Source organism: Aequorivita capsosiphonis DSM 23843 (assembly GCF_000429125.1).
In the GTDB taxonomy this organism is placed as follows: domain Bacteria; phylum Bacteroidota; class Bacteroidia; order Flavobacteriales; family Flavobacteriaceae; genus Aequorivita; species Aequorivita capsosiphonis.
In genome coordinates this window covers 57,672-115,342 of record NZ_AUBG01000013.1, presented here as the reverse complement: position 1 = coordinate 115,342, position 57,671 = coordinate 57,672, and the positions used below count along the sequence as shown (strand labels likewise).

At 36.2% G+C, this 57,671-nt stretch carries 46 protein-coding genes, 1 tRNA gene and 2 pseudogenes (1 of these 49 only partly in view); 19 read left to right on the top strand and 30 right to left on the bottom strand.

Annotated features, from left to right (window positions below; genetic code table 11):
• Window positions 1–69 precede the first annotated feature (69 nt).
• A complete protein-coding gene (locus G440_RS0111910; RefSeq protein ID WP_157417965.1) occupies window positions 70–1,290 on the bottom strand; it encodes an autotransporter outer membrane beta-barrel domain-containing protein in 1,221 nt (406 codons plus the stop codon).
• 449 nt (window positions 1,291–1,739) lie between these two features.
• Here G440_RS0111910 and nhaC point away from each other — a divergent pair, with 449 nt between their 5' ends.
• From nhaC to G440_RS0111845, 11 genes are all read left to right on the top strand, one after another.
• Window positions 1,740–3,233 (top strand): Na+/H+ antiporter NhaC, encoded by a 1,494-nt coding sequence (nhaC, locus tag G440_RS0111905; protein ID WP_026451514.1) that lies wholly within the window; start codon window positions 1,740–1,742, stop codon window positions 3,231–3,233.
• A 317-nt stretch (window positions 3,234–3,550) separates the two neighbouring features.
• Window positions 3,551–4,186 (top strand): peroxiredoxin, encoded by a 636-nt coding sequence (locus G440_RS0111900; protein ID WP_026451513.1) that lies wholly within the window; start codon window positions 3,551–3,553, stop codon window positions 4,184–4,186.
• 4 nt (window positions 4,187–4,190) lie between these two features.
• Entirely contained in the window at window positions 4,191–4,505 is a 315-nt protein-coding gene (locus G440_RS0111895) for a thioredoxin family protein (protein ID WP_026451512.1), read from the top strand.
• Window positions 4,486–4,734: a DUF6952 family protein gene (locus tag G440_RS0111890; protein WP_026451511.1), complete on the top strand. Its 249-nt coding sequence runs from the start codon at window positions 4,486–4,488 to the stop codon at window positions 4,732–4,734. Before G440_RS0111895 ends, G440_RS0111890 begins: the two co-directional genes overlap by 20 nt.
• A gap of 146 nt (window positions 4,735–4,880) precedes the next feature.
• Complete coding sequence (tpx, locus tag G440_RS0111885; protein ID WP_026451510.1) at window positions 4,881–5,381, top strand: thiol peroxidase; 501 nt, start codon at window positions 4,881–4,883, stop codon at window positions 5,379–5,381.
• Window position 5,382: 1 nt separating this feature from the next.
• On the top strand, window positions 5,383–5,742 hold the full coding sequence (locus tag G440_RS0111880) for a diacylglycerol kinase (RefSeq protein WP_026451509.1): 360 nt from the start codon (window positions 5,383–5,385) through the stop codon (window positions 5,740–5,742).
• A gap of 220 nt (window positions 5,743–5,962) precedes the next feature.
• Window positions 5,963–8,335, top strand: coding sequence for an FtsK/SpoIIIE family DNA translocase (locus G440_RS0111870; protein ID WP_026451508.1), 2,373 nt, complete (start codon window positions 5,963–5,965; stop codon window positions 8,333–8,335).
• A gap of 79 nt (window positions 8,336–8,414) precedes the next feature.
• The gene (lolA1, locus tag G440_RS0111865) at window positions 8,415–9,053 is read left to right on the top strand and encodes an outer membrane lipoprotein periplasmic chaperone LolA1 (RefSeq protein WP_026451507.1); all 639 of its coding nucleotides are present in this window, start codon (window positions 8,415–8,417) and stop codon (window positions 9,051–9,053) included.
• Between the two features lie 10 nt (window positions 9,054–9,063).
• A complete protein-coding gene (locus G440_RS0111860) occupies window positions 9,064–11,070 on the top strand; it encodes an LptF/LptG family permease (protein ID WP_342663966.1) in 2,007 nt (668 codons plus the stop codon).
• 186 nt (window positions 11,071–11,256) lie between these two features.
• Window positions 11,257–12,405, top strand: a complete 1,149-nt coding sequence (gene ribB / locus G440_RS0111855) for a 3,4-dihydroxy-2-butanone-4-phosphate synthase (RefSeq protein WP_026451505.1) — start codon at window positions 11,257–11,259, stop codon at window positions 12,403–12,405.
• Window positions 12,406–12,877: 472 nt separating this feature from the next.
• Window positions 12,878–15,214, top strand: coding sequence for a hypothetical protein (locus tag G440_RS0111845; protein WP_169718960.1), 2,337 nt, complete (start codon window positions 12,878–12,880; stop codon window positions 15,212–15,214).
• Between the two features lie 139 nt (window positions 15,215–15,353).
• Here G440_RS0111845 and G440_RS0111840 read toward each other — a convergent pair whose 3' ends face one another.
• The 4 genes from G440_RS0111840 to G440_RS0111820 form a co-directional block, all read right to left on the bottom strand.
• Window positions 15,354–16,559 carry a DegT/DnrJ/EryC1/StrS family aminotransferase gene (locus tag G440_RS0111840; protein ID WP_026451503.1) on the bottom strand — a complete coding sequence of 402 codons (1,206 nt, stop codon included), beginning with the start codon at window positions 16,557–16,559 and terminating at the stop codon, window positions 15,354–15,356.
• Between the two features lie 258 nt (window positions 16,560–16,817).
• Window positions 16,818–17,312 (bottom strand): hypothetical protein, encoded by a 495-nt coding sequence (locus G440_RS0111830; protein ID WP_026451501.1) that lies wholly within the window; start codon window positions 17,310–17,312, stop codon window positions 16,818–16,820.
• Between the two features lie 221 nt (window positions 17,313–17,533).
• Window positions 17,534–18,172, bottom strand: coding sequence for an NAD(P)H-dependent oxidoreductase (locus G440_RS0111825; RefSeq protein ID WP_026451500.1), 639 nt, complete (start codon window positions 18,170–18,172; stop codon window positions 17,534–17,536).
• Window positions 18,173–18,272: 100 nt separating this feature from the next.
• Window positions 18,273–18,677, bottom strand: coding sequence for a hypothetical protein (locus G440_RS0111820; RefSeq protein WP_026451499.1), 405 nt, complete (start codon window positions 18,675–18,677; stop codon window positions 18,273–18,275).
• 620 nt (window positions 18,678–19,297) lie between these two features.
• Between G440_RS0111820 and G440_RS0111815 the strand changes: the two genes are divergently transcribed.
• Window positions 19,298–19,382 (top strand) — tRNA-Ser (locus G440_RS0111815).
• 250 nt (window positions 19,383–19,632) lie between these two features.
• Window positions 19,633–20,856 (top strand): site-specific integrase, encoded by a 1,224-nt coding sequence (locus G440_RS0111810; protein ID WP_026451498.1) that lies wholly within the window; start codon window positions 19,633–19,635, stop codon window positions 20,854–20,856.
• 291 nt (window positions 20,857–21,147) lie between these two features.
• On the opposite strand, the gene G440_RS0111805 is transcribed toward G440_RS0111810, so the two are convergent.
• The 13 genes and pseudogenes from G440_RS0111805 to G440_RS0111740 form a co-directional block, all read right to left on the bottom strand.
• The gene (locus tag G440_RS0111805) at window positions 21,148–22,155 is read right to left on the bottom strand and encodes a type II toxin-antitoxin system HipA family toxin (protein ID WP_026451497.1); all 1,008 of its coding nucleotides are present in this window, start codon (window positions 22,153–22,155) and stop codon (window positions 21,148–21,150) included.
• Window positions 22,152–22,481: a HipA N-terminal domain-containing protein gene (locus G440_RS0111800; RefSeq protein WP_026451496.1), complete on the bottom strand. Its 330-nt coding sequence runs from the start codon at window positions 22,479–22,481 to the stop codon at window positions 22,152–22,154. The genes G440_RS0111805 and G440_RS0111800 overlap by 4 nt, the downstream gene beginning before the upstream one ends.
• Entirely contained in the window at window positions 22,478–22,696 is a 219-nt protein-coding gene (locus G440_RS0111795) for a helix-turn-helix domain-containing protein (RefSeq protein ID WP_026451495.1), read from the bottom strand. Before G440_RS0111795 ends, G440_RS0111800 begins: the two co-directional genes overlap by 4 nt.
• A 279-nt stretch (window positions 22,697–22,975) precedes the next feature.
• On the bottom strand, window positions 22,976–23,221 hold the full coding sequence (locus tag G440_RS0111790) for a helix-turn-helix domain-containing protein (protein WP_026451494.1): 246 nt from the start codon (window positions 23,219–23,221) through the stop codon (window positions 22,976–22,978).
• A gap of 696 nt (window positions 23,222–23,917) precedes the next feature.
• Window positions 23,918–24,115 (bottom strand): exodeoxyribonuclease VII small subunit, encoded by a 198-nt coding sequence (xseB, locus tag G440_RS0111780; RefSeq protein WP_026451492.1) that lies wholly within the window; start codon window positions 24,113–24,115, stop codon window positions 23,918–23,920.
• The gene (locus G440_RS21615) at window positions 24,108–24,605 is read right to left on the bottom strand and encodes an exodeoxyribonuclease VII large subunit (protein ID WP_084426734.1); all 498 of its coding nucleotides are present in this window, start codon (window positions 24,603–24,605) and stop codon (window positions 24,108–24,110) included. Before G440_RS21615 ends, xseB begins: the two co-directional genes overlap by 8 nt.
• Window positions 24,538–25,008: pseudogene (locus G440_RS21610) on the bottom strand (exodeoxyribonuclease VII large subunit); the annotation flags it as partial. The gene G440_RS21615 and the pseudogene G440_RS21610, both read right to left, overlap by 68 nt.
• Before the next feature lie 18 nt (window positions 25,009–25,026).
• On the bottom strand, window positions 25,027–25,512 hold the full coding sequence (locus G440_RS20740; RefSeq protein WP_051285331.1) for an exodeoxyribonuclease VII large subunit: 486 nt from the start codon (window positions 25,510–25,512) through the stop codon (window positions 25,027–25,029).
• A gap of 369 nt (window positions 25,513–25,881) precedes the next feature.
• Window positions 25,882–27,103, bottom strand: a pseudogene (locus G440_RS21700) (IS256 family transposase).
• A 1,809-nt stretch (window positions 27,104–28,912) separates the two neighbouring features.
• Window positions 28,913–31,237, bottom strand: a complete 2,325-nt coding sequence (locus G440_RS20725) for a S8 family serine peptidase (RefSeq protein WP_051285325.1) — start codon at window positions 31,235–31,237, stop codon at window positions 28,913–28,915.
• Between the two features lie 1,785 nt (window positions 31,238–33,022).
• Window positions 33,023–33,586 carry a hypothetical protein gene (locus G440_RS0111750; protein WP_026451490.1) on the bottom strand — a complete coding sequence of 188 codons (564 nt, stop codon included), beginning with the start codon at window positions 33,584–33,586 and terminating at the stop codon, window positions 33,023–33,025.
• Window positions 33,579–34,061 carry an RNA polymerase sigma factor gene (locus tag G440_RS0111745; RefSeq protein ID WP_026451489.1) on the bottom strand — a complete coding sequence of 161 codons (483 nt, stop codon included), beginning with the start codon at window positions 34,059–34,061 and terminating at the stop codon, window positions 33,579–33,581. Before G440_RS0111745 ends, G440_RS0111750 begins: the two co-directional genes overlap by 8 nt.
• Window positions 34,058–34,897 (bottom strand): alpha/beta fold hydrolase, encoded by an 840-nt coding sequence (locus tag G440_RS0111740; protein ID WP_026451488.1) that lies wholly within the window; start codon window positions 34,895–34,897, stop codon window positions 34,058–34,060. Before G440_RS0111740 ends, G440_RS0111745 begins: the two co-directional genes overlap by 4 nt.
• 36 nt (window positions 34,898–34,933) lie before the next feature.
• On the opposite strand from G440_RS0111740, the gene G440_RS0111735 reads away from it, so the two are divergent.
• Window positions 34,934–35,182 (top strand): hypothetical protein, encoded by a 249-nt coding sequence (locus tag G440_RS0111735; protein ID WP_026451487.1) that lies wholly within the window; start codon window positions 34,934–34,936, stop codon window positions 35,180–35,182.
• 72 nt (window positions 35,183–35,254) lie between these two features.
• Here G440_RS0111735 and G440_RS0111730 read toward each other — a convergent pair whose 3' ends face one another.
• The 7 genes from G440_RS0111730 to G440_RS0111700 all read right to left on the bottom strand — a co-directional run bounded on the left by G440_RS0111730 (window position 35,255) and on the right by G440_RS0111700 (window position 50,649).
• On the bottom strand, window positions 35,255–39,466 hold the full coding sequence (locus tag G440_RS0111730) for an NACHT domain-containing protein (RefSeq protein ID WP_026451486.1): 4,212 nt from the start codon (window positions 39,464–39,466) through the stop codon (window positions 35,255–35,257).
• A gap of 133 nt (window positions 39,467–39,599) precedes the next feature.
• Window positions 39,600–40,256 carry a DUF4391 domain-containing protein gene (locus G440_RS0111725; protein ID WP_026451485.1) on the bottom strand — a complete coding sequence of 219 codons (657 nt, stop codon included), beginning with the start codon at window positions 40,254–40,256 and terminating at the stop codon, window positions 39,600–39,602.
• Window positions 40,257–43,484: a helicase-related protein gene (locus G440_RS0111720; RefSeq protein WP_026451484.1), complete on the bottom strand. Its 3,228-nt coding sequence runs from the start codon at window positions 43,482–43,484 to the stop codon at window positions 40,257–40,259. It abuts the gene before it with no gap.
• A 3-nt stretch (window positions 43,485–43,487) separates the two neighbouring features.
• Window positions 43,488–46,613 (bottom strand): type III restriction-modification system endonuclease, encoded by a 3,126-nt coding sequence (locus G440_RS0111715; protein ID WP_026451483.1) that lies wholly within the window; start codon window positions 46,611–46,613, stop codon window positions 43,488–43,490.
• Window positions 46,613–48,253: an RNA-binding domain-containing protein gene (locus G440_RS0111710; RefSeq protein ID WP_026451482.1), complete on the bottom strand. Its 1,641-nt coding sequence runs from the start codon at window positions 48,251–48,253 to the stop codon at window positions 46,613–46,615. The genes G440_RS0111715 and G440_RS0111710 overlap by 1 nt, the downstream gene beginning before the upstream one ends.
• A gap of 130 nt (window positions 48,254–48,383) precedes the next feature.
• On the bottom strand, window positions 48,384–50,342 hold the full coding sequence (locus G440_RS0111705) for a site-specific DNA-methyltransferase (RefSeq protein ID WP_026451481.1): 1,959 nt from the start codon (window positions 50,340–50,342) through the stop codon (window positions 48,384–48,386).
• A gap of 13 nt (window positions 50,343–50,355) precedes the next feature.
• Entirely contained in the window at window positions 50,356–50,649 is a 294-nt protein-coding gene (locus G440_RS0111700) for a helix-turn-helix domain-containing protein (protein WP_245574856.1), read from the bottom strand.
• 548 nt (window positions 50,650–51,197) lie between these two features.
• Between G440_RS0111700 and G440_RS0111695 the strand changes: the two genes are divergently transcribed.
• Together G440_RS0111695 and G440_RS0111690 are read left to right on the top strand one after the other, a co-directional pair.
• On the top strand, window positions 51,198–51,437 hold the full coding sequence (locus tag G440_RS0111695; RefSeq protein WP_026451479.1) for a hypothetical protein: 240 nt from the start codon (window positions 51,198–51,200) through the stop codon (window positions 51,435–51,437).
• 109 nt (window positions 51,438–51,546) lie between these two features.
• Entirely contained in the window at window positions 51,547–51,804 is a 258-nt protein-coding gene (locus G440_RS0111690; protein ID WP_026451478.1) for a hypothetical protein, read from the top strand.
• 14 nt (window positions 51,805–51,818) lie between these two features.
• Here the strand turns inward: G440_RS0111690 and G440_RS0111685 are convergent, their stop codons facing one another.
• Complete coding sequence (locus G440_RS0111685) at window positions 51,819–52,247, bottom strand: type II toxin-antitoxin system death-on-curing family toxin (protein WP_026451477.1); 429 nt, start codon at window positions 52,245–52,247, stop codon at window positions 51,819–51,821.
• Between the two features lie 2 nt (window positions 52,248–52,249).
• Window positions 52,250–53,314 carry a hypothetical protein gene (locus tag G440_RS0111680; protein ID WP_026451476.1) on the bottom strand — a complete coding sequence of 355 codons (1,065 nt, stop codon included), beginning with the start codon at window positions 53,312–53,314 and terminating at the stop codon, window positions 52,250–52,252.
• 393 nt (window positions 53,315–53,707) lie between these two features.
• Between G440_RS0111680 and G440_RS0111675 the strand changes: the two genes are divergently transcribed.
• Complete coding sequence (locus tag G440_RS0111675; RefSeq protein WP_157417961.1) at window positions 53,708–53,983, top strand: hypothetical protein; 276 nt, start codon at window positions 53,708–53,710, stop codon at window positions 53,981–53,983.
• 56 nt (window positions 53,984–54,039) lie between these two features.
• Here G440_RS0111675 and G440_RS0111670 read toward each other — a convergent pair whose 3' ends face one another.
• Together G440_RS0111670 and G440_RS21235 are read right to left on the bottom strand one after the other, a co-directional pair.
• Window positions 54,040–54,702, bottom strand: coding sequence for a DUF6904 family protein (locus G440_RS0111670; protein WP_026451474.1), 663 nt, complete (start codon window positions 54,700–54,702; stop codon window positions 54,040–54,042).
• 189 nt (window positions 54,703–54,891) lie between these two features.
• On the bottom strand, window positions 54,892–55,050 hold the full coding sequence (locus tag G440_RS21235) for a hypothetical protein (RefSeq protein ID WP_157417959.1): 159 nt from the start codon (window positions 55,048–55,050) through the stop codon (window positions 54,892–54,894).
• 293 nt (window positions 55,051–55,343) lie between these two features.
• Between G440_RS21235 and G440_RS0111660 the strand changes: the two genes are divergently transcribed.
• Both G440_RS0111660 and G440_RS0111655 read left to right on the top strand, forming a co-directional pair.
• The gene (locus G440_RS0111660; protein WP_026451473.1) at window positions 55,344–56,051 is read left to right on the top strand and encodes a hypothetical protein; all 708 of its coding nucleotides are present in this window, start codon (window positions 55,344–55,346) and stop codon (window positions 56,049–56,051) included.
• Between the two features lie 1,135 nt (window positions 56,052–57,186).
• Entirely contained in the window at window positions 57,187–57,402 is a 216-nt protein-coding gene (locus G440_RS0111655) for a hypothetical protein (RefSeq protein WP_157417958.1), read from the top strand.
• Between the two features lie 216 nt (window positions 57,403–57,618).
• Here the strand turns inward: G440_RS0111655 and G440_RS0111650 are convergent, their stop codons facing one another.
• A protein-coding gene (locus G440_RS0111650; RefSeq protein ID WP_026451471.1) for an AbiTii domain-containing protein crosses the window boundary here: on the bottom strand, window positions 57,619–57,671 show its 3' end. The gene runs 868 nt beyond the window's last position; only the last 53 of its 921 coding nucleotides appear in the window; its start codon lies beyond the right edge, outside the window; it ends in the stop codon at window positions 57,619–57,621.

The following is a 57,671-nucleotide window of genomic DNA, read 5'->3' as shown; positions in this document are numbered from 1 at the left end:
TAATTCTACTAACTAAAAAGACTCCTAAATATATTTTTAGGAGTCTTTTTAGTTATAAAGTATTTCTTTTTAATTTCTCTCTGAAGATAAAACTTGTTGCAACATATCCTTTAGTTCATTAATTTCTCTTTGCTGCTCTGTTATTAATGCACGCAGACTTTCAATATCTTCAAGAGTTGCACTGTTTTCAGGACGGGGACTTGCAACTAGATCTGGCTGCCAGCTTACAATTCCTAGACCATTAATTTTTAAAACTTGCCCATTGTTACCTCTTGTGTTTGGAAGAATATATGGATTGGCACCTCCTACAACTAAATTTCCAAATGCTCTAACTTGGGTAACAGCTGAGTTCCCCAGTACGATTTGATTACTGGCAGTAACAATGGCTCCATTACCTATTGCTGATGAATTACTTATACTATATTGTGCAGTTGATCCAGCTTGATATCCCAAAAATGTATTGTTGCTTCCGGCTAATATTTTTCCAGCCTCAAAACCTAACAGAACATTATTAGATCCACCTTGATCTGCAATCAAAGTATTTTCGCCAATAATTATGTTTTTAGAACCGGAATTCATTTCCCCCGCTTTTTTTCCAATGACGATATTTGAACTTGCGCCTCGATCTCCTCTAAGAGCTAATTCTCCCAAAACGATATTATTTGTGCCAGAATTCTGTTTTGCGGCTTCTCTCCCAATTACTATATTCGAGCTTGAACCACGATTTTCACTTAGCGCTAATTCCCCTAAAATAATATTATTTGAACCTGAATTCTGTTGTCCCGCTTGTTTTCCAATCGCAATATTTGAACTGGCATTTTGATTTGAACTCAAAGCTAACTCACCAAAAGCGATATTGTTGGACCCTCCATTCATTTTTAAGGCATTTTTGCCTATTCCAATATTAGAAGTTGCTCCGCGATCCTCACTTAAACCTAATTCACCTATTATTATATTATTGCTTCCTCTATTATTCTTTCCGGATTGATATCCTATAAAAATATTGGTGCGATTATTCAAATCATCATTAAGTCCATTTTCTTGCCCCAAGAAAATTGAGTTACCAGTATTCAAAACCTCAATTTGACCTTTCGTAGTAATTCTTGTTCGATTTATATTATGAGTCTTTATAACTAATGGTTTGTCATTTGTAGTTCCCAAAAAATCATTATTTCCGACACTATTACCTTCTAGGTTCCAACCTTCAGAACCACCCCCACCTTCAGCAGGAGTTAGTGTTTTCCATTCAGATCCAGTCCAATAATAAAATCCTTTTTTTACATCACCCACGTTATTGGTGTTGTAAACCAATATACTTTCAACAGCATTCGAAACCGGGTTTTTAGTTGTAGTGTTTGTAAGTTGAACTCGCGGGATTAGCAATCCTTTATTTGTTGAGGAAATATCCAGAATACTGGAGGGGTCTGGATTGGTCGTTCCTATTCCAACTTGAGCAGCAATGGATAAAGAAAATAAAAATGTAAAAAGAAGAAAAATATCTCTCATTCAAATATTATTAAAATTGTAAAATTCAAGTGCAAATGAATAGCAAATATTTAATATTAAGCAATAATGATCCATATTCTCGTTAATATTCACTTTTCACAGGTTAAAGTGCATATAATTAAGATTATGAATCATTATAATTTTTATATCAGGCTATCGGAGCTATAATTGCCATGTTAGTTGCACAATTTTCCATAAAATCGTAACATTACAATCCATTATAAAAACTCCCTATGCAAAGTCAAGATATTAAGCCTACAGATCCCAAAGATGACGAAGTTGTAGAAAATGTTGAATTGAATATCTGGGAAGCGCTAATTCCTGTCGTTGCACTTATAATAATGTTGTTCTACAATGTGTTTTTTGCCTATGGTGATGATGCTTTGAGCGGAAGTAACCAATTTATTCTCTTAATGGGTGGTGCCGTTGCCGCAATCGTGGGGTTCTTCAACAAAGTGAAGTTTGACCAAATGATAGAGGAAGTTGCCGTAAACGTAAAATCTACAGCGGGTGCAATTTTAATATTATTAATGGTTGGAGCCTTGGCGGGAACTTGGCTTATAAGCGGAATCATACCCACCATGATTTATTATGGCCTACAAATCTTAAATCCAACAATATTCTTAGCTTCCTGTGTAATTATTTGTGCAATCATTTCAATAGCAACCGGAAGTAGCTGGACAACTTCAGCAACCGTAGGGATTGCCTTAGTTGGAATAGCAGATGCCATGAACATTCCTTTGGGAATGACAGCTGGAGCTATTCTTTCAGGAGCTTATTTTGGCGATAAAATCTCTCCTTTAAGTGACACTACAAACTTGGCACCGGCTATGGCAGGTACAGATTTGTTCACTCACATAAAGTATATGCTTTACACCACCATCCCTACGTTAGTTGTTACTTTAATAGTGTTTATAATTATTGGCTTGAACATAGATCCTTCAGGAACGGCAGACACACATTTAATTTTGGCCGCAGTAAAAGAGTCTATCAATGTAAGTCCGTGGTTGTTTCTTGTGCCGCTCGCAGTTATTGTGATGATCATAAAAAAAACACCACCACTTATCGCTTTATTAATTGGCTCCTTGCTTGGAGGGGTAGCCGCGCTAATTTTTCAACCAGAGATTGTGGCCGCCATTGGCGGTGGCACTTCTTTAACTTTCGAAAGTGGTTATAAGGGTATCATGAATGCAATTACGGTGGACAGCGCCATCCCAACGGAAAACGAAGCCTTAAAAGATCTATTTTCCTCTGGAGGAATGTCCGGAATGTTGAACACTGTTTGGCTAATCCTTTGTGCGATGGTATTTGGCGGAATCATGGATGCTATTGGCGCCTTAGCAGCGATCAGCAGCGCTTTACTAAAATTATTTCATACCACTTTCGGACTTTTTGCAAGTACAGTTGTAAGCTGTTTAGCGTTAAATGTTACTGCCAGCGATCAGTATTTGGCAATTGTGATTCCCGGAAAAATGTATGCACAAGCTTTTAAGGATAAAGGATTGGCACCCGAAAACCTTTCGCGAACGCTTGAGGACAGTGGAACGGTCACTTCAGTATTAGTTCCTTGGAATACCTGTGGCGCATACCATAGCGGCGTCTTGGGTGTTGATACGCTTCATTATGCCGGTTATGCCGTATTTAATTGGTTGAGTCCGTTTATGACTTTACTGTTTGCTGCTTTCCGAATAAAAATTAGAGAATTAGCTTCTCCCAAGAGTGCATGATTTCTGCGATCCAAGGTTCCACAAACCTTTAATTAGATGAAATCTTAAGTATCTAAAGTTTATTGCTTCACTAAAACTATCAGAATAAGAAGCATAATGATCTTTTGGACAAGATTCATTTTTAACCTGAATTAATGTTGTCAAACTCTGATGTACGTAAATAACTTCAGTCATAGTTTTTATTTATTGTTAAAAATTTAACCTATTGTTAAAACCTATCGACTCATAAATTAATCCATTCAAGAATCCTACTATATTTTAAGCTTGTTTCTATCTTTGCAGTAGAAAATTATTAATCAAAATAAAATATAAAAACTATGTCATTAGTAGGAAAAAAATTCCCAAACATTTCAGTAGATGCAATGAATGAAATGGGAGACACTTTTAAAGTAAACGTTTTAGAAGAAGCTAAAAAAAACAATAAAAAAGTATTGCTTTTCTGGTATCCAAAAGATTTTACCTTCGTTTGCCCAACTGAAATTCATTCTTTTCAAGAGGCTCTTTCAAAATTTGAAGATAGAAATACAATAGTTATTGGAGCGTCTTGTGATACCCCAGAAGTTCACTTTGCGTGGTTAAGCACTGCAAAAGACAACGGTGGTATTGAAGGGGTAACTTACCCATTATTGGCTGACACAAACAGAAATCTTTCTAACGCACTTGGAATTCTTGATATTGCCAATGAAAAATACGACGAAGAAACTGGATTATACACTGTAGAAGGAGACAATGTTACTTACCGTGCAACGTACCTTATTGATGAAGAAGGAAAAATCTTCCACGAAAGTGTAAACGATATGCCATTGGGAAGAAATGTAAACGAATACCTTAGACTAGTTGATGCTTACACGCACGTTCAGGAAAAAGGTGAAGTTTGTCCAGCAAACTGGGAAGAAGGAAAAGAAGCTATGTTCGCAACTCGTGAAGGTGTAGCAACTTACTTAAGAAACTAAAATAATGTTTTTGGAACTAAAAGACGATAGCTTACAACAGCTTATCGAGGAAGAAAAAAACGTGATCGTACAGTTTTCTGCCGGATGGTGCGGCAACTGTAGAGTGATGAAACCAAAGTTCAAAAAATTGGCTACGGAAACTGAAGGCTATAAATTTGTTATAGTTGATGCAGAAAAATTTCCAGAAAGCAGAAAAATGGCCAGTGTTGATAACCTACCCACTTTTGCTACATTTAAAGATGGAAAATTGGTAAATCAAGTACAGACCAACAAATTTGAACTCTTAAAAGGACTTGTAGATGAAGTTGCCAGTAATTAGACACTTTCAACGGAACAATTCCACAGCTCAGATTGAAAACTGTATTGAGGTTTTGGAATCGTACACGGAATACAATAGAATCACAGATGAAGAACTCGATATCATTGGCGAACTAATCACCAACCTTTGCGGTGCCGTGGAAGTTCACCAAATGATTGAAGACGGAATGCCAGAACGAGATGCAGCGAATGCGTTTGCACAAAAAGTTTTGGGATCCATAGATAGATAAATTTATAATTCCCCAATTGAGAAATCCCTTTACAAATTTTGTAGAGGGATTTTTTTAATTTTGCTAGAAGCTTTCTTTAAGAAGTTATTGACACATTAACATAGAACGAATACTTATCTTTAGGCTTCATTTAAAAAAAACAAAACATGGGACATATAAAATTAGGTGGAATCGATATAGAAACAATTGGCACACTTCCAAAGGTGGGCGACACCGCCCCCGACTTCAATTTAACCTCAGAAGATTTATCTTCAAAAAAACTATCAGACTATAAAGGCTCGCGCGTAGTAATGAATATCTTTCCGAGTATAGACACCAATATCTGCGCTACTTCAGTACGGAAATTCAACGAAAAAGCAACCGGATTGAAAAACACAAAAGTGCTTTGTATTTCGAGAGACCTTCCTTTTGCGCAAAAACGTTTCGTTAGTGATGAAGAAATTGACAACGTCACAAATCTTTCTGACTTCCGTGATGGTAGTTTTGGAAAAAACTACGGCGTAGAAATGACCACTGGTGATTTAAAAGGGCTTCATTCAAGAGCGGTTGTGGTGTTGGATGAAAACGCAAAAGTAATTTATAGTCAACAAGTGCCGGAAATTGGTGAAGAGCCGGATTATCTTTCAGCATTAAAACCACTTCTCTAAAATGATGAATACTTTTTTAGGAAAGCGCCTTAAGGGCACTGTTTACGCCTTTAAAGGTGCTTTACTATTATTGCGGCATGAAGCTAGTATCCAAGTTCAGGCCGTTATTTCCATTATTATGATTTTTGCTGGCTTTTATTTTGAAATCTCTACAACCGAATGGATGTTTCAAATTTTTGCTATCGGCCTAGTGTTAAGTATTGAAGGGATGAACACAGTTGCTGAGGAAATTGCAGATTTCGTTCACCCTGACTTTCACAATAAAATAGGTTTTATTAAAGACGTAGCAGCTGGAGCCGTTTTCTTTGCAGCAATCACGGCTATAGTTATTGGATGCATTATCTATATTCCGAAGTTTTAATTTTGTAATATTCTATTTTAAAGATTAGACTCCATTCTTTGTAATAAAGTAGCTTAATGATAAGTAACGGACTAAAAGTCTGTTATATTCGTGAAATATATTGCATTAAAGTACGTAGCTGCAACCGCTATACTATTAATTAAAATTTGTTTTTTGTAATTTGAAATTTTACGCATTGATATTTGTATTTTTGCCGTAAAGACAATTGTTCCCATAATTAATGGCTAAGAAAAAGAAAACAACCTCAAAAACTCCGCGTAAAAAAATTAGTTTTTCGTTGTCCAAACAACAGAAGATACTTTTGGGTAGCTTTTTGTTTTTGATGGGTCTTGCATTGGTTTTTTCCTTTGTGTCATACTTCTTTACATGGCAAAGCGACCAAAGTCAATTAGGGAATTTTACAGAGCGGAAATTACAAACCGAAAACTGGCTCAATAAATTTGGAGCCAATGTTGGCCATTTTTTTATCTATAACGGCTTCGGGGTCTCTGCTTTTATTTTTGGGTTTTTAGTGATCATGTCTGGCATTTACTATTTCTTCGATTATACAAAAAAGCAGTTGACAAAATATTGGTTTTGGGGATTGTTATTGATGCTTTGGATCTCAGTATTTTTTGGTTTCTTCGGAGAAAAGTTCACCATTTTCAGCGGTATTATTGGTTTTGAGTCCAACGATTTTATGCAGGATTACATAGGATTAGTTGGAACTATACTGGTGATGACTTTTGTTTTAATCTTTTACTTAGTGGTTCGTTTAAAGCTTACGCCCGAAATGGCGATTAATGCAGTTAAAAAATCGAAGAAACAAATTGCCGCCGAATTCGATTCAAGAAAGCAAGATGAAGCCGAAACCAACAAAAAGCCCATAACTGAAACAAATTTTGATAGCAATCAAGAAATAAAGGAAGAGAGACCAAAGGCTAAAGTAGAAGAGAAAAAAAGCACTCCCCCACCTTCTGTTGAAAAAATAATTCTTAAATCGGATGTGGAAGGAGATGTTGCTATGGAAGTAGAGCAAACTGCCGATGAGGAAGAGGTAGAGAATTTAAGTGACAAACTGGTAAAGGATTATGGAGAATTCGATCCTAGATTAGAGCTGAGCAAATATAAATTCCCAAGTATAGAGTTATTGCGCGATCATACCATTGGCGCGGGAATCACCATTGATCAAGAAGAGCTAGAGGAAAATAAAAATCGTATTGTTGAAACACTTAACAATTATAAAATTGGTATTGCAAACATTAAAGCTACTGTTGGGCCAACCGTGACACTTTATGAAATTGTACCTGATGCCGGAGTTCGGATTTCAAAAATCAAAAACTTAGAAGACGATATTGCACTTTCACTTTCTGCTTTGGGTATTCGTATCATTGCCCCAATTCCCGGGCGCGGTACGATCGGTATAGAAGTTCCCAACAAAAACCCAAAAATTGTTTCCATGCGATCGGTGATTGGTTCGGCAAAATTTCAAAATGCAGAAATGGAACTACCCATAGCATTCGGGAAAACCATCAGCAACGAGACTTTTGTAGTAGATCTGGCTAAAATGCCGCATATGCTTATGGCTGGAGCTACGGGACAAGGGAAATCCGTTGGTTTAAACGCTGTCCTAACTTCGCTTTTATACAAAAAGCATCCCGCGGAAGTAAAATTTGTTTTGGTAGATCCAAAAAAGGTGGAATTGACACTTTTCAACAAAATTGAACGTCATTATTTGGCTAAACTTCCGGATTCAGAAGAAGCCATCATTACTGATACCAATAAGGTTATCAATACATTAAATTCACTTTGTATTGAAATGGATGCGCGTTACGACTTGCTGAAAGACGCCATGGTCCGTAACATAAAAGAATACAATACGAAGTTCAAAAATAGAAAGCTAAACCCTGAGGAAGGACACCGATTTTTACCTTATATTATTTTAGTGATAGATGAATTTGCCGATTTAATTATGACTGCCGGCAAGGAGGTTGAAACCCCTATCGCCCGTTTGGCACAACTGGCTCGTGCCATCGGAATCCACTTAATAGTTGCTACCCAGCGTCCATCGGTAAACGTAATTACAGGGATCATAAAGGCTAACTTCCCCGCGCGTATAGCATTTAGGGTAACCAGTAAAATTGACTCACGCACTATTCTGGACAATTCGGGTGCAGATCAACTTATTGGTCGAGGGGATATGCTTTATACCCAAGGAAATGAATTGACTCGACTTCAATGTGCTTTTGTTGATACGCCAGAAGTTGCAGATATAACCGATTTTATTGGCTCACAAAAAGCTTTCCCAGATGCGTATTTACTTCCAGAATATACTGGTGAGGAAGGTGGCACAACTCTTGATAATGACATAGCGGAACGTGATAAACTGTTCCGTGACGCCGCAGAAGTATTGGTCATTGCGCAGCAAGGTTCCGCTTCATTGTTACAACGAAAACTGAAGCTTGGGTATAATCGAGCCGGAAGAATCATTGATCAAATGGAAGCGGCAGGCATTGTTGGGCCTTTTGAGGGCAGCAAAGCACGGCAGGTTTTAGTTCCTACAATTGATGCATTAAACCAACTTTTAGAAAACGAAATGCCAACAAATAATTAGCACACTAACTGAAGACGCTTGGCATTCTATTTTCCTATTTATCAAATATTAAAAACGGATAAAACAAACAAAAATTAAGATGAAAAACATCAGTATAATTTTAATCGCTCTTTTTATTTCCACTTTCACACAGGCTCAAGACGCAAAATCTTTGCTGAACGAAGTTTCTAATAAAGTAAAAAGCTACGATAATATTACAATCGACTTTAAATATAACCTAAACAATTCCAAAGAAAACGTAAACCAAGAAACTCGTGGCGATGTCACCCTTCAAGGTGATAAATACGTGTTGAATATGTTAGGAACCACACGGATTTTTGATGGCAAAAACATTTATACAATTGTCCCAGAAGACGAAGAGGTGACCATTTCAGCATATAATCCCAAGGATGATAAAGATATCACTCCCTCAAAAATGCTCACTTTTTACGAAAAAGGCTATACTTATAAAATGGATATCGAGCAAAATGTAAAGGGGAGAAAAATCCAGTTTATAAAACTGATCCCGATTGATTCCAAAGCCGAAATAAAAGACATTCTCTTAGGGGTTGATGTACAGACCAAACATATTTACAAGTTGATCCAGACGGATTCAAAAGGCACAAAATATACGCTTACCGTGAATTCGTTCAAAACAAATCAACCCGTGTCAAAAACCTTGTTTACTTTTGACGAGGCCAAGTATAAAAAAGATGGTTATTACTTAAACAGGCTGTAAGCACAGGCAATTGAAAATACTGGATAGGTACATATTGGTCACTTATTTGAAGACGTTTTTAAGCGTCTTCATTATTTTAATGTTCATATTTGTCCTGCAGACTATCTGGCTCTACATTTCAGAACTTGCAGGAAAGGATTTGGACGTTTGGATCATTCTTAAATTTCTTTGGTACGTCTCCCCCCGTCTAATCCCACTGGTTTTACCACTTACAATTCTGGTTACCTCCTTGATGGTTTTCGGAAGTTTTGCTGAAAAGTATGAGTTTGCCGCAATGAAATCCACCGGTATTTCGCTACAAAGAGCCATGGGAAGTGTAATGATCTTTATCGTTTTACTTTCCATTACCGCTTTCTTTTTCGCAAATAACGTAATCCCCTATTCCGAATATAAATGGCAAAATTTACGTAGGAATATTTCACAATTTCAGCCCGCAATGTTTATTGCCGAGGGACAGTTTAGCCAAATTGACGACGGCTTCAATATTAAAGTCGAAAAAAAGACCGGCGATCGTGGCCAATTTTTAGAAGATGTGGTGATTCATAAGAAAAACGAATCCAAACCCAATGGAAACTATACCGTTATCATTGCGGATAATGGTGAAATTGCCAGTGAAAAAGGCAGTAATACCCTTTCATTAATTTTGAAACAAGGGAATTATTACGAAGATATCCAAACTAAAAATCCGGCAAAACAAAAAAACGAACCCTTCGCGAAGAGTTATTTTGATGAATATTCTATCAATATCGATCTTACTGAACTCAACAATAAGGATGTTGATAAAGACAACAATCTGGACAACCAGAATATGTATAATATCAGTGAGTTGCGCGTTGAAATAGATTCGCTTTCCAAAAGTTTTTCCAATGATATTGCTTCCTATACCAAAAACATGTATTACCGAAGTGGCGTGGAGAAGTTTAATGAAAACAAAATTAGTGATACGGCAAGGCCAACAGCTATAAAAACTATTTTGGATATTTACAATCCTACCCACAAAATCCAAATTGTAAAGCTTGCCCTCAATAACGCCAAGGGCACAATCCAAACTATCGACGCTAAAAAGGTTGAGTTTAAAGGAAAAACCAAACGGCTTAACAAGACGGAAATAGCGCTTCATGAAAAATACGCGCTTGGAGTTGCCTGCATTATTCTCTTTTTTGTAGGGGCACCTTTGGGCGCCATAATTAGGAAAGGAGGAATGGGCTTACCTATGGTTGTAGCTATTTTACTGTTTTTAACCTATCACTTTATCGGAATTTTTGCGAAAAACAGTGCTGAAGATGGTACTTTGCATCCGTTTATTGCAACTTGGCTCAGCACCGGAATTATGCTTCCGTTAAGTATATGGCTCACTTACAGGGCAACAACTGATCAAGGAATTATTGATTTTGACTCTTTTATGCAGCGAATTGGAAGGTTATTTGGAAAAAAAACCGCCGAAGAGGTGATTTTAGATGAGGAAAAAGCTATTTTACTTACACAGCAAGAAAAAGCATTAATCTTATCTAGAACAGATACGCAACTTAAAGACATTGTTAAAAATTATCGGCAATACGGTTACTCAGAAGAAGTAAGAAAAGCGGCCTTACAACAATTAAAGTTGAAAGGATACTCTGAATTAGAGCTCAAAATGAGTGATAATTTTGAAAATAAAAAGTATACGGCAGCCTTACAAAGTTTTAAAGAAGCATCAAGTTTTTCTAAAAAAGGATTAGTGGCATATTTTATTTCTATTAGTTGCCTAATAGGAATGATCCTTTTTAATAATATTGATATAACATTCTCCGAAAAACTTAAACTCATATTTCAAATAGCTCAGATCATTTCTTTAATTGTATTCTATATCTTAGTTTTTAAGTCACTTTTAAGTAGTTCAAAATTTTATAAAATTCTAGGAAAAGAACAGGAAACTGGATCTTGGATAGTTTTTATGTTGCTTGGTCCCATAATCTATGTCTTCCTCTACTTAAACCACATAAAAAAAATGAAGGAAGAATTGAAATTGATATATTAAATTTTTTCTCCACTCTATTGATACAACCAAGAAAAGTAATTTGATTTAGGTATTTATAAAATAAAAAAACTATAAAAATTTAAATATTCTAAGTTCCTTCTACCAATTAGCACAGCAACAATCCAAACCTTCTTTTAACCAATTACAGTTCTACATTTTATATCTTTGCACCACATTAAAAAAGTTATGATTTCTACACCGAAAGAAAATTCCGTTCACTTGAACACTATAGAAGAAGCCATTGAAGACATCCGCAATGGAAAGATGATTATTGTAGTTGATGACGAAAATCGTGAAAACGAAGGCGATTTTATTGCCGCTGCCGAGATGGTCACTCCTGAAATGATAAATTTTATGGCTACTCACGGGAGAGGTTTAATCTGTGCCCCTTTAACAGAAGATCGTTGCAACGCATTAGATTTAAACATGATGGTGGAAAACAACACCGTATTACACCACACCCAATTTACGGTTTCGGTAGATTTGATAGGCCACGGTTGTACCACGGGAATTTCTGTACACGATCGCTCTAAAACCATTAAGGCTCTTGTTAACGAAGAAACCAAAGCTTCAGATTTGGGAAGACCAGGACATATTTTTCCTTTACGCGCCAAAGAAGGCGGGGTTTTAAGGAGAACTGGCCATACTGAAGCTGCAATAGACCTAGCTCGTCTCGCTGGATTAAAACCAGCCGGGATTCTTGTTGAAATTCTAAACGAAGATGGAACTATGGCACGGCTTCCGCAATTGATGGCAGTTGCAAAGAAATTCGATTTAAAGCTGATTTCCATTGAAGATTTAGTGAAATATAGAATGGAGCACGATTCTTTGATTGAAAAGAAAGAAGACTTCAAAATTAATACTAAATTCGGAGACTTTAGACTCCGAGCCTACAAGCAAACTACCAACGACCAAATTCATATAGCACTTACCAAAGGCACTTGGAAGGAAAACGAGCCAGTTTTGGTTCGCGTAAATGCTACCTTGGTCAATGGGGATATTCTTGGAACCCTTACCAATAACGCGGAACAAAAGTTGGATGATATGTTCAATGTAATTAATAGCGACGGGAAAGGGGCGCTTGTCTTTGTAAACCAACAAAGCCAATCCTTAAACCTATTGAGCCGTTTAAAAGAATTAAAGGAAAATCAAACCCCGAATGAAATCGCCAAGGCTCCTCGTATAGACATGGATGCCAAGGATTTTGGAATTGGCGCTCAAATTCTACACGATGTAGGAATTCATAAAATACGTCTTATTTCCAATAGTGAACAAACCAAACGCGTTGGCATGATTGGTTATGGTTTGGAGATTATGGAATACGTCAGTTATTGAATTGAGGATAACATTTAGAAGAATTATGCTTCTTTAACATAATATTAACTTATCGTCAATTAACCGTTCATCTTGTAGTTGAACGGTTTTTTTATGCTTAAAAGTCTTCTGAAAAAAAGCATTAACAGGTGTTTTCTTACATATATCACAAAGCTGATCTCCAAAAATTGTGCCTTCAAAACCTGACACCATCATCTATCGTAAATATATCAGTGGAATCAAAATTCCAACCTCCATGGAAGATTTCCTCTAATAAAAACGCTCGCCTTTTTACAGGTAAGAATTAGGTGCCTTGTGGCATCCATTTTTACCAAATTTCTATTCATCGATAACATCTAAACTTTTTAGGGTGAAATTCAATGGTTTCACTTTAGATATGTTTAGAAATCTTGGTTGTGAAATTTTGGCATTCACAGCTATTGCATGTTAAGAAATGCCAAGAAAGAATTATTTAATAACTAAATTTTATTCTATGAAAAAAGTGATTTTGAGTGCCGCGGCACTTATGTGTGGAGCAATGATGTTCGCACAACAGAACAACAGCGACGTTAACCAACAGGGAAACGACTTAAAAGCAACAGTTAACCAAACTGGTTTAGAGAACCAGAGCGACGTAGATCAGACCGACAGCGATATGGTTGGACAGGATCTGACTACCAAGGTTACTCAAACAGGTACACGCAACGACTCTAAGGTTTTGCAGAACGACAAACAGCACGATGCTTTTATTACCCAAAACGGTACAGAAAATAAAAGCGATGTGGAACAGAACAGATTCCGTGGCTTTGTAAAAGTGAACCAAGATGGGGTGCGCAATGATTCAGAGATAGACCAGTTGGGTCGTGACAATGATACACGTATAGAACAGAATGGGGCGGACAATAAATCAAAAATAGATCAAGGCTTTTCGGTAAATGATAGTGACAACATTGCAAAAGTGGACCAAGACGGAACCTTCAATAATGTTGCCGTGAGACAGGAAGGTGATGATAACAATAGCAACGTAAAACAAGATGGCAACAGCAATCAGGCAGATACAGATCAATTAGGTGCTGCAAATGCATCAACCATCCGCCAATTCGACGGAAGAGTCGGAGAAAATGCCAATAATGAAGCGACAGTTGTACAGAATGGTACCATGAACGATTCTTATATTACCCAACGCGGTGACGACAACATTTCGATGGTCGACCAATTAGGTGATATGAACAACTCTGGAATAACTCAAGATGGTTCGTCTAACCTATCGGATGTTGCACAGAACGGCAACGGAAACGGATCGGTAATTTCACAAAGCGGAAGCGCTGGCAATATAGAGCCTAACAACTCAGCAGCTATTAGCCAAAAAGGAGATGGAAATAATTCCGATGTATCGCATAGCGGTGAAACAAACCTTGCCACTGTTAACCAAGGAGTAATGGGTTTTTCCCAACCAGATTCCGATAACAACAGTGCAACTGTCTCACAAGCGGGCGTAAGCAACCAAGCAACAGTAAATACCATTGGAGATGACAACAGTGTAACTCAAACCCAAAATGGGAACGAAAATACTGCCAACGCCAAGCAGGGAAGTTTTAGAGATTTCGGTTTCTTTACTCAAACCACAAAAAGCGTAGATAACACCATAGATCAAAACCAATCTGGTAACAATAACATGGCTATTGGAACACAAGGTGGTGGTAGCTTTTTTAGTACAGGAAGCGGTAACCTAATTGATCAAGACCAATCTGGAAATGACAATGTGGCCAATGCGAATCAAAATACCGGTGCTGCTAGAAATATTATTATCCAAAACCAAACTGGGAACGAAAATAACGCCAATGCGATTCAGGGTTCTGGCGGTGGAATATCAACATTTGATAATGAGATTACGCAAACTCAAAATGGTAATAACAATAGCGCACAGGCTCAGCAGTTTATTCAAACAACAAATTCAACTGCCACTCAAGATCAGTCTGGTAATGACAACGTAGCCAATGCAGACCAACAAGGCGATAACAATTCACTTTCACAGATACAAAGCGGAAATGAAAATATGGCCAATGCCACGCAGCATACCAGTTTTGCAAACGCCAATTTTGACAATACTGCATCACAAACACAAACAGGTGATTTGAACAATGCAAATATTGATCAGGATGATGAACTTAGCAGTTCTACCGCAACACAGGTACAGAACGGAAACGAAAATATGGCGATGGCAAGACAAAGAGGTGCTAGCCAGATTTCTTCACAAACACAATCTGGTAATGAAAATTTAGCTGATGTAATACAAGGAGCTGATTTTGATGGTGGAAGTGGAAATCAAGCCACACAAACCCAAAGCGGTAACCTGAACAAAGCCTATGTTGTACAGACATCACAATTTGGAAATGGGACCAACAACTCTTTGGTGTCACAGAATCAAATTGGCAGCAACAATTTTGTAAGAACAGAGCAACAAGGAAATAACCACGTTTCTTCCACCTCACAAAATGGTAATGACAACGAAGCCCGCGACCTTCAAAAAGGAGCTGGAGAAACCTCTTCGGTCAATCAAAGTGGTAATGGTAATATTAGCGATGTGGAGCAAAACGGGTTTGGTCATAATTCCACTGTAATGCAAAGCGGCGTTGCCAATGAAAGTGATGTCTTCCAAACAGGAGGTCAAAACACCTCTATGGTGAATCAAGATGGACAAATGAACATGAGCAACGTGATGCAAAATGGTAATGAAAACATGAATACAGTAAACCAAAATGGAATGCAAAACATGAGTAACGTGGCTCAAATGGGCAATAACAATGCCTCAACGGTTAACCAAAATTAATATTTCAGAAAGTACAGTTTTGGAAAAAAAGGTTACCCCCAATTAATAAATGCAGTCATTTTTATAAACGGCTGCATTTTTTTAATGTATTCTAAGCGATCACAGATTATGCGTTCGTAAAAAGATCATTTAATTAGTTTTATTTTTTGAATTTAAGTACAGAAACAATGGCTTTTTTCATTGCCTCCGCCCTATCTTTCACTTGCTTTTCAGTCCAACCAATTTTAATTAGTGATGAAAGCGTTCTTCCCATAACGGCATCACTTTTTGAAAAATCGGTATTGTTTAAATCCTGCATTTGGGTTTTTACTTCGGAAGAAAGATTTCCAAGAGATTTTAAATTTCTTAAGTGTTCCCAACCATTGATGTAATGCCAATTATTGGTGTACCAATAGAAACAAGCGTCAACACCTGCTTCTGATAAAGCTTTATGTGCCTTTTGAGTCAATTCTTCGGTAGGAAGGAAGAAAGTTAAAAATGAATAATTCTCTTCACCGCCTTTAGGAACTCTTCGGAAGGTAACACCATCGATGTTTTCCAATGCTTCGCGAAGAATCGTATAGTTTTCTTTTTGCATTTTTAAGATTCCATCTAGCTTGTCAAGTTGCGCCAACCCGACGGCAGCATTCAATTCAGAGATCCTAAAATTATATCCCAAAAAAAGATGCGTTTCAGCGCCACGGTCCTTGCCTACGTGGTCGTGGCCGTGATCCTGATAATGATCCGCGTTTAGTGCGTACTTCTTATTGTTGGTTAAAACAGCCCCACCTTCACCGCAAGTAATTGTTTTTACATAATCAAAAGAGAAGCAGCCTAGATCGCCGTAGCTTCCCAAAGCCTTTCCTTCATAAGTTCCTCCAATTGCTTGACAAGCATCTTCCAGAAGAATCAGGTTATGCTTATCACATATCGCTTTTAACGCTCTTAAATCGGCCATAGAGCCACACATATGCACTGGCATTACACATTTGGTGTTTTTGGTAATAGCTGCTTCCACTGCTTTTGGATCTAGGGTTAAACTATCGTCAATATCAACTAAAATAGGAACGGCACCCAAAGCCAAAATAGATTCAAAGGTCGCTACAAAAGTAAAGGTTGGCATAATGACCTCATCTCCTGCTCCAATGCCTGCAGCGGCGAGCGCAACAGTCAAAGCAGCCGTTCCACTGGAGACCAATTGGCAATGTTCGGCGTCCATACGTTTGGCAAAAGCGGTTTCAAATTCCTTTGCTTTCCAGTGGTTATTTCGCATTCCGTCAAAACCATAGCGCATCAACACACCTGTTTCCAATACTTCGTTTACTTGTTTACGCTCTTCGGCGCCAAAAATTTCAAATCCGGGCATGGTTTATTCTTTATTTTTTATTATTATTTTTATTGCGAGTGGTAAATGCGTTTCAAATTTAAAACTCTTCTCAACTTCGCATGAAGTAGATGAGTCTATAAGTTTAGAGGTTAGCTTTGATTTCAAAACCATTCCCAATTTCTCAACTTCGATTTCAAAGATAAGAGTTGTGGCTTTGTTTGAAAAGTTTCGCTCATAAAAAAACCGCTACAAAGGAGCGGTTTTAATTATTTGAGTTTTTTACAAATTAGCACTGGACTAATTCTTCTTTTCTTCCGGTGGGAAAAGTCCTGGTTGAGTCTGTTGAAAAAATCCTTGATGTAAGGAGTCCATCTCTTTCAACTGGTTTTTCATGCCAGGGAAAAAATCTTCCCAATGATTCAGAAAAAAATCATTTTGGTAGAAATCAGCGTGTAGTGAATCACTCTTAAGCGGATTCATCATTTCCTGTGAAAACCCGGGCATTCTATCTTGCATATATTTTTGGAAAGATGCCATTAAACTGTCAGTCTTTTCAGGTGAAACCTGCTTCCCATTAATATCCCCATAGGAATAATTATAAATAGAGTCATAACGAACAAGGTTTCCATTTTCGTCCACTTCCTTGTTCACTTTCCGGGTACCGTGGGACTCCTTTTGAATTTCGGTCTGAGTTTTCATTGCGGTGCTGTTATCCGCATCTCCTTTTTTTTCTTGTGCATGGCAGCTTGATAAACATAAAGCAACTGCGAGCGCAAAGACTATTGTTTTCATTTTATAAAATATTAAAGTTACTGTCCGTAATTATTTCATAACAAAGGCTAGCTTTTTAATAAAAAGCAAATGTCTATTTATCAACAATTTAAATACCAAAACAAGAGTTTGCTTCTTAAAAAAGTACTTATAGGAAGAGATATATGAAACCTTTAAGAAAGAGTTTTAATGAAATATTAATTTTTGGACAGATTGGCAGAACGGATTTTAAATCAAAAAGATCAGTCCAGATCTATAATGAGTTCATCCACCCCGCGACGCACTTTTTTCATATTTATAAAGAAATCCGATTCGTCGCGATAACCTACTGGCAAAACGATTACAGACGCTAATCCTTTTTTATCAAGGCCGAGAAACTCATCATACTTTTCAGGCTGAAAACCTTCCATGGGGCAGGCATCTATTTTTTCAACAGCACATACGGTTAGCAGCGCTCCAAGGGTTAAGTAGAGTTGGTTGATCATCCAATCGCGGATTTCTCCCGCATCTTTTTCAGTGAAGGAAGCGATAAGGTCTTTTTCAAATGGCTCCAGGATATCACGTGGCGTATTGCGGGTTCCTTCCACCCTCTTGAAGTGATCTATAATAAACTCCTTATTTATTTTTCTTTCTATACACAAGATAAAAACATGGGATGCATCCCGAACTTGTGTCTGATTGAACGTGAACGGCATTAATTTCTCCTTTAATTCCGCCTTGTTTATAATTACCAGTTTTAATGGCTGAAGTCCGAATGACGTTGCGGTTAGATTAAAAGTTTCCTTTAAAATATTCAGCTTTTCATCAGAAAGAATTCTTGAGGAATCAAACCTTTTTGTTGCGTACCGCCACTTTAGTTTTTCAATAGTATTAGAAGACATCTAGCAAAATGAATTAGTATTAAATGCAAAAGTAGCGATAAAAAGTTTGAACTTCTTATCGCTACTCATTTGGCTATAATTTAAAAAACTTGAAAAAGATTTATTGACGCACCCATTTTTGTATATAACCGTCACCTGGTTGGGCATCTACTGATACTCGGAGTGTATCATCGACTCCAAATCTTATGGAAGACGGATAATATTCATAATTACTTCCCAGTTCCCCATATCTATAGTGTGTTTCGTCTTGGGCTAGAATATCCTTCCATTTAACTTGATCCACTGGGAATCCGGATTCAGCCGGTTCCACGATTAATGCTTGATCATTTATCACATTAACAATCATCCCATTATTTGAAGGATTGTTTCCTCCTACTCTAAGCCACTTTCCTTGAATCTGTTCCAAATTGTATTCCAGTTCTGGTTCACTACTGTCATCATCTGAGGAGCAACTTACCAAGATTGACACTAAAAGTATCGCAATAATTTTCGTTGTAACTTTCATGATTTCTTTAATTTTCTTTTATTAAAAATTATTTTTTAGTCGGTTTTCCTTTAAATAGAAAACCTTAATTGGTTCAAAAGTATCTGGCCTTTATCAAGAGCATAAGACCTAATTAGTATTTGGGGTAGTTTGCTTAGAATTCGGTAAGCAATTAATTTTCAGAGACTAAAGAGAATAAGAAAAACAATCCTATAACCATATTTAAATAATCAATAAAAGATTTATCAATTTGATTTAGGCCAAAAAAAACAAAAGAGGATAACTTTTTACGCACAACGAAAAAAAAATTTTAACTATTTAATGGTGAGCTTTTTAAATTTGTATTTTTCAACTCTTAGCTATCGATTGCTGTTTTTTGCAAATAATAAGCAGACAATAAAACAAAGAATATCAAATTCAGCAATTTTATTTAGGTTATTTGAATGTTAAAATTATACCATGCGCAACATAAAAAACAATTTCAAAACACTGACTTATAAAACATTAATATAGATTATTTTATAGAGAGGAATGCTAATGTCATTTGATTTATAAAAACTTCAAAAAAGGAATAGGTTATTTGAAAAAGCTTTTTATATTTGCAGTCTCTTAAGCAAAACGCTTAGAGCACGCATACCACTGGAGAAATGGCAGAGTGGTCGAATGCGGCAGTCTTGAAAACTGTTGAGGGTCACACCTCCGGGGGTTCGAATCCCTCTTTCTCCGCTTAGAGATCATCAAATCTCACTAAAACCCGCTAAACACAATGTTTAGCGGGTTTTTTCATTTTCTTCAATATCAAACAAAATCATCCAATATCAAATAAAAGGTGCGGCATTCGGTGCGTATTTTTACCATTTCATTTTACGCACCGAATGAGCCTTGAAACACTGTTAAACAGCACTTTGCAGATGTTAAACATTTTATTGTTGTGGGCTTTTTTAGTACATTTAATGTAAATAAAAAGTACGCACCTATGCAATCAAGCTTTTCCATAATATTTTATCCTCGGGGTAATGATGTCGATAAGTACAGTAATGCTCCTATTTACGCACGAATTACCGTAAATGGGAAACGAAGTGAGTTTAGCATTAAGCGAAAAGTATTACTAGAAAAATGGAGTTCTGTTGCAGGAAAAATTAAAGGTACGTCGTCTGAAGCTCGAGAATTGAATAGGTATATGAACGCTATACAGAACAAAATCTACAGAATTCAAGAGGACTTGACTGAAAATGGAGACCTGATTACAGCAAAAAGAATTAAAAATAGTTATCTCGGTAAGGATAAGACCCATAAAATGCTATTGGAAATCTTTCAAGAGCACAATGATAAAGTAGAAAGCTTAATCGGAAAGGATTTTGCCGCTGGTACTGCAGAGCGTTATAAAACTGCCAGAAAGCACGTTGAAGAATATATCATAATGGAATATCATGTAAAGGACGTTCCAGTTAGTGATGTTGACCACAAGTTTATTTCAGGCTTGGAATATTACCTCAAAACAACGCGAAATTGCGCACATAACACAGCCATAAAATATATTACCAATTTTAAAAAAATAATCCGCATTGCATACGCTAACGATTGGATAACTAAAGATCCCTTTACTAATTGGAAAGCGAGACTCAAAATAGTTGATAGAGAATTTCTTACAGTGGGAGAAATTCAGGCTATGGTCGAAAAGGAACTGCATACGGAAAGATTAGATCAGGTTAAGGATATTTTTATTTTTTGCTGTTTTACGGGATTAGCCTACTCGGATGTAAAAAAGCTCTCTTCAAACAATGTGGTAATTGGTATTGATGGCGGAAAGTGGATAAAAATAAATCGCTCTAAAACAGACACACGAAGTAATATCCCGATCCTACCGACTGCTGAGGCCATACTCGCAAAATACGCTGAAGATTCAGAAGTTCAAAAAAACCATGTTCTATTGCCCGTGTTAAGCAATCAAAAGATGAATGCCTATTTAAAGGAAATAGCAGATTTGTGTAAAATCAATAAAAATCTAACCTTTCACTTGGCGCGTCATACTTTTGCTACCACGGTTACGCTTTCTAATGGAGTACCAATTGAATCGGTCAGTAAAATGTTGGGGCATAAATCTCTTAAGACTACGCAACATTACGCTAAGATCTTAGATAGAAAAGTGAGCGATGATATGTTGGCATTAAGGGATAAGCTTTTGAATTCTCAATCTTAGTTATTTTTTGGCAATGCATTATTAGACACTGATTAAGCGAATTATATTGCGTATCTAATTTTATATATCATCTCATTATAGGAAATGCCCAATAATTACTTATTGAAATTTTTTTAGTTCCCTGTCTCCCGTCATCGACGTACTTGGTGAAAATAAATCTGCCAAATAGTTATTTTAAAAATCGGGTCTAAAGTGTAGAACCAAATTACGAGCGAAATTTGAGAATCTTAAAATGACTAGGATGTTCGTAGAAGACTTGGGAAGACAAAGACATGTTGGTATTATGTCGTCTTAAGCTTTAGACAATTGCTTTAATCGTCCTTGGTAAGCTTGCCAATAATTTCTTTTCGTCGAATCATTCAGGAAAGACGCAGCTATCATTTTCTCAACGGCGTCTGATTTTTTCGACATTAATGATAAAATACCATTGAAAGTTATCTCATTGATACCCGCCTCTTTTGCCAAAACACGAAACTGGCTACTTAATTTTCCTTGGGCAAGATTTCTGGGCAATAGACCGTCATCAAGAGCAAAATCCTTATCCTCTATATGAATACGGCTATTCAATAAGTCATAAGCAGGACTCAATCGAAAATCCCCCATTGGAGTTTCCAGGACTGAAAAATTTTTAAAATGGGCATCCCCGTTGGAAAATAGGTAATTGAACATAATAAGCTTCAGCAATTTTGGCGATTCAAGCTTGTAGGCAGGTATATACTTCTCCATTAAATGAAAAAGGTCTAGGTAGCTTCCTAAATATTTGTAATGCTCACCATGAGTTTGAGGGGTTCTTTCTGCCAGGGAGGCGAAATCATCCTGAGCCAATTTAATTGTTTTTCCAACAGGGAGCGTTTTATCCTCTTGTACGTCAAACCGTTTGGTGATGTATGCCGGGGTGCCATCCTTAAAAAAAATTAAGGCATTTTCCGCAGTTTCTATCCCATAAACTTGACGGGCAATCTGCATGGTCAAGTGTTCGTTGGCAGGCATTTGATCCGGTTTTTTTCCAGCTCCCGGAATGGGTTTTAGTATATAACCTCCACGTTCGCCTTCATTGACAAGCCTCAGGTTGTTTTTTTCAAGCAGGACGGAGAATTTTTCCTGTACTCCTGAAATGGACATACGCTTTCGGTTTTCCTCAAAAAGCTCGTCCGTTTCCGGATTGGATGCCGGGGAATCATAAGGCAAGACATGATCTACTTTTCTGCCATGGAATACTCTGTTTAGACAGGTTCTGCCGTAGGTGTGAAAGCCTTCGGCTAATGTTCCCGGACAATGTGTTATTATGGGCAAGCTCATGTATTATCTATTTTAAGGATCCTTACGGCGCCAATACTATCGGTCTTTGCTACTGTCATTAACAACCCAAAATAATCATCTCTATCAATTCTGTTGTACTTGCACACCACTTGTTTATTGGATCCCTCTGGTAACATATTGTAAAAAAAAGGAAACAATGTTTTGGAATTATATTCCTGATGGGTTTTTGGCAATGTAAGACTGATTCCTGGCTTGCTATTATCCTCTATCCATAAAGTATGGTAACGGAATGTGAATGAACCATCATCGTGTTGCGTTATTACTCCTGCTTCCGCATCTTTATATAGTACCTTGGCTGCTCTCATGAATTACTGGATAGGTCTTTAATTTTTAGATTGACTTCCATTCCCAAGGCATCAGCAAGCTTTTGTAAAGTGGTAAGTGTAGGGTTGCCTTTTCCACTTTCAAATTGCTTTAAGGTCCGCAACCCCACACCCGATAGTTGCGCCAAGGTTTCTTGGGTTACCTGAAGCATTTCTCTGCGTTCTTTTATTGTTGCTATTAGTTTACTAAAGTGCATTATAAAGCTCTATTTGATGCAAATATACTAAAAATTATTGTATTACAACAAAAAAGTGTATTAAAATGCACTAACCAAGGTATTTAATGAATAACATGTGGTTTCCTAGATAAAAGTGTGCTTTATTGCACTTTTAAATATTTAAGGAAAATTGTGGCAGGGGGTTTTATTCTACTAGTAGGAAAAGCTAATACATAATTGCTAAGAAAATAAAATAATTCACTTTTGAGGAGGAAAGCTTTGGGATAAATGCTGTTTTCTGGACTATGTTTGAATATCTTATTTTGTAATATTAAGTTCGAAATCCAACAGTTCTTGCGGAGTTACTTTTAAGCCATTCGCGATTCTCAAAAATGATTTAAATGTAATATTACGCTGACCGAGCTCAATTTTATTGATATCGCTCGAATCGATCGAAGAATGAAATTCAAGATCATCCAAAGTTAACCCCTTTGATTCTCTCTCTTTTTTAACCTTTTCTCCAAATTTTACTAGAAACTCATTTAATGCTTCTGAATCGTTCATTTCCCTGTATATAGAAATGACAATTTGGAAGAAATAAAGAAAATTCTTTTGGGTATATATACCCAAATAGGATCATTTTGAATATATTTGATATAATTTGGATTCTTTCTGGGAATGCAGAACAAAACATTAAACAATTTTCTTTGATTCTCAAGTCGAAAACTGGTAATTAGAAGCAATGGGAATCTTTGTAGAATGAGGCCCGCGTCCAACACGTGGGCTTCTTTATTTAAGGGAATATGATTCTTTGTCCAGAGGAACTAGAAGGTTTGAAACGGAATGCCCAGAATAATAAAACCGAAACTACTGACACCAATAGAATCCAAGTATTCAAGTTGTCTCAGATTATGGTTCGTACTAGGTATATGGCAAAAACCTATATCTCCGAGTCATCTGTGGGTTTTATAATAGACTTACACTAGGCTTATACTAGGCTTTGACTAGGCTTATATACGGGTGAACCTAGGCTTAGAGAGAGTTAATCTACCGCAGATGCATAGATCTTTTCTGGGAAGATCTTTTTCTATTACAACGAACCTTATAAAGGGAATATCACAAATAATCATTTGGTGGTTTTGAAAGCATGGTTAAGGCATTCCAGATACAATCATAAAATAGAGACGATTTATATATATGCTTCAAGGAGATGTATGGTCAAATTCCAATAAAACTTACTAATAGCAAGCCTACTACTAGTCAATCTTCCAGCTCCTTCAATATCTTTTCAACATCCTCCTCCGTAGTCGTTAGTTTTGTTTTGCATATTTTGATCAATACAGAAGCACGCTTTACCTTGGCTGAAAGTTCATCTACTGATATCTCCCCTTGTTCAATTTCGTTAACGATTTCCTGTAGCTCTTCGAAAGCTGCTCTATAAGTCAATTCCTTACTCATCAATTTTTTTATTTTTAGATTTTACCGTACTAATTAAAACCCCATCAAAAACCTGGGTCTCTAATTTATCGCCAATAACGACACTGCTAATACTCGCTACTGCCTTCCCGTTTAAAGTTGTAATGCTGTAGCCCCGTTTTAGAACATTTTTTGGGTGCATGGTGTCCAGATCCCGCTCAAGCGTACTAAACCTTTGCTTGGATGTACTTAAATGGTTCACACTAGCTCGTTTTAAGTCTATTTGCAGCTGCTCTATAATTCGCTGTTCTTCCCTTAGCTTCTGCCCTCCCCCAGGAAATAATAGTTCATTGAAGTTACGGAGCACTTGTTGTTCGTTTTTAAATCGAAACACGCTGTGCTGTTGTAGCCGCAAACTATACTGCCGCACACGATGCTTATGTTCTTTTACCAAACTTTGCGTACTAGCCCGAAACAGTCTTAGTGTATTTCCAAAGGTCGCCTTTGTATCCTGCAGCAATCGTAAAAACATATCCCCCAACCTTCCGTTCGGCCTCCTTCACCGGCACTGAGAAGTTATGGAATTTCTGTATTAAAAACTCAGCTAGCTTTGTGGGCGTAATGGCATTGTAATAGGAAACCATTTCTGTTACCGTTTCGTTGGCAGTGTGCCCAATTCCGGTCAATACTGGCAGCGGGAATTCTGCTATGGCTTTTGAGAGTACATAATGGTTAAAACTTGACAGCCCAATATCGCCGCCTCCTCCACGAATAATAGCAACAGCATCAAAATGATGCCGCAGTTTTTTAATCCGTGCTAATTGCCTGATTATTTCCGTTACGGCCTTATCGTCCTGCAGTATGGAAGGAAATAAAAAAGTAAAAAAACTATACTTCCAAGTATTCCCGGTCAATATGCTCAAGAAATCCTCATATCCTTTGCTTGTTTCTACTTAAATAATAGCAATGCGTTGCGGTACTAGTGCCAGCTTTCGTGTTTTGTTTTGTTTAATAACACCTTCCGTATGCAGTTTTTTGATGGTTTCCTGCTTTTCCTGTTCTAGATCGCCTAAAGTAAAATTGGGATCAATATCCATTATCTGCAAGGAGAGACCATGAACCGAATGGAACTGTATCCTTGCCAAAAACAATATTTTGATACCATACTTCAACGGCTCCTTTAGGACCTCCAAGAACCGCCTATTGATATGCTCATAATCGGTTCGCCACAAGATGGCACGCAGTTGGGCTATAAGCTTCCCATCCCGCTTCTCTACCAAATCTGGATAACAATGGCCGGAGTGGTGATACAAATTCAGCTTGTTCATCTCCGCCTTGATCCAATAAGACTGTTGATACCGATTTGCAATAGCTTTCTCAATACTATGCGTTGCCTCATACAACGAAAATACCTGTCGGGCAGCTATGGTTTCTGACATTTGATTGATTGTTTTATTCTAATTTATAAAGTTAGGAAATTAGTTTTTGTTTTAGCTAAGGGAAATTGTAGACATTCACTAGCCTTTTACTAGGCTTTGAGTATGTTTTTATAAAAGCATATTATAGGTATTAAAGGAAAAGATATAAAACGATGGAATTACACGGGCCAGAGGTCTTCGCTGCATGGGTTTCAAGAACTAGTGCACTTTGAAAATGAGTGATTTAAAACTTTAAGATGGTTTAGTAGAGAATATATATATATATATATATATATATATATATAGTAGGCAATTATTATGATAGTAGCATGATACTAGGGGTTGAGTAGGGAAACACTAGTATAAACGCAGAACTCGAGGGAGTGTTCATTAAAGTGTGTCATCGGTTAAAAATCTGTTTTCAAAATAATCTACAAGGTCTCTTCTAACGGATGTCCATGCAAACATAGTTCCATTCCATCTAGTCTGTGCATTTACGGTTGCAAGATACAATTGTTTTACGATTGCATTTTCTGATGTAAAAGCTCCTTTTGTTTTTGTTGTCTTGCGAACCATCCTGTTGTAGCTTTCGATCGGGTTGTTGGTATATATTACTCTTCTGAGAGCTGGTGGATATTTATAAAAGTTGGTCAGTCTGACCCAGTTATTGTTCCAGCTCCGGAATATAACCTTATACTTCTTCCCCCATTTTTCCTCAGCTTGCACCAAATATTGGGCGGCTGCTTGTTCATTTAAAGCTGTATATATCTTTTTCAGATCCTTTACCAAAGGCTTGACATCAACGTGCGATGCATACTTTATGCTGTTTCGCATCTGATGAACCAAACATAACTGTACGTCGGTTTGGGGAAAGATATCTTCGATAGCATCGCCAAAACCGCTTAGGTTATCAATACAGGCTACAAATATGTCCTGGACACCGCGCTGTTTAAGCTCGTGAAGGACACTTCTCCAAAAACTACTGGATTCATTATCACCAAAATAAATACCTAAAACCTGCTTCTCTCCGTCCCGATTGACTCCCAGGATATTATAAACAGCTTTTGTAACGACCTTTCCGTGTTCCCGTACCTTGAAGTGCATGGCATCAAGCCACATGACCGGATATACGCTCTCCAAGGGACGTTGTTGCCATTCCAATATATCTCTTATCGGTTATGGAGTTTAAGGTGCCTACGGACAGCTCAACATCGTACATTTCCTTTAATTGGTCCTGGATATCACGATAGCTCATCCCGCGACCGTAAAGAGACAGAATCTTCTTGTCGAGGTCCATATCCAGTCTGCGCTGCCGCTTCTTTACGGTCTGGGGCTCGAACGTACCATTGCGGTCACGCGGCGAAAAAATTTCCAGCCCACCGGAAGAGCTAAGGACATTTTTTCGCCCCCGCCCATTGCGACGGTTCTTTGATGTCTTGCCTTCTTCTTTGAGATGGGCATCCATTTCACCCTCCAGACTGGATTCAATGACTTTTTTTATCAAGGGAGTGAAAACACCACCGGTTCCCGTAAGTGGTTTTCCAGATCGAAGCTCTTCTCCCATTTGTTTTATGAGAGCTTCCATATCTAAATTACTTTCTGTATTTTTCATATGTCTAATTTATTAAATTATAAATTGACACACTTAATTGAATAGACTCGAACTCGAGTAGCATGAAAGATACAAGAGCAATACATGGATCCAACCTCAACGGTACATAATTACACTCTGAACTATACTTACAAAATTTTGAACACTACATTAATGCAATTGAAAAACACATTTTTCGTGGGTGAATTTGTCTTTTTATTTTCAATTTGCCTTTCAAGGCAATAATCTCTCTCAATGGTCAAACCCAGAGTAAACTAACGCTTATAGCGGTCCTTTCCTTCCTTCAGTAGCCAGCCCGCAATTCAGAGATGTTATAGTCTCTTATTAAAACCAGTATTTAACATATTATTGCGGCGTGCAATAAAGTAGGCTTTTCTCTGACGAGACCTAGGAGGTCACGGACGGGATCGCCAGCGTCATCAGGGTTTGAGGGAATTGAGATGAGCGCGCGCCAGAGTGTTGACCTTCCAATACCCAAGGCTGTTTTCACAGAATACATGGCACACACAAACATCTGTAGCTGTGGTGCAAAAATCGAGCAATCTTCCCGAAAGGGGTCAATTCTCCCATAAGTTATCGCTCTCGGATTACAAGTCTTATTTATTACTTTTATGTTAAGCAGCACCTTCCCTTTGCAAGAATATAGCAAAGGTTCAATGATATTTTTGGGCTCAGGATAAGTGAGGACGATAATCAGGATTTACTTGATCGATTCTCGCAAAAAACGGCACCTATCTACCAAGAGAAAAAAAACGCATAGTCACCAGTGACATCTTGGGAAAGAATGAGACAGATACCAGGGTAGGCAACACCAAGAACTGGTTTTGAACCGAACAGAGCCAAAAACTCACATATATAGCTCATTCCAGCGACCGTGGCAGGGCTACAATGGATAGGGAGTTATCAGATGGGTTCCCAGGGAACAACTGAATGCGGGAAGAATGGCATGCCCAAGCTCCGACAGTGGCAGCAAACCATCATCTCTCTATGCCCAACTTGCTGTGAAGGCTTAATTATCTGAAGGAAAAATACAACTCTACCAGCTAGGTAAAAGACTTCCTTAAACTCTTGAAAAGTTCACTAATATTAAATAGACAGAATTGGGACAAGCAAGAATATTGAACAAACAGAACGGGTATTGTTCAAAATTTGGAACATCTGCTAAACGACCCGCCAAACAAAGATCAAAAAGAACTCTATTTTTTCTACAAACGCCTGAAAAGATAACACCAAAACCTCATTATCTTTCTTTTCATATAACACATGCCACCAGACAATAATGTTTCAGAATGTGCGGTACGAAACATCAAGGTCAAACAAAAAATCTCGGGACAGTTCAAGCTCGGTATGACTGTTAAAAACTTCGCAAAGATACGTTCCAAATAGACATAACAATCATAATGGGCTTAAATGCCTTGGATACACTAAACCATATCGCTAAATTATACGCATGAAAATGAATACTGATTATCTACGGATACGGGATATTTAACGTTTAAATCGAGGAATTTTCGTTCACATCCCATGATTATTTCATTTCATTCTTCTTTTAAATCAAAATTTGAACAGATAATAATCTTCTTGCAAAGTTATCACTAAAAATAGGGCATTAATCTCAAAATTAATGCCCCACATATTATAATTACTTTCAATAATAAATTTGAAGGATTCAAAGGAAAGGATTAATAGATAATAACAATATAATTAGTTATCCATCTAACAATTAAAATTTTAAGTTCAAAGTAATAACTGAGAATATAAAATTAGAATTCAAGCTCTATTAATATTATTAGAGCTTTAAAACACATTTTAATGATGTATAAGTAAATTCTTCTCGCTCATATCACCTTTTGAATTAGAAATTTTAATTATATACAATCCTGTCGGCATATTTGAAGTTTCTATAATTTTTTCAAAATTGACACTCTGCCCAGTATAATGCTTTCTTGAATAAACATCGTAAATTTCAATTTCATATGTATCATCAGGTAATTCAGAAAAATCTAAAGAAAAAGATTCATCGGCCGAATTAGGAACAGGAACCACATTCTTTAATGGAGGTGCAGGTGGTTCAATTGTAAAATCCAATGTGGTTGTGCCACAAGAATTAGTAATTTGTGCGGTAACATTAATATACCAATGGCGATGAACGGGACCCGAACCTTTTCCGTGAAATTTTCCATACACATGCAGATTGCCATTTCCACCAGTCTTTTGGTAGATTACTTCAGATATCTCTTGATTATCACGATGATTGCTAATTAAATCAAAATCAACAAATTTTTCTGGTAGACTAATGTCGGGTGTTAATTCAGCATTTAGCAATGGTTTGCCAATCCAGATATCTTTTCGCGTTACTCCATTACTATGTGAAACCTGTACATAACCAGGTCCTCTAGTATTAAAACTCGTCGCTTTTGCAAAAACCGTTTTTGCACTAAGTCCTCCATTGATCACAGTACCCAATGCAGAAAGCGTCAAATTACTCGAACTCGTCCAACTATATGTAGGAGAGGCATTTTGAATAGAATACCGTGATCTTCCTTCAGAGGGACAAATTAGATTAGCTCCAGCAATAAATGGAGTGAGTGAGTTTTGAGCTTGAATCACAGCTTGATGCGCGTCTATTAAACCATAGCCCATCTGAACATGCCAAGTCCCATTTGGTCTATTCCCATTATTAGCATAAGAATAACTTCCAACCTTCTGAGAGGTGTTTTCTATTATTGCATTTACTTCCTGATTTGTTAAAGCTGGATTGGTTGAAAGAACTAGGGCAGCAACCCCAGAGGCGTGAGGCGCAGCCATCGAAGTACCACTAAGATAACCGGTTTGATTATTTAAAAGAGTAGAAAAAATATTACTACCAGGAGCCACCACATCAAGTTCACCTCCATAATTTGAGAAACTGGAACGAGATCCGTTAGAAGTAATAGAGCCTACGGCCAAAATATTTGGGTTTGAGTTAGCTGGATAGGAAACATTTCCATTATTATTTCCTGAAGAAAATACAACTATACAACCCTTCCCATTCCTTCCTTGAGCAAGTGCATCACTGATGGCATCAGAAATTAATCCTGAAGGAGGGCCTCCTCCCCAAGAATTGCTTATTACATCAGCTCCATTTTGCCAAGCCCAATTTATACCATTAGCTAGCTTAGCTGTAGTTTGAGGAGTCCCAAACAAAACACTAATAGGAATTAATTTAGACTGAGGTGAAACTCCAGTAACTTGCCTATTATTACCCTTAATTGCAGAAATAGTACCCCCAACATGAGTGCCATGATACTTTTTTGCTTGTTCATGAATTTGACTTGGGCTAGAATTCGTTTCAGTGTCAAAGCTAAGGTTAGATATATTTGAATTCAAATCTTGATGAGAAATCTCAATTCCAGTATCAACAACTGCAATTTTTATGTTAGCACCTTCAGTTATTCCCCATCCATCACAAGCATTAATATCAATATTTGGATTACTATTGTTTTTAAGACCCCATAATTTATTAAAATCTGTGTCATTTGTGCAACTTAGATAATCGTTGAATAAGAAATCGGGTTCAGAAGATGCAAAATGACCTGTATTATAAAAACGATTTGCAATGTCAAGTGTATTAAGTTTGGTTTCCTTAGTACATTTAAGCGTATACCATTGGGGCATTAATTCATTGTGACCAATAATCAGTACATTATTTTTTTTGGCCTCATTCTCTAACTTACTAAAGTCCCCCGGATCTTTGAGTTTGACATAAAAGTAACTAGACATATCAATCTTATCTCCCTCCATCGTTATAAAAGAAGGCTGTACCGAAATTATTTTGGATGAAGTTCGTTTTAGGTCATTCAATTTTTGAAAATATACATTTTCTGAAAGTTTAGTTTTAATTTTTACTTCAGCCCACTTATTTGAGGTAATTCCAGAATAATTATCATTCTTGAATGTAAATGGTAGAAAATCCGGCTCCTTTAATTCATTTGTATCAAGATTAGTGTCTGCATCCAAATAAAAATTTTCAGTATCCAGATTCAAATAAATTTTAGTATCCTGAAAATAATAGTAATAGCCTGTTTGATCTTTGTTTTGACCTGCTAAGGTCAATGTAATCATTGACAATAAAATGAGTAGTGAATTTTTCATATTATTTTAATTTTAAGGTTAGGTAAAGAGTTATATTAATCTTTATGTAAATAAAATTTTCTTTTATCCGGTATTCCAAAATATATTTAAAAGAGAGCAATATTTTTCTGAAAAGTCTTCATACTATGTTTAAACTAATTTAAACCAAAACGTATTTCCGATGAAAAATAAAGTTTTCATCATTTCCTGCAAATCTTTAATTCTATTAAGATTTCTTAATACAAATACACTAAATTTCCACATTTTGGCAATCTTAAAAAATCTGAAATTTCTAAAGAGAATCTAATCAAAATTCTTCTTAACTATTTAATTTATCGATCTAAGAATCTAAATTCACCAATGACAATTCTTTCAAAATTTGTCTAAGCATTTAACTTAATTTCAAATTATAATTTCAATATAACAGACTAAAAACCAAACTTCCTCTTCAAACATAACTCATATTTTTATAAAATGCAAATAATATGTTAAATGATTTCAGTATAATTTCAACTAAATTTTCTTAAAAATTATATTACTAATTACATAAGCATTTATTTTAAAGGTATTTACATAAATTAAAACATAATTATTATCAAATATCAAAACCTAAAGATTTCTTTGATCAATTATAAATTAAAGTAATAATCCGACGAATGGTATATTTATTAGGTTGTTTGGTATTTCTAATTTTCATGAAAAATTTTCCATACGTTTATCTAAAATTATTTAAAAATTGGAATGTTAAGTTTAGGGAGACTACATTAAAGGTTTGCAGACTTTTGCGTTATGTTTTAAGAGGAATAATAACAAATAATTAATGTGATTGAAGCCCTGCTCCAAGATTATAAAGCAAAAAAACGGATGCTTAAAAAACCACCGGTCGTGATACAGGTTCAGCTTGTTCACCTCCGTCTTTATCCAATAAGACTGTTGATACCGACATGCAATAGCTTTCTCAATACTTCGCGTTACCCCATACAACGAAAATACCTGCCGGGCAGCTATGGTTTCTGACATTAGATTGATTGTTTTATTCTAATCCATAAAGTTAGAAATAGTTTTTGATGTAGCTAAGAGAAATAATAAGCTTTGGATTAAGAACACGTAAAAGCCGCCTTAGACTGTCCGTCGAAGGATGATGTTCCGAAGGACTAATTACTGAATACTGCTCATTGACACTGATCACTCATGACTCATAACCAGAAAGGCGTCTGAGTGTTCCAAATTTACCTCAGGACTTACCGAAGGAATGATACTGCAACTATGATACTGCAAATTGTTACTGCCTACTGCCACTGAACTCGGAATACTGATCATAGTAAAAGACGGTTGAGCCTGCCACCGAAGGAAGGTATTTTGAAAGCAGTCAAGAAAGCACAATAAAACAAAGGAAACTCTGTTGCTTTCAAAAAGTATTGAAGACTAAACCAACAAACCTCAAGTAACCAAACTCAATTTTCTTCCCACATAAAAACAGCGTGATCACAAAATTCAAGAAACCTAACACAATTCAACAACGTGTAAAGAAAAACTAATTCTCTTTACATATAGAAAATCTAAAACCACCATATCAATAAAGAGCTAGAAACCACAAAACCTCCTGTATCCAAAAGAACTGGAAAGTCTAAAGGTGTTAAAACTTCTACCTGAAGCCCAACATATTGGAGCGTCGGAAAGACGATTTTAATTGAATCTTTGAAAAATAATCCTAAGAAGGCGTTTACGTTTTATAAATCAAAAACTTTTAAAAAATTGGCGCACTCTAGATTTACATTCTGTGGAAAAGAATGAAAGACGAAATAATCAATCTTCAAAAACCTTTTTCATATCCCGAAGTTCGCGAGATTCCCTTCTGACATGATAGCCTATAAAAAGCGCCAAAAAAGCAAATATAAAACCTGAAGACCAAAGAATATAAGTGTAGAAGCCTTGGGATAGGTTTGCTTTGAATACTGGTAAAAGCACAACAAATCCTATGATATAGGTTATAAACAAAATGGGGGTCAATATATAATTTACTAGCGATCTGATTTTGTTATAGTTCACTAATTTTCGATGCAATTCCTTTGCGTTTTGGGAAAAATCGAATTTTTTACTATTTAGTTTATAAAAAATTTCGATGATAATTCGCAGCAATAAACTGCCTATCATCAAAAGTAGTCCCAGAGTTGCTCGGGAATCCGTATAGGCAGAAACATAAAAGAAAAAACCAATTAGAATGATTGCCGTAACTGACAACACAATTTGACCTATCGTCTGTTGGGTTTTCAGTTTTCGCATTTTCGCGATAATGATGTTATGCGAGTGTTCGGGCTTGGAAAGTTCTCGCGTCTTCCATTCTTTTTTAAGGTCTTTAAAATCAGTCATGTCTTACACATTTTGAGAGTTGAGTTTTGATACGGTGAATTCGGGTTCGAACTACTTGGTGCGAAACACCAAGGATTTCAGCAATCTCGGCCTGGGGCACATCGTCCAATTCCAAAAGGATAATACTTTGGTTTTGCAACGAAAGTTGATTGATGCAGGTATACATTTTGGCTAAACGGGATTCGTCTTGCGATGAATTTTTGTTGGATATTTCTTCTTGAAGATCAAACTCTAATGGCAAATCCCTCTTTTTTCGGAGTTCCTGCAAACATGTGTTCACAGTGATCCGGTAAATCCAGGTTGAGAATTTTGCATCTTGTCGAAAATTTTTCAGATTTGACCACACCTTGACGAAAACATCCTGAGCCAAGTCTTTTGCCAAAGCCTCATCGCCTTTTAAATAACCCAGACATAGCCCCAAAACTTTTTGGTAGTTTTCAGTATAGATCTTTTCAAAATAGGTCTCCGTATTCATTTCGTTCTTAAAGCAGATTTAATATGATTGAAAAACCAATCAGGTTTGTCGTACATAATAAAATGTGAGGAACCCTCAGCAATATAAACCGAATAATCGTCTAGGTTCTGGTATTGTTCGCCGTAATTTTTCTCGACTATATCTTGACCATAAGGTTCCGTTGCCACTAGAATAGTCACAGAGATTTTAATTTTTGAAAGCGCCGGCCTTAAATCTAGTTTCAATAAGTCGGTATAACCATAAACAAAAGTTTTGCGGTCGGCTTTTATAATCCAATCTGTGAGTTGTTGGCGTTTTTCCGTATTTTGGGTCATTCCAAGAGCCATTTGTGTGGCCATTGTCTCAAACGCTGTATCATCCATTGACAATATTTTCCGATTATAGGGCGTGTCGTATTGGATGTTTTGACTGTCGTAATCTGGAATCATCAAAGCACCCATTGCTGGCAACGCATCGATGATAATCAGTTTTGAAAAAAGATCAGGATTGTCAGAAGCTAGCCATAAACCCAACGTTCCACCCATACTGTGACCAATAATGACCGATTGTTCTAAATTATTTTTTGCAATATAATTTTCTAATGCTTCTTTGATTTTTGGCAGCCAAGGTTTTTCGATTGGCGGAACATTTCCAAAACCAGCAAAGGTGAAATTATAAACCCTATGGTTTTTAGACAATTCCCCAACCAAATCTTGATATTCTTCTCCCGTGCAAGTAAAGCCCGGAAACAATAAAACCGGTTGGCCATTTCCTGAAATAGACACCTCAAATTCGTTTTGGGCATAAAGATTTAAGCTTAAAACCAAAGCCACAACTAAAATACATTTTGTTTTCATAATGTTTCGTTTCCCTTTAGATACAAAAGCTTGAAAATGTTACAGAATAAATTGTGGGTTCTATTTTTAACAAAAACAGAAAGTGATATAACACGTACATTTCTGTTAATGGCTGGAGAAAACAATTCTCTTTTTGAAGATGGCCAACTTACCGGCGCAGCCTTAGATGTTTTCAACGATGAGCGTTTACCTAAGTATCATCCTTTTTGGAAAACCTTTAGTTGCCAACCTAGCGAAGCTCTCACCCAGCTCCCAGTCAAGAATATAATTTTAATTTTAGACTAATGCTTTGCTTCATTCGCCATCCAAACTCCATATTCATAGAATAATGTCCTATTAGATAAAAAAGTTCAAAACTCAAAGAATTTCATATTTAAATTCTTCAATCTTTTGGGAGATCCCCCTGAAGGAAAGTGGTTTTGATTTATGATTAAAATATTGTCTAGTAATGTCGTTAATAAGCGTATTTACTTCGAAAAGTTCCCCGTTCACTTTAATTAGGCTTTCTCTAAAAATTTCTAATTTACCAAGGATCAATTCACAGCCCTCCCCATTCATCTTACTTATGCTTTCCAAAGCTTCATGAGCGATACGTTTTGGATGGTAATGAATATCAAATTTAAAGGACTGGTTACAACCAATTTCAAATAAATCCATTAAATCATTTATGCCTTCTTTGTTAGTATACACTGAATAGTCCTCCTTTTCAATAGTTCCACGTACGTCTCTTGAAGCGTATAAATCTTTAAGTAGCCAAGAATTATAAAGTTTAAACGCTAATGCATAGTTGCCTCTAATTAAAAATTTTATGATTAATAAAGAGTCCTTTGCTTGAGGGAATTTATCGCGAAGTTTTAATAGACTATCGATTACAAAACTAGCTTCCTTATTTTCAATGAGTAACTTTAATACCTCACAATATAGACTTCTCTCTATTGATTCTTCTGTAGAATTATTAATTAATCGTTTTAAAAACTCAATATCTTTTGTTTTTTCAAAATACTTCCTTAAGATGGTGCTTTTAATATACCTAGCTTCATTATCATCATATAAGTACTCCTCAATATGATGGAATACTTCGCTTAAATTTTTATCCAATGCGTACATTATATGATTGTGCAGAATCGTATGTTCTAACTCTTTGCTATTTAAGTTGCAAATTATCCTTTCGTTAAGTTTATCCTTTGATACCGAATTAATTATGTATTCATATCCAAAATACTTTCCATTCATTTTCATCTGGCCATCTATGAATAACATTTCGAGAAGAAATTTTTCAGGATATTCAAAGTCAAATAAATTCCTATATCTCCAGACTAACTCACATTTGACGTTATTTTCTCTATTTGAGTTTTCAGAATACCCATTAAAATCGCAATGAGGTAGGTTTTTAAGGCACCATTTATAAATTTTCTCTTTATGACCAACTGTGATTTCGAAGCTTGAAGAGTGAGAGGAAAGAACTTCTTCATTTATCTTGAAGAAAAGATAAGAATTTGTATTAAGTAGATTTATTACGTCTTGCTCAATGATTTTCCCCTTATTCCCTCTAAGCGCATCATTTATAATATTTATAAATGTCTGAGGAAAGGTTTTTTGAAGATGTAAGTTTTTCCGATATTCTACCTTGGTTTCTTTATTATTATCCCAAGTAATTATTTGGTCCGGATGAATTCGAAAATACTGTTTAGTCAATCTTGCTAATTGGGATTTATTGAACAACAAATCAAAACCAACTTGATATTTAGTTTTATGAAATTCCGCCCATTGACGTTGGTTAGAAGTTTCTAATTTATCTGGAAAATTAATTGAGGTTTCCTCTTCAACCATTTTTTGGAACTCCAAAGCAAGTTCAAAATTATGATAGGATAGGTTGTTTCTAAAATATATAAGTTCATTAAATTCAATCTTTTCAGATAAAAAATCCTTTACAAATACCTTAATATTTTCGCTGTCTGAAAACAAAACCAAAAAATGTCTTTTATTGCTAATATTTATGCTTTTGTTATAAAGATCATTAAAAGCTCTTTGGATGGTATTTGTCTTTTTGAAGAATTGAAAAATTAGTTCTTCATATTTCAATCTGAAACCTGAATCATATAAATCATTGTCAATGATCTCCAAAAACTCCATATAGACAGATTCGTCTTGAAGGTAATTTAATGCTAGCTTGTTAATTACAATTTCAATGTTTCTATCTAATTCTTCATCACGAGAGTATGGCAATGGATTTTTCAAATAGAATTTTAAGGCAAAAATCAAATTCTCGGTGTCATTAAATTTCTTCAGTATTCTAAGGAATGTAGCTTCTTCTCCTGTGGATAGATTGTCACTCTTTTTATATTTTCTACAACGTTCATCTATTATTTTGATTGAGTGATTCTTAATATATGCACCATACTTATCGGGTTCGGAATCCTCTATTAGATAAAGTAAAGCACTAATGACTTGATGATGGTCTATCTCCCCCAATGCTTCAATAACTTTGTCTATGAAGTTGGATTCCTTATGGTAATTTAATTGTTTGAACCTGTGAAGAACATCTGCTTTAAAACCGAAATCGACCTCTTCTAAAGGAGCTTTTAGTAATTTGATTATTACATCTATAACCTCTTCTGCTCTTTCATTGATGGACATATAGGATAACAGATCTGCTGCAGAGATCCTGGTTCTTCGATTGTTGTCTTTATTTTTTAATTGACTTAACAAAAACTCGATGCTCATTTCAGAATCAGCAAATTTTGCAAGTTCGAGTACTCCAGCATCATAAGTCCTGATCCATAATGTTTGTTTCAAACAACGCTCAGTAAAATAATCTTTGAAAACTTTAAACTTGACATTTTTAGTTAATCTATCAGAATCAGCCTTAAACAGTACCTCTGGGTCATTTTCTATTAACCAATCAATCATTTGCTTATAGAGGCTTGACTTTTGATCAATCATTCCTAATAAATAGGAGATTGTATTTAGCCAAGAGGGATGGGTTTTAAATTCATTTACACCAATTCTTATAAATTCAATTACATCCTCAAAAGAAAGATATTGTAAAGACTTTGCTGCAAAATACTCCTGAAGGTTCCTATGTTCAAATTTCCAGGAATTTTCATCATAAACTTTTTGAGAAAAACAGCATTCGGTAAAGACATTTTTATTTGCACCAAATAAAGAAAAGATATGGGACTCATCAATTTCGTTTATTTGCATAGCCTCCATTGTTAGTGCTAATTTTTTACAATGAATTTCCACCAATGCCTTGTCAAATCTTTGAGTTTTAAATTTATTTCTGTAATCATCTTCAAGACGATTCTCCACAAATTTATCCAGGAGCTCGGCCTTATTTTTAGGAATCTTCTTTTCTTTTAGATAATATTCTCCAAATAGCCTCAGATAGTAAGGGTTTTCTAAGAATTCATTATGAGATTTATACCTTAGAGCAAAGGAATCCTCTGGTGATAAGCCATATAATTTCTCCAAATACGCAATGGCCGCGGAATAGCTAATGCTATCTAAAAAAAGCATTTCAAAATTCGAAATCTTTCTTATAACATTCTCAAAAATATTTGTTCGGCAACTAAGAACAAATTTTATATTATTATTTGAATTCCTATTATCAAGGATAAACTTTTCAAGTTTAGAGCCAAATTCTTGACTTTGAGAAATCTCATCTAATCCATCGAAAACGATCAACAGTTGAGGAATTTTGTCCCAATTCTTAGGGAGATAATCTTCGATGGAACTGTTCAGAGTAAATGTTCTAATCTCTCGAAAAAAGGGAATCCAGCCTATTATATCTCTATTTTCCCAGGTGCTTATTGCAATATTTCTGAGCTCACAGGATTTTCCACTACCCGGATTACCTAGTAAGACCACTCCTATTTTATCATTATTGTTAAGTAGATAGTTAATATTGTCTTCAAAAGAACCTTTCCAAGTTCGAGTATATAAGTCTTGGGTTTGTAAATTTCGATTGGGCTCTATGATAGACCTTTCTATATAATTGTCCGTTAAGCTTATATGAGTTATATAATTGTATCGTTCAATTTCATCAAGTATAATTTTTCTTAAAGGTTTTGTCGATAATACAAATTTTTTAAACCACTCAATTTTTTCACTTCTGTCCACCTTAATTAAAGGTTCTTTATTATAAATAGCCTTATACACCATCCTATCTAAGGACAAAAGCTCTTCAACTTGATTATCGGGAGTTAAAAACTCAATTGGCACTTCAAATTCATTGTAAAAATCTTCTAATCTACTATCATTGTATGGATTGCTGAAAGGTTCTTTTGGTGAAATGAAAATGAACAGATCAGGTTTATATGAAGAAATTATTTGAGGGATCTTTACTAAGGCTTCCGAGTAATTGAGTTTTGTGGAATAATCTTTACACTCTATATAGATTTTAAATCGTTTATAAAATTCATTTACTACAATAATCTCATTGTCAAATCCATCTTGGGTACCACTTTTTTGTTGTCGATTTTTAATTACGGTGAATCCACATTCTTTTAAAAGTTCCCCAAAAAACAATTTGATGTGCCTTTCTAAATTCTCCCCTTTTCCCAACATAATTGATTATCTAAACATTTATAATTTGATAAATTTCGAGATTACAACTCCAAAAATTTATACCGAATTAGAATTATCTCAACCAAAATAATCTGAATTACCTAAAATCAACTCTATAATTGAACACTCATCTCTATCTAGTCCTCCCCATAACCCCCTCAAGCTCCCCCTCAACCCTATTCAATTCAACATTTAATTCTAATTTCCTATTAAACTGCTTTGCGTTCTTGATTAGAGATTTAAGTCTCTCAATATTGGTTTCAAGTTCTTTTATTTCACTCTGATACGAAATCATCTCCGCAATCGAATCAAATTTCTTATCCTCTCCCGTTATCTCAGAGCAGAAGTTATAATAAACAGAGTCGATATTCTTTTTTAATTCCAAGCCGTATGCGGAATCTCCCTGATTTGCCCATTCCGTCTCAAAAACCCAATCGATGACGGCATTGTTTTCATTTAAAGGATTCAGATGCTTTTTCGCCGTTCTAAATCGGACTTCATTTTCAAAAACGATTATAAAAATAATGTGATACGGAATCGCCTTATCAATAATATCCAACAAAGGACGAATACTATTTTTCTCCTTTAATTGAATTTCAAATAACTGAATTTCTTGGACTTCTATTCCCGATAGATTAATCGTTTCTGAAGATATTTTATGCTTCCAGGTTATCTTGGATATTAAATCCGTGAACATTCTCTTTTGCTTGGAATTAGAATATTCATCGAATGCATTTTTAGGAACATTCCGATTAACAATAGTGCTTTGTGGTAAATTATAGATATTCAACTACTTGATAATTAAAAATGACACCAAATTAAAATCTTCAATTCCCCTTAATTTTTCTTTAAGAGCAGTTGTCCCACCTGTTCTAAATAGACTTTGTACATCTTTCTCTTTTTCGGTCTGAAGAATACTCCCAATACTTTGTTTAAGTAAGTGTGAATAGGTATCCATTTTCGAATACTCTTTAGTCTCTTTTGAAAGCTCGTCACACAAATTTAGAATTGGTTCATTTTCTCCTTTGCAGAGCATCCGCATTGCATCCAATATTTTCTTCGATTCCATATGACCCAAAAACAGCTCTTCATTGTTTTTTACATAAACAAGATAGTATGGATGCAGCCTGTTTAATTTGTCAATATTCACGCTCGTATGAATGTTTTTAAGAACAAAAATAACTCCCGGCGCAAATGTTTGATTGGATTGTGCTACCGCGTGCACCCCTTCTGGAATATTTTTGAGCTCCCCATAACTCTTTATAAAATTGGATAAGTCAATTCGAAAATCATTTAAACCTAAATCTGTAATGCTTACTCCATCGCGCAAATCCTCTAAGTCAATTACCTCCTCTTGAAGTCGTTGCAACTGAACCTTTCTATAGTCCAGATCCTTTTCATCCAAATTCAGAATATTGTCATCACCGGTACTCGCCATATTGCTAATGAGCATTTTACTCTCTACTCGCTGCTTTAAATTGATATAAGAATCCAAAGTAACATCAGGCCAATAATTGACCATTGTAATACTGTCATTTTTGGAGCCGATCCTATCAATACGCCCAAAACGTTGAATGATTCTAACAGGATTCCAGTGTATATCATAATTCACCAAATAATCACAATCCTGTAAGTTTTGACCTTCTGAAATACAATCGGTTGCTATTAAAATATCTATAGATTCCTTTATGGAAGGGTACAATTGATCCTTATCTTTTGAAATGGGAGAAAAACAACTCAGTATCGTATTTAATTGAGTTGGTATTTTCTTGGTAGTACAAGACCTTTTTGAGCCGGTCACCAAGGCCGTATTTAATCCATACGTGTTCTTCAAATCTTTCCCTAGCTCCCTGTATAGATAATTCGCGGTATCGGCAAAAGCAGTAAAAACAATTACCTTTTTGTTTGTGCCGTTCAAGGGCTTCTCAATTTTCTTCTCTATGAGTTCCTTAAGAGATTGCAGCTTTAAATCCTTTTCGCCTTTTAAATGAGAAACAGATTTGTGCAATTGTTCTAAAACATATAAATCCTCTCCTAAATCTTCACTCCATCTTTTGGCATCAACATCCGATACGTGAACCTTTATTTTTTTACCGATCACATTCTCCTCATCTCCCCAATTGGCTTCCCAATCAAACTCTTCACTGTCCATCTTTGCTTCAATACCAGAGTAAGCCTCGTTCTCTCCATTCTTAATAGCTTTTAAAGCAGCCTCTATTTGCCTCATCACTCCTTCCAAAGTTATTCTAAAGGAGTCAACAGAGCTCTCTAACCGCTTTAGAAGATTGATTCGCATCAAGATCTGTAAGCTTTTCTCCCGATCCATTTGGGTTAACCGGCCGCCCTTTACTGTTTTATCATAGAGATCCGCATAAAACTGAATCTTGCTGGGCAGAATATAATTCAGGGGCGTGTATATCGACAGATTTAATAACGTCAACTTTTCGGCTATTTCTGTATAGGTTATGGAGCTATCTTGAGTTAAGGCACTTCTGATGGAGACAGGTATTTCACGCTTCGGAAATTTCCCTATTACCGTCGTATCATAATAAGTGGTTATATGTTTTCTAGAACGTGCTATCGTAAGGGAATCCAAGATTTCAAAAAAATCAAAATCCAACATATCAAGCAATTTCTCAGTCGTTCGCTCTTCCGTCGCGTATTTAGACCAAACATTAAAAGCTTGTTGTGCTCTTCTAAAAATAATATCTATTCCCTTATCCGTATCTAGTTTTTCATCAATTAAAGCCGCTTCTCCTTCATAAGCCAGGGCCAGCTGATTCCTTAAATCATTAAATCTATTATTTACAGGCGTTGCAGACAACATCATCACTTTAGTCTCAATACCTTCCTGTATTACCTTCCTAAGCAGCTTCTGATATCTATTTTCTTTCCCGACAACCGTATTGTTATTTCTAAAGTTATGAGATTCGTCTATTACGATTAGCCCATAATTACCCCAATTCACACTTTCCAAATTCCGCCCATTGCTCATTCCACGTTCACGCGATAAATCAGTATGGAAAAGCACATCATACCCAAAGCGGTCTCCCGCAAGAATATTGTTCTTATCATTATGCCGATAGGTATTCCAGTTCGCTTCCAACTTTTTTGGGCACAATACCAGAACATCTTTATTACGCATTTCGTAATATTTAATTACCCCTAATGCTGAAAATGTCTTCCCCAACCCAACGCTATCGGCCAGAATACATCCCTTATATTTTTCAAGTTTGTTAATTGCCCCTATAACCGCATCCTTCTGGAAATTGTAAAGCTTATTCCAAATCACGGACTCTTTAAAACCTATCTGATCATTGGGAAGATTCTCCATAGAGATATCATCCAAAAAATCATTGAAAATATTATAAAGCGTAATAAAGTAAATAAATTCAGGGCTATTCTCTTTAAATGCATTTTCAAAATACTCTTGCACCTGGAGAGTCACATCTTTAAGATCTTCTTTGTTTTCCCATATTTGGTTAAAATATTCCAAATATGCGCTACTCTGCGGAAATTCCGATTTCTGAATAAGGGTTGGAAATCCTTTTTTATGAGTAATCCCCAAATCAGAAGAAGTAAAACTGCTGATTCCAGAATATGCAGCCCCATCCGATTCCCCATTTTCAAGATGAATCATCCCGTTAATGGTATTCGTGCTATCTACATTCGATTTAAAAACCACTTTGTCCCTAACCCATTTAGAGCATTCCCGCGCTATAGCTCTTTGATTCAATTCACTCTTTAATCGAAGCTCAAAATCACCCCCACATAAATCTGCTTCCTTATAGATATGAGGTATATAAAACTGTCGTGAATGCTTTTGGAATTTCTCTTCAATAAAGGTCGGTCTGGTAAAGACAAAACGAAGCTCCTCGATGCTTCCCAATTCCTTTTTTAAGGCTTCATAAGCATATATAGAGAAAGAACTAACCGCTATACTTAGCTTACTGCCCTTCTTAATACTTTCCCTCAGGTCGTCGCCTAAACGACTATTTACGTTATCGATTAATTTCATCCCCTACCTCAATTCAATAATCTCCAACAACTTCTCATAACTGCTCACCCTACTAAACGTCACCTCCTTATTACTTATCTCCTCAAAATGGACAGTAGCACAATGAATCTTGAGCTTCTCTATCTCCCGTAAATCTTGATCTGAATCTGATCCCTTGGTCTCGGCTACAAAATAAATCTCACGCACCTTTTCCCTGTCAAACACAATGGCCCAGTCTGGACTGTAATTGGCCACAGGCGTTGTTATATAAAAACTCTTCGGAAGCTTTGCATATACAGAAACCTCAACACTATTTTCCAAGGCCTCAGCAAAACGGGTTTCCACTCCCGAATCAGTTGTGAGGTAATCGTAAATATGTTTCTTTAGGGTATCAGATTGACGCGTACTGTATTTATCGTTCGTAAATACGGTGTGTGCATCGTGACGTTCTTCGGTTTTGTGATAGACGATATTATTGATAATCATACTCGCCTTCACCTCATTGATCAACTTGGCGCATTTGGCGATAAATTCCTCTGGGTTTTTTCTTAAGAGTAAAAATTTCTCCTGCTTGATGGCTTTTAAAACAGCTACAATAGTTTTCCGAGTCAGATTCGTGCCATTCACAATTTCCCCCACAATATCATAAACGGTATCGGTATAAAGGTCGGTCTTAATCTTATCCAACTTCCGCCCTGTTTCTCTAAAAAGAGTACCCTCCTGCATTTCAGCCATAGAACCATCTTCCAACTCCCCACTTTTCACTTCATAATGGCGATCTGCAATGTTGAGGTCGGCATTGATTTTTATGATGCTATCCCTTATTAGCTTTTCGGTATTGAAATTAACCTCATAAATAGTTTTGAGATTAATTTTGTTCCATAGTTCTTGGAACTCCTTCTTTTTAAAGTTTTTGTTAGTACGTACTACAATAGTTTCTCTGTCATCCTCTGGTTTTAAAACTTCCCCTGTATAAACCGATTTTAGAAGTTGCGTTATGCTGGTTCTAAAATCTTCCAACTCTTCTGTTAGCGGAACCTTATCTTGGTCTATGAGTTCTCTTCCTATTTTTGTGATTTTATCATCATCATCCAAAACATCATTTTTATAAAGATGCTTGTTCAATTTTTTAGCCTGTACAGGATCTATTCTATGCTCATCTCCCTTTTCATTTTGCACAAGTTTTCCAACAAAATATTCAACATCGGCATTTTGCGGTCTGCCCTTTAAGGTTGCGGCAATTTCAGACTGCAGTCCTCTTGCAAAAGTTTCATAGCTCTCAGAGGCAATAACCGTTAATTTATTAATCTCGTGCACTTGCTCCCCAACGGTATCAAAATCTTGCCGAACTCCATTCTTATTAACGCACAAACGCATACCACGTCCCACTTCCTGCCGCCGTCGTATGGTAGCATCGCTATTTTTTAAAGCACATATCTGAAACACATTAGGGTTGTCCCATCCTTCCTTTAACGCTGAATGCGAAAACAGAAATCGCGTGGGCTCCTTAAAGCTGAGCAGCCGTTCCTTATCCTTCATAATAAGATCGTATGCCGAAATATCATCAGAATCTTCGGCACCTCGTTTAACAGAAGGATCTACCAGTTTTTTCTTTTTGTCAATCGAAAAATAACCATCGTGTACATCTTCCGGATTGTCCCGCCCTAAATAAGCACCATAGTTTCCAGGCATATAGCCCTTGTGAATAGTGCTAGGATCTGTATCTTTTAGATAATCATTGTAATCTTGATTAAACAGATCCAAAAACTCATTACGTGCTATATTATATTCCTCTTCAAAAATCTGGGCATACTCTCCCAGTAGTTGTTCTCCATCATCAGCATACACACGGTATTTATCTACCGAATCTATAAAGAAAAGCGAAAGCACCTTAATCCCTTTCCCATAAAGCTCCTTCTCTTTTTGTAAATGCGAATAAATAGTTTCGCGAATTTGAATTCTTCTAAAATCCTTTTCGTTCAAATCCCCTATGGCATCCCCAGCATAAATATCCTCCCCATTTATAACTACCTTGTTGAAATACCCATCTATTTCCTGAATAGTACAGTTTTTATATTGGGGCATATTCCCCGATATTTCATATAGATTAGCTCCTTTCTCCAATTTCTTTCGAACACGCTTCACCCCTGTTCCACTGCGTTGCTCATATTCAATGAGCGCCACTGGCGGTTTCGTATTGCTCAATGAAATTTGCTCTACATACACATAGCCCGTAGTTCCTGTAGAACCTTTAAGATTGATTCCTTTTACCTGAATTCTCTTAACCAGTTTCTTATTGTACGCATCAAGTGCATCAAGTCGATAGATCTTATTGTAATCAACTTTATGGGTAGCAGAATAGCGCAATGTGAATAAAGGATTAAAATCCTGCATACTCTCAAGCGTTCGCACTCCATCAACCGACTGTGGTTCGTCAATAATTAAAATCGGATTGGTCTGCGCAATGATTTCAATAGGCTTTCTAGTTCCAAAATCATCCAATTCTTGATAGATACGCCTAGCATCTTTCCCTCTCGCGTTAAATGCTTGGGTATTGATAATCATAACACTGATTCGATTATCAGATGCAAAATTTTCAATATCCTGCGGCCGGCTACTGTTATAAATAAACGGCTTTATCTTATGGCCATACTTTTCTTGAAAGTGATCCTGCGTCACCTCAAAAGATTTATAAACCCCTTCACGTATCGCTATACTCGGAACGATAACAATAAACTTACTCCACCCATATTTTTTATGCAACTCGTACATTGTACGGATATAGGCATAGGTTTTTCCAGTACCTGTTTCCATATCTATGGTAAGGTTATAGCCCAGTCGAATACCTTTGGGCCGCTCTAGCTTTTCACTTTCCAAAAGCTCATTCTGCTTCTGTACCGCATTAATATTTTTGAGGATTTGAGTCTCGGTGATCTGTATAGTACTGTTGCGATAGCCTATGGCCTCATCAAGATCCTGATCCAGTTCCAATGTAAACTCGCTGGTATTGGCTTGCTTGGCCCTGCGCAGTATTTCCTGGCTTTTTTCTAAGGTAAACGTATTGGTTTTTAACGCTTGTCCTTCGAAGCAATCCACCACCGCCTGTACTGCATTTACTTGAAACTGTTGTTCTTTAAATTGTAACTTCATTATGCTGTAATAAGTTCTAAAATTCGTTTTCCTGCGCTAGTTATTTTATAGCGTTGTCTTGGACTTGTGGGTGTATCGGGATATTCCATCCGCACCCAACCTATCTCGAGTAGAGGATCTAAGTATCTCGCTCTATTTGAACTATGATTACTCAAATCCAAAGTCCTCATTATCTCGCTACGTTTCTCCCAGTTTAAAACTGCTTTTAACAAGGCCTCAATCTTGGTATGAAGCTCCTTATTAAGTATCTCTTTAGCTTGGTCACTAGCTTGGTCACTAACTTGGTCACTAACTCCACTATTAACCCCATTACTAAAAGCAACAACATCTTCTAATGTATTGAATTTAGGGGCTTCAACTTGAACATTAACTCCGTCATTAACTTGGTCACTAGCTTGGTCATTACCTCGAGCAGGAAGTGTTACAAGAACATAACTTTCATCATCTGTTTCAAATATGGGCAATGGACTCCCATTTTCTTCCATTGCATTATAAATGGAAGGAAATCCTGTTCCCCTACCCTCCGTTAAGTGTAACTCCTTTAGGAAATCCCCTATCCGTCTGTTTCGATAATCCCGTGCTATAATGCGTTTTTTACTCCCCAGAATATCGTTGGTTACCGGCGGTTTAGGCGCTGGATAACTCAATATTTCTATTTTGTCGGGCCATATTTGTATTTCAATAGGACTTCCAATTTCATAGCTCTTATGGTAAACTGCATTAGACAAAGCTTCCTCAATGGCCGTATATGGGTAATTATTAAAACGATCAACCTCAGCTCTATCCTTGTGTTTCACTACTTTCTCACTTATAATATTGGTTTTTATAAAGGATAAGGTGTCTCTCAATTGTTCGTGCAAAGGGCCTTTAAAAATATATTCCTTAAAAGATTTACCAGTGAAATCCCTATGCCAAACAAGGTCTATTTGTGTTCTTGGGAAAAACGCTTCCGGCGTTTTAGAAAAAAATAACAATCCGACGTTTACCGGCCGTATGTCTTCATCAGGGCCTTTGGCAATGAGCATAGCGCGTGCAATCTCTGTGAGCGACATCCGCGTGCTCTCGGCATAAAGCTCACTTTTAATCTCTTGCAAATAAGCTTGGATAGTGCCAAGGTCTAGGTCATCTATGCTAGCCTGGTTATTAACGCGATCATCAAAAGGAATACGCGCAGCAAGTTCAGTAAGCTGAACATCCAGTACACCCCTAGCAACAATACTGTGCGACCCAAAGCGCACATATCTGTGACGCTGCGCTTTCCCGCCCTGCGTTGAAGGTGCTGAATAAGGCCTATTATCTCCCGCAGGACACCACAAAACTATAATGTGTTTCCCATCAAAAACATAAGGCTGCGTTATGGGGAAATAATTAGGCTGTAATTGATTAGCCAATCTTACAATGTCTCCTTGAATATGGTCTAATTGGTTTTGTTGTAAGCCAACTGGCGGCAATACGGGCTGTCCATTATTTTCTCCAATCCCTACCACGATATACCCACCTCCCCAATTATTAATATCATTGGCGAAAGCGCAAATAGTATGAACTATTTCCTCTGGATTCCATCCTTGTTTAAACTCAAGACGTTCCCATTCTACAGTTTCCCCGTGCACTAAGTCACGTATATTTATTGGTAGTGCCACTCTTTAATTATTATTTATTAAGTATATTCCTTTTTCCACCCGCAACCTCCAACCTGCAACCTCCAACCCCCAACCTGCAACCTCCAACCTGAAACCTGCAACCTCCAACCTGTAACCTGCAACCTTCAACTTAAATCACCTTCATCTCCGTCTCTGGGCTCAACTGCTTCAACAACTGCTTTACATTTTCTTTGGCCGTATCATTTTTAAACCCACTGTCCTTAAAAACAATACGCAACGGCGCCTCTTCTGCCACTGCTTTTGCAAAGTCTTCATCTATATCAGTATCAAAACACGCATAGAGTGAATTTCCAGCCACCTTAAACACCTTTTTGCCTGCAACAGTTGCTTGCTCAATAGGCAAGGATAATGGCAAGCCCCAATCCAATAATATCTGTGCCAGCAAATCATCTGCGGTACGGTCTGGTTTCACATTATCTGCAAAAGCATCTAGTTGCCCTTGGTCATACTCTTGGGGTTTATAATACACATCTTGCATATTGCTTTCATCTAAGCGAAACACTCTAAATCCGTAATCAATATCTGCGTTTGTTTCTCCTTTGATTTTCTTGGCAGCCCGGCGGATGCGCTCCTTGCCTATATCACAAATGTTTTTATAACCTGCCTTGTAAGCTGAGCTTTTATTTTCAGTAAGCTCGGGCAATTGAACAAGAATAAACTTTCGGTTTTCATTTTCATCAGCATTCAAATCTAATACTGCGTGAGCCAAAGAACCAGAGCCACTAAAAAAATCCAAAATGAGATCATCTGTTTTAGTTACCAACTCAACTAGACTTTTTAAGACATCTGTATTCTTCGGGAAATCAAATACCTTTTTACCCACGAGATCATCAACTTCTTTAGAAGCACCTCTATTGTCTTTATAAAAGACCGAGCTAAAAGGCTCATAGGCGGTATTTTTAAGATAACTCTTTCTACAGGGAATTGTAGTTTCATCTTCACCAAAATGAATTCTCATAGGTTCTGCTTCCAAAGCTTCTTTTGTTCTTTTTTCATCCCAACGCCAACCTGTAGATGGTTTTTTACAACTTTTCCCTGTTATCGGATGCAGAATATCATAACGTGGTCTAGATTCTCTACCATCATTAGGGCCTGCAAAATCAGATGGAAAATATAAGCCTCTGTCATCAGATTTTCGATAATGCTTATGATCCTTCCTTGGATCGGAATCCTTCATTTTTCTATACCATTCAACCATTGCTTCAGAAATAGCATCGTGTTCACCCTCTAGGTTTTTAACTAGCTTTCTGTAATAATCTAAAACATCATCAACCCCATCCTTTTTCTTCCTCCATTTACCATTTTCTAGGGTAGAAGATTTATCTCTCACGTAAACCAAAACATACTCGTGCGTTTTAGCAATTAATTTAGAATCACCTTTCTTAGATTTTTGCCAGATTATTTGACCTGCAATATTCAAATCACCAAAAACTTCGTCACACAGCTTTCTAACATTGTGAACCTCATTATCATCAATCGAAATAAAAATCACCCCATCATCAGTCAATAAATTTCGCGCAAGCTTCAATCTTGGGTACATCATTGTAAGCCAGTCACTATGGTACCGCCCAGAACTTTCTGGATTGGCTACCAAACGTCTGCCATAGTCATCCCGTTGCCCACTTTCTTTTTCGTGCTCGGCTTTATCTTCCGTAAAATTATCCTTATACACAAAGTCCTTTCCAGTGTTATAAGGCGGATCTATATAGATCATTTTAATCTTGCCCAAATAACTTTCCTGTAAAAGCTTTAATACCTCCAGATTATCCCCTTCTATATACAAGTTCTCTGTAGTATCAAAATCTACAGAATCCTCACGGATTGGTCGTAGGGTTTTTGTTGTAGGTAAGTTGGCCGTAACAATAGCTTCGCGTTTTCCTGGCCATTCCAAACGGTAACGCTCCTTATTGCCCTCTATAACTTGGTGACTCAACTCTTGCTTCAGCAGGTCAAAGTCTATGGCTCTGCCCGCAGCACTTTCAGTGACGCAATTAGGGAAAAGTTCAGCAAGTTTTTCAAAATTCTGGATAACGAGATCTGGGCTCGTCATATCTAATGTATCGCTCATAATGGGTATTAACTTAGTTCTCAAATCGAGCCATTGCAAGTTGCAGCGCTTCCTTTGAGTACTCTTGGTTTTTAGTTGTTTTTAAAATTTTATCTGCCAGCCACAAGGTTATCAAACCTTTTTTGGGCTGCTTAAATATTTTGGCCAATATATCAATGTCCGCTCTCCTAAACGAACGTTCTCCACGCTCCATCTTACTAAGCACCGCGGGATCCACACCCACCTCACCAGCAAGCTCTCGCAGCAAAATACCATTAGCCTCTCTTATTTCTCTTATCCGTTCGCCTATCATATCTAGGATTTCCACCTTTAGTTGACAAATTTTGGACAATTTACAAAAACAAAAAGTCATTCAATTGAGGGATTCCTCAATTATCTTAAATATTTATTAATACTAAATTATTTTACGGAAGAGGCCGTCGACGAGTTAAGGGCTTTATTTTGCCTTAGCACCGTAAGGTATTTAAAAACAATAAAAATGCTCTTCTAACTTTGGAAGAAAAGAGCATTTATAAAACTGTAATTTTTTATAAAACAACAATGTCGCACCTTGCACTTCTAAAGGGTTAAAACGGCGTCCTTTTTTATTAAAAGGCTAGCTCTTACCATCGATTTTCAAAGTTAATGATGTTGATTTTTTGTGTGGATAAGGAGGTTAAATAATAGTGTGACAAAAAGCTACAAACTTTTTTAAAAACGATTTTAACGAATTATAACCTACCGTAGAGCAACTAAATACAAAACAAAAAAATTGAGTTATTATGTCGTGTAAAAACAGTTGTCACAATGAATCCTAAACCCATATTGTAGCTTGGCTTTACAAATCAGGAACTACTAAGTATTAAACGAAAGCACATGGAAAATACAATCACTAAATACGGAATCATCTTAGGAGTAGCATTAGCATTACCCAAAACGATCCTAGGATTATTTGAGTTCTTAAAGTGGATGATTTGTTTTCTGGGACTACTCTTTATCCCCAGAAGAACAGAAAAAGCATTGCTGACACTTTCAAAACATTTCGGAAGTCAAACCATATTTACAGCCAAAATGAGGGATAAACCAAACGATGCGCTACCCCAAGGAAGTGATTGAAAAAGGAGAACCGTAAAGTTTTAATTTATGAAGAGTGGGACGATTTAAACTGTATCGATAAAGTAAACCAGAAATCCATAAACTAACCTTACATCAAAGCGATATATTTATGAAGAAATTGTTTGAGTTCCTGAAACATAAAAAACATTCCAACTCAAAATTTGTTGAAAAGGGAAGTACCTATGACACCCTCTTCGACTGCCATCTAATAACTTTTAAAAACACAGGCAAAATCATCTTATCAAGCGCCATAAAAAACAAGACTATCAAAAAATTAGGTGAGTATGGTACAGAAAAGATAAGCAAATTGAGGGTCCACAACCTGGGATATCTTGATCGCCATAGAGAGCATTTTGGCAGTGTTTAATTAGATTAAAATTATTAAGCTATTGCTTCAATAATTTCAAGTTTCAATTGCTCACTAAATTCATTTTCATTTACTATTGAGTAAATAATCTTATGAAGTAAATCTTTTCCAATTTTATTATCTGCGATCTGGACACTAATGTTTTCCATTTCAATAATAAATTTATCGATGCAGTATTCCAAACCATTTATTTCCAAAAGATATGCACCTAATGCTATACTACTTCGCTTATTTCCATCACTGAAGGCATGGTTTTTATTTACTGAAAAAACCAAGTGAGTGATTTTATCTTCAAATTCGGGATAGTATAGATCGTATTGTATATGATCTAAAATACTTTCTAATAAACCTATAGCGTTAATACCCTGGGCACCACCTGATTCTTCAATAATAAAGTCGTGCTCTTTAATCGCGTATTCCAAGGTAAAATAGTTGACTCCCATTTTTACCTATTTTTAAGTCTCTTAAACACGTCTATATTATCTTTTAATCTTTCCTCTAGTGATATGCTATGCTTACCTAAAAACTTATCAAATTCTGCTTCGTTCAAATGGGTAACATAATTATTGAGTTTTTCATGTAAGGCATCTCTAAAGACCATATCTCTACTGGCCATTAATGTTCTTGCCTTTTCCAAAAGTGGTTTTAAAAGGGATTGACTTCTTAATTCGAATTCTTTAAAGAGTAAATTTGCTTGAGGGATAGTTAATTTCCTTCCTACTTCTTCATACTTCTTTGTTAAATCGTCCGCGAAACCATTTTCATATGCAGCTATAAGGTCTAATACTTCTGAATACATAGTCTCCCTGGGAGAGTCGGTAGCTTTTAATTTTAATATTTGCTTATATTCTTTGGCATTTTCATTAAATATACTTTTATAAATAGCATCAGTAAATTGGGCATATTTCCATTTATTATCTACAATACATTCATCTAATGCCGTGGTAAAAGCTGCTCTGTAATTAAACTCTCTGATTGCACTTGGCAGAAACTCTTCCTCTCTTTGATTGATATATTTTGTAGCACCACCAATCTTGGCATTGATTGTATCTATAACCATATCAAGTATTAGAGATCTAATTTGTTTAGCTCTATTACTCTCTGTTAAAAGCATTCCTATATTTAGGAAAGTTCTAAAGTCAAATACTCCTAGTTTAGGAGCTTTAGATATGTCTCCGACATCAATGTCGGTAACATCCCCATTAATAGGTTTTCGATCGTCTCTATTAATTACTATAAATGAATATGCCTCTTTAAACGCTTTAAGTCTTTCACCACTTAATATCTCATAACCATTAGCAAGAAGCTCCTCTTCGTGCTGATCTATATAACGCTCAATAGTTCTTACATCTATTTCATAAAAATCGGAAATTTGTTTCTTAGTATATTTTATGGTGGCCTCAAATAAAATACCCGGAAAGGCGACCTCTTTCTCAATCTCTAAAAGAGCATACCTATTGTTCAGAATATTTTTCCTGTGAACATTCGAAGTTGTAAGATTTTTATTCATAACCGTTTAATTGATAATGTAAAGATGTAATCTTTGTGCCCTCAAAGATAAGTATTCTTAAAAGTAAATTTAGGGTCGGAAATCATTTGAAAATAGCATTCTAAAATAAATATACAGAGTATTTATTTCTACCAAATAGTATTACCCGTTAATAAATTCCATATAGTTAATAATGAGAATGTTTCTTTTGATAAGATTACAGAGTTTAAACAATTTATAGACCAACCTAATGCTCAAGCTAAAACCAATGATAATAGCACACCCCAAGAGCCCAACTTAGTGGGCAAGCTAAAGACCAGACTCTTGCTTTAATTAATGCTGAAGTTCGCGATAAAGTAATCGCTACTAAAATATAGACTAGAGCAGAATAGCGCAGAACCACACCCCAATTTGGTGCGTCAATATTATGATGTGTACAGCTTATTGGCAAATGATGAAGTACTGGCATTTATTGGAACGGAAGATTATAAAGCGCACAAAAAGGCGCGCTTTCCCAAGATAGATTTTGAAATTCCAATTTTTGAAAATGAGGCATTTTTATTAACTAATCAAGAGACAAGGGAATCCTTTAAAAAAAGATATAATGGAACTGCATCCCTTTACTATAGCGGCCAACCTGAATTTGAAAAATTGTTGGAGCGAATCCATACATACATAACAACTTTGTAGAACATAAAAGCTAATTCTTAAATACCATAATATACACTTGGATAGTGCCAAGATTATTACCATTCAACATTAGGAGAATTGCCAACTTCAATATCTGTAACTCTACAATTGAGCTTCTGGGCACTCTTTTCTAGATCGGAAATTATCCTTTCATTTAAATCGGAAAAAGGTGAAAGGTATTCCCGCAACATCCCATATAGTTTTCTAAACCTCCTTTTACCTGGGGGTTGGGAAGTAAAATCGGAATGTACATACTGATAAAGCTGAAAAATATATGGCTGGTTTATATATAAGCCTGTACTTATCAATTTTTTTAAATCCTTTGCTCCTACTTCATCGTATTGAAGCATAGCTTTTTCAATGGAATACTCCAAAAGATATAGCATGGATTGTTCCAACTTATCTATTGCAAGATAGCCTGTATATTGTCTTAACACATTGGTGAAAATTAGAATATCCGGCCAAACTATCTGTGTTCCGTAAAGAGTTACCTGCTCTCCATTAATATCAAAATTTTCAATTAGTCGGGCCTGTTCCTTCGCTTTCCTTATTTCGTATGCAAAGTTCATTAATAGCTGATGCTTTCCAGATTGACTATCATTATCTGCATCCAGTGCCATTGCAATTTTATGAATAACTTCATGCAGGAGACTTAAATCGGTATAATCTCCATAAATCGCAATACCTGTCCCTTTTTTTGTAGTATAAGCTCTAATCATTTCTCAACAAATTTTTGTTATCTATATATTTTCTATGGGGGCCCAACAAACTCCGTTTTTTTCAAGCCTCTTCAATTAATATTCATTGGGAAGGCTTTGTTTTATCGGCTCCTGCCCCATTCCCTCCATAAAGGTATTGATAAAGTCTTTTATTTTTGTAATTATCCCTTCTGATGAATTTGCTCTATTTTATAAGCTTGGCCGTTCGTTCATTACCGCAATAACCTCATCACGCAAGGGTTCTTTTTCGGTGAAGAGATAGTTGCTTATTATATCAACCAATCTCTTAAAATCCAAATTCTCTTTCTGGCTCGAATTGTTTAGGCCTTTTTCATTTCGGCTGTCCATAAGGTATCAAATTACATTACCCCCAAATCGGAATCGCGGCCAAAGGTAAATTGTTCATTGTAAAACCCACCCATTACTGAAAACCGTAACAGCGAACATTTTAACCAGGGAGAATACCAAATATAATGATTTCCTCTGTTTTTTTATAAAATGCAAATGACATTGCAAACACACTAAAAAATATACACACTTTACAATAACACGCCAATGTTGGCAAAAGAGATTTATAAGTAAGTAATCAAACAACGCTTTTCTAAATTTTGATTATTTTAGACTTGCCAAATAAATTTCAAATGGAAACAAATATCTACATTCAGGCAATGGAGATAGGTTATTCCCACAATGAGGGTATTACTTATAAAGATTTAAAAAGGTTATTACAGTCGAAAACATTAGCTCCCATAGAAGGTCGAAGAGAATATACTTTTATCAAGTGGTTTATAAAAAATTTTGACGCACCCTTAATGCCTATTCAGGGTTCTGCAGCTATGAAAAAATATTATAGTGTATTAGTAAAGGATCTTAGGGATAAAGAAAATTTACAAGCCTATAGAGATTTTTCGAATAAAACTTACTTTTTAAAGGGGAAGACTGTAAAACAATATCTGGATTATTTAGAGCTCAAAGAAGCACGAGAACAGGCTCAGGTTGCTCAAAAATCTTCAACCAAAGCTATTAGAATTGCCTATTGGTCATTATCTATTTCTGCTATTCTTGCGTTGACCTCCATTTTCATGACGCTTTACTTTTCCATCACCGCTCCCAAACCACCGTACGATGTATATATTAAGGAAAAACCTCAACTTTTTAAAGCACCGGAGATTTATTCACGCGATGCAGAGCATTCCCGTTCTCCCGATAATGAAAAAGATGGCGCGTTGTTACTGCAGATTAATCAACTGAAAGATGAGCTCAACAATGCTGATGAACTTTTACATTATTATGAATCAAAAGAATATGAAAAACGTATAAGGGCATCTATTTTAAGCAATTTTATGTAATAAAAAGCCTTAAACTTTTCTTATACCCAAACCTATCCTGCTGATGGTTTGCATTTTACCTGAGGTTAATATCTACGAGTTAATAATAATAATAATAATAGGCCTATATTAGACTTTGAGTAGGCTTTAATAAAAGCATATTATAGGCTATTAAAACAAAACGAAAAAAGATACCGCCATTACACGGGCCAGAGGCCTTCTTCCGCGTGAGATCAAGAACTAACTCACTTTGATAATGAGGGGTTTCTTTAAAACTCGAAGATAGTTTTGCAGACTAAATATAGCAGACAATTATTATGATAGTAGCATGATACTAGGGGTTGATTAAGGAAACACTAGCATAAACGTAGCACTCGAGTAGCTTGAAAGGTACATGAACAATAGATGGAAGCAGCCTAAATTGTACATACTTACGCTCTGAATTATATATACATAATTTTGAACACTACACTAATGCAATCAGACAAGACATTATTTGTTGGTGAATTTTAACTTTTTACTTTTCAATTTGCGTTTCAAGGCGATAACTTCTCTTTTTGGTTAAGTTCATGGTAAACTAGGGTATGCTAACCTACTCCCCTATAATGCCCGTTATTCAGAGATGTTAGAGTCTCTCTTTAAAACCATTATTTAACACATTATTGCAGCGGGAAACTAAGTGGACTTTCTAGGGCGAGACAATTTGGAGGTCACAGACTTCACGTCTGCGCCAGCGGAAGCTGTATTACCGTTTCCTATTTAAGGAAAGATGAAGTTAACAACGAGCCCTTCTAACTTTAGAAGAAAAGAGCAATTATAAAACTGTGATTTTTTATAAAACAACAATGTCGCAACTTGCAAGTCCAAGGGGTTAAAACGATGTCCTTTTTTATTAAAAGGCTAGCTCTTACCTTCAATTTACAAAGTTAATGATATTGATTTTTTTTTGATTATGGAGGTAAAGTGACAGTGTGACAAAAGTGCCCAAATTTTTCTAAAAAAGATTTGAACGAACTACAACCTACTATAAAACAATCAAATACAAAATGCCGAAATTGAATTTTTATGATATGTAAAAATAGGTGTCACACTGATTGAAATGTTGGCTAATTACCTTTTCGCCAATATGAAATATAATCTGAATATTAAAGTAAAGATGGAAACACTAAGAGAATATTGGTATATCTACATAGGGTTGGTTATTGTGTTGCCCCAAATCCTTAAAATTGTGGTATCGCTATTGCAAGATTTCGCAATGTATGTTGGGTTATTGTTTGAAACCAAATCAATGGTTAAGTCGATGGACGAAATGGCGAAGTACAAATCACGGCTCAACGATGAATCAGCGTCGAAAGATAAGAAATCTAAATAGATTTTTGTTTCTAATATCTATTATGTGCCATTTTCATCGCACTATCTTTCGTTAAAATTCATTATAGCTTTCCCAATCTATAGCAGACAAATTTATGAGCATCCAATGAACTGAGAAGAATCACAGAGCAGCCATTGTCCTATAAAACTTTTAAATGCGATATAAAATATTTGCTTGATAATATCTATTTTAAACTTTAAGAGAGAAGATGACGATTTACATTCCGTAATATTTTTGTATAATCTCTGATAATATTGATCCAGCGGCTC

Excerpts from the sequence above, each read along its gene's own strand:
- nhaC (WP_026451514.1), top strand. The coding sequence starts at position 1,740 with ATGCAAAGTCAAGATATTAAGCCTACAGATCCCAAAGATGACGAAGTT.
- G440_RS0111900 (WP_026451513.1), top strand. The coding sequence starts at position 3,551 with ATGTCATTAGTAGGAAAAAAATTCCCAAACATTTCAGTAGATGCAATG.
- G440_RS0111895 (WP_026451512.1), top strand. The coding sequence starts at position 4,191 with ATGTTTTTGGAACTAAAAGACGATAGCTTACAACAGCTTATCGAGGAA.
- G440_RS0111890 (WP_026451511.1), top strand. The coding sequence starts at position 4,486 with ATGAAGTTGCCAGTAATTAGACACTTTCAACGGAACAATTCCACAGCT.
- tpx (WP_026451510.1), top strand. The coding sequence starts at position 4,881 with ATGGGACATATAAAATTAGGTGGAATCGATATAGAAACAATTGGCACA.
- G440_RS0111880 (WP_026451509.1), top strand. The coding sequence starts at position 5,383 with ATGATGAATACTTTTTTAGGAAAGCGCCTTAAGGGCACTGTTTACGCC.
- G440_RS0111870 (WP_026451508.1), top strand. The coding sequence starts at position 5,963 with ATGGCTAAGAAAAAGAAAACAACCTCAAAAACTCCGCGTAAAAAAATT.
- lolA1 (WP_026451507.1), top strand. The coding sequence starts at position 8,415 with ATGAAAAACATCAGTATAATTTTAATCGCTCTTTTTATTTCCACTTTC.
- ribB (WP_026451505.1), top strand. The coding sequence starts at position 11,257 with ATGATTTCTACACCGAAAGAAAATTCCGTTCACTTGAACACTATAGAA.
- G440_RS0111845 (WP_169718960.1), top strand. The coding sequence starts at position 12,878 with ATGAAAAAAGTGATTTTGAGTGCCGCGGCACTTATGTGTGGAGCAATG.
- G440_RS0111840 (WP_026451503.1), bottom strand. The coding sequence starts at position 16,559 with ATGCCCGGATTTGAAATTTTTGGCGCCGAAGAGCGTAAACAAGTAAAC.
- G440_RS0111830 (WP_026451501.1), bottom strand. The coding sequence starts at position 17,312 with ATGAAAACAATAGTCTTTGCGCTCGCAGTTGCTTTATGTTTATCAAGC.
- G440_RS0111825 (WP_026451500.1), bottom strand. The coding sequence starts at position 18,172 with ATGTCTTCTAATACTATTGAAAAACTAAAGTGGCGGTACGCAACAAAA.
- G440_RS0111820 (WP_026451499.1), bottom strand. The coding sequence starts at position 18,677 with ATGAAAGTTACAACGAAAATTATTGCGATACTTTTAGTGTCAATCTTG.
- G440_RS0111810 (WP_026451498.1), top strand. The coding sequence starts at position 19,633 with ATGCAATCAAGCTTTTCCATAATATTTTATCCTCGGGGTAATGATGTC.
- G440_RS0111805 (WP_026451497.1), bottom strand. The coding sequence starts at position 22,155 with ATGAGCTTGCCCATAATAACACATTGTCCGGGAACATTAGCCGAAGGC.
- G440_RS0111800 (WP_026451496.1), bottom strand. The coding sequence starts at position 22,481 with ATGAGAGCAGCCAAGGTACTATATAAAGATGCGGAAGCAGGAGTAATA.
- G440_RS0111795 (WP_026451495.1), bottom strand. The coding sequence starts at position 22,696 with ATGCACTTTAGTAAACTAATAGCAACAATAAAAGAACGCAGAGAAATG.
- G440_RS0111790 (WP_026451494.1), bottom strand. The coding sequence starts at position 23,221 with ATGAACGATTCAGAAGCATTAAATGAGTTTCTAGTAAAATTTGGAGAA.
- xseB (WP_026451492.1), bottom strand. The coding sequence starts at position 24,115 with ATGAGTAAGGAATTGACTTATAGAGCAGCTTTCGAAGAGCTACAGGAA.
- G440_RS21615 (WP_084426734.1), bottom strand. The coding sequence starts at position 24,605 with ATGTTTTTACGATTGCTGCAGGATACAAAGGCGACCTTTGGAAATACA.
- G440_RS20740 (WP_051285331.1), bottom strand. The coding sequence starts at position 25,512 with ATGTCAGAAACCATAGCTGCCCGACAGGTATTTTCGTTGTATGAGGCA.
- G440_RS20725 (WP_051285325.1), bottom strand. The coding sequence starts at position 31,237 with ATGAAAAATTCACTACTCATTTTATTGTCAATGATTACATTGACCTTA.
- G440_RS0111750 (WP_026451490.1), bottom strand. The coding sequence starts at position 33,586 with ATGACTGATTTTAAAGACCTTAAAAAAGAATGGAAGACGCGAGAACTT.
- G440_RS0111745 (WP_026451489.1), bottom strand. The coding sequence starts at position 34,061 with ATGAATACGGAGACCTATTTTGAAAAGATCTATACTGAAAACTACCAA.
- G440_RS0111740 (WP_026451488.1), bottom strand. The coding sequence starts at position 34,897 with ATGAAAACAAAATGTATTTTAGTTGTGGCTTTGGTTTTAAGCTTAAAT.
- G440_RS0111735 (WP_026451487.1), top strand. The coding sequence starts at position 34,934 with ATGTTACAGAATAAATTGTGGGTTCTATTTTTAACAAAAACAGAAAGT.
- G440_RS0111730 (WP_026451486.1), bottom strand. The coding sequence starts at position 39,466 with ATGTTGGGAAAAGGGGAGAATTTAGAAAGGCACATCAAATTGTTTTTT.
- G440_RS0111720 (WP_026451484.1), bottom strand. The coding sequence starts at position 43,484 with ATGAAATTAATCGATAACGTAAATAGTCGTTTAGGCGACGACCTGAGG.
- G440_RS0111715 (WP_026451483.1), bottom strand. The coding sequence starts at position 46,613 with ATGAAGTTACAATTTAAAGAACAACAGTTTCAAGTAAATGCAGTACAG.
- G440_RS0111705 (WP_026451481.1), bottom strand. The coding sequence starts at position 50,342 with ATGAGCGATACATTAGATATGACGAGCCCAGATCTCGTTATCCAGAAT.
- G440_RS0111695 (WP_026451479.1), top strand. The coding sequence starts at position 51,198 with ATGGAAAATACAATCACTAAATACGGAATCATCTTAGGAGTAGCATTA.
- G440_RS0111690 (WP_026451478.1), top strand. The coding sequence starts at position 51,547 with ATGAAGAAATTGTTTGAGTTCCTGAAACATAAAAAACATTCCAACTCA.
- G440_RS0111685 (WP_026451477.1), bottom strand. The coding sequence starts at position 52,247 with ATGGGAGTCAACTATTTTACCTTGGAATACGCGATTAAAGAGCACGAC.
- G440_RS0111680 (WP_026451476.1), bottom strand. The coding sequence starts at position 53,314 with ATGAATAAAAATCTTACAACTTCGAATGTTCACAGGAAAAATATTCTG.
- G440_RS0111670 (WP_026451474.1), bottom strand. The coding sequence starts at position 54,702 with ATGATTAGAGCTTATACTACAAAAAAAGGGACAGGTATTGCGATTTAT.
- G440_RS21235 (WP_157417959.1), bottom strand. The coding sequence starts at position 55,050 with ATGGACAGCCGAAATGAAAAAGGCCTAAACAATTCGAGCCAGAAAGAG.
- G440_RS0111660 (WP_026451473.1), top strand. The coding sequence starts at position 55,344 with ATGGAAACAAATATCTACATTCAGGCAATGGAGATAGGTTATTCCCAC.
- G440_RS0111655 (WP_157417958.1), top strand. The coding sequence starts at position 57,187 with ATGGAAACACTAAGAGAATATTGGTATATCTACATAGGGTTGGTTATT.